The 57,281-nt window shown below is 66.0% G+C and carries 56 protein-coding genes and 3 pseudogenes (1 of these 59 running past the window's edge); 20 read left to right on the forward strand and 39 right to left on the reverse strand.

Going from position 1 to position 57,281, the window contains the following annotated elements:
* Positions 1–1,101: PGRS repeat-containing protein (locus BN4346_RS48040; protein WP_407695053.1), on the reverse strand; the 1,101-nt coding region annotated here is incomplete at its 3' end.
* A 73-nt stretch (positions 1,102–1,174) separates the two neighbouring features.
* Positions 1,175–2,506 carry an outer membrane porin GjpA gene (gene gjpA, locus BN4346_RS27975; protein WP_154677549.1) on the reverse strand — a complete coding sequence of 444 codons (1,332 nt, stop codon included), beginning with the start codon at positions 2,504–2,506 and terminating at the stop codon, positions 1,175–1,177.
* Positions 2,507–3,095: 589 nt separating this feature from the next.
* On the opposite strand from gjpA, the gene mymT reads away from it, so the two are divergent.
* Positions 3,096–3,245 (forward strand): copper-binding metallothionein MymT, encoded by a 150-nt coding sequence (mymT, locus tag BN4346_RS48805; RefSeq protein ID WP_078058470.1) that lies wholly within the window; start codon positions 3,096–3,098, stop codon positions 3,243–3,245.
* Between the two features lie 199 nt (positions 3,246–3,444).
* Here the strand turns inward: mymT and BN4346_RS27985 are convergent, their stop codons facing one another.
* The 5 genes from BN4346_RS27985 to BN4346_RS28005 are packed head-to-tail and all read right to left on the reverse strand — an operon-like array spanning position 3,445 to position 7,722.
* Positions 3,445–3,831, reverse strand: coding sequence for a hypothetical protein (locus BN4346_RS27985; protein ID WP_235653543.1), 387 nt, complete (start codon positions 3,829–3,831; stop codon positions 3,445–3,447).
* An 11-nt stretch (positions 3,832–3,842) separates the two neighbouring features.
* Complete coding sequence (locus BN4346_RS27990; RefSeq protein ID WP_067968912.1) at positions 3,843–5,519, reverse strand: putative alpha/beta hydrolase; 1,677 nt, start codon at positions 5,517–5,519, stop codon at positions 3,843–3,845.
* 59 nt (positions 5,520–5,578) lie between these two features.
* Positions 5,579–6,088, reverse strand: coding sequence for a TIGR04338 family metallohydrolase (locus tag BN4346_RS27995; protein ID WP_067968915.1), 510 nt, complete (start codon positions 6,086–6,088; stop codon positions 5,579–5,581).
* On the reverse strand, positions 6,085–6,837 hold the full coding sequence (locus tag BN4346_RS28000) for a DUF2786 domain-containing protein (protein WP_067968919.1): 753 nt from the start codon (positions 6,835–6,837) through the stop codon (positions 6,085–6,087). Before BN4346_RS28000 ends, BN4346_RS27995 begins: the two co-directional genes overlap by 4 nt.
* 45 nt (positions 6,838–6,882) lie before the next feature.
* Positions 6,883–7,722: an alpha/beta hydrolase gene (locus BN4346_RS28005; RefSeq protein ID WP_096867465.1), complete on the reverse strand. Its 840-nt coding sequence runs from the start codon at positions 7,720–7,722 to the stop codon at positions 6,883–6,885.
* A gap of 48 nt (positions 7,723–7,770) precedes the next feature.
* On the opposite strand from BN4346_RS28005, the gene BN4346_RS28010 reads away from it, so the two are divergent.
* From BN4346_RS28010 to BN4346_RS28025, 4 genes are all read left to right on the forward strand, one after another.
* A complete protein-coding gene (locus tag BN4346_RS28010; protein WP_067968922.1) occupies positions 7,771–8,514 on the forward strand; it encodes a glucose 1-dehydrogenase in 744 nt (247 codons plus the stop codon).
* A 68-nt stretch (positions 8,515–8,582) separates the two neighbouring features.
* Positions 8,583–9,707, forward strand: a complete 1,125-nt coding sequence (locus tag BN4346_RS28015) for an NDMA-dependent alcohol dehydrogenase (protein ID WP_067968924.1) — start codon at positions 8,583–8,585, stop codon at positions 9,705–9,707.
* Between the two features lie 51 nt (positions 9,708–9,758).
* Positions 9,759–10,481: a pirin family protein gene (locus BN4346_RS28020; RefSeq protein ID WP_067968927.1), complete on the forward strand. Its 723-nt coding sequence runs from the start codon at positions 9,759–9,761 to the stop codon at positions 10,479–10,481.
* A 124-nt stretch (positions 10,482–10,605) separates the two neighbouring features.
* Positions 10,606–11,694 carry a phosphodiester glycosidase family protein gene (locus BN4346_RS28025; protein WP_067968930.1) on the forward strand — a complete coding sequence of 363 codons (1,089 nt, stop codon included), beginning with the start codon at positions 10,606–10,608 and terminating at the stop codon, positions 11,692–11,694.
* A 30-nt stretch (positions 11,695–11,724) separates the two neighbouring features.
* Here the strand turns inward: BN4346_RS28025 and BN4346_RS28030 are convergent, their stop codons facing one another.
* Together BN4346_RS28030 and BN4346_RS28035 are read right to left on the reverse strand one after the other, a co-directional pair.
* Entirely contained in the window at positions 11,725–12,348 is a 624-nt protein-coding gene (locus BN4346_RS28030; protein ID WP_067968932.1) for an Mce protein, read from the reverse strand.
* 83 nt (positions 12,349–12,431) lie between these two features.
* Positions 12,432–13,079, reverse strand: a complete 648-nt coding sequence (locus BN4346_RS28035) for a hypothetical protein (RefSeq protein ID WP_067968935.1) — start codon at positions 13,077–13,079, stop codon at positions 12,432–12,434.
* A gap of 324 nt (positions 13,080–13,403) precedes the next feature.
* Between BN4346_RS28035 and BN4346_RS28040 the strand changes: the two genes are divergently transcribed.
* The 10 genes and pseudogenes from BN4346_RS28040 (at position 13,404) to BN4346_RS28085 (ending at position 23,721) form a co-directional block, all read left to right on the forward strand.
* Positions 13,404–14,258 (forward strand): MlaE family ABC transporter permease, encoded by an 855-nt coding sequence (locus BN4346_RS28040; RefSeq protein ID WP_067968938.1) that lies wholly within the window; start codon positions 13,404–13,406, stop codon positions 14,256–14,258.
* 1 nt (position 14,259) lies between these two features.
* Entirely contained in the window at positions 14,260–15,117 is an 858-nt protein-coding gene (locus BN4346_RS28045) for an ABC transporter permease (protein ID WP_067968941.1), read from the forward strand.
* Between the two features lies 1 nt (position 15,118).
* On the forward strand, positions 15,119–16,474 hold the full coding sequence (locus BN4346_RS28050) for an MlaD family protein (RefSeq protein WP_067969910.1): 1,356 nt from the start codon (positions 15,119–15,121) through the stop codon (positions 16,472–16,474).
* The gene (locus tag BN4346_RS28055; protein WP_067968944.1) at positions 16,471–17,550 is read left to right on the forward strand and encodes an MCE family protein; all 1,080 of its coding nucleotides are present in this window, start codon (positions 16,471–16,473) and stop codon (positions 17,548–17,550) included. The genes BN4346_RS28050 and BN4346_RS28055 overlap by 4 nt, the downstream gene beginning before the upstream one ends.
* Entirely contained in the window at positions 17,543–18,592 is a 1,050-nt protein-coding gene (locus BN4346_RS28060) for an MCE family protein (RefSeq protein WP_067968947.1), read from the forward strand. Before BN4346_RS28055 ends, BN4346_RS28060 begins: the two co-directional genes overlap by 8 nt.
* The gene (locus tag BN4346_RS28065) at positions 18,589–19,785 is read left to right on the forward strand and encodes an MCE family protein (RefSeq protein ID WP_096867466.1); all 1,197 of its coding nucleotides are present in this window, start codon (positions 18,589–18,591) and stop codon (positions 19,783–19,785) included. The genes BN4346_RS28060 and BN4346_RS28065 overlap by 4 nt, the downstream gene beginning before the upstream one ends.
* A 38-nt stretch (positions 19,786–19,823) precedes the next feature.
* Positions 19,824–21,035, forward strand: a pseudogene (locus BN4346_RS28070) (MCE family protein).
* On the forward strand, positions 21,032–22,282 hold the full coding sequence (locus BN4346_RS28075; protein ID WP_067968950.1) for an MlaD family protein: 1,251 nt from the start codon (positions 21,032–21,034) through the stop codon (positions 22,280–22,282). The pseudogene BN4346_RS28070 and the gene BN4346_RS28075 overlap by 4 nt, the downstream one beginning before the upstream one ends.
* A gap of 19 nt (positions 22,283–22,301) precedes the next feature.
* The gene (locus BN4346_RS28080; protein ID WP_067968953.1) at positions 22,302–22,916 is read left to right on the forward strand and encodes a YfgM family protein; all 615 of its coding nucleotides are present in this window, start codon (positions 22,302–22,304) and stop codon (positions 22,914–22,916) included.
* Between the two features lie 10 nt (positions 22,917–22,926).
* Positions 22,927–23,721 carry a mannan-binding family protein gene (locus BN4346_RS28085; protein WP_067968958.1) on the forward strand — a complete coding sequence of 265 codons (795 nt, stop codon included), beginning with the start codon at positions 22,927–22,929 and terminating at the stop codon, positions 23,719–23,721.
* A gap of 24 nt (positions 23,722–23,745) precedes the next feature.
* Here the strand turns inward: BN4346_RS28085 and BN4346_RS28090 are convergent, their stop codons facing one another.
* From BN4346_RS28090 to BN4346_RS28165, 16 genes are all read right to left on the reverse strand, one after another.
* Positions 23,746–24,414, reverse strand: coding sequence for a YoaK family protein (locus BN4346_RS28090; protein WP_067968961.1), 669 nt, complete (start codon positions 24,412–24,414; stop codon positions 23,746–23,748).
* Positions 24,415–24,442: 28 nt separating this feature from the next.
* Positions 24,443–25,159, reverse strand: a complete 717-nt coding sequence (locus tag BN4346_RS28095) for a mammalian cell entry protein (protein WP_407695054.1) — start codon at positions 25,157–25,159, stop codon at positions 24,443–24,445.
* Positions 25,126–25,674, reverse strand: coding sequence for a mammalian cell entry protein (locus BN4346_RS28100; protein ID WP_067968967.1), 549 nt, complete (start codon positions 25,672–25,674; stop codon positions 25,126–25,128). The genes BN4346_RS28095 and BN4346_RS28100 overlap by 34 nt, the downstream gene beginning before the upstream one ends.
* Positions 25,671–26,471 (reverse strand): hypothetical protein, encoded by an 801-nt coding sequence (locus BN4346_RS28105; RefSeq protein WP_067968970.1) that lies wholly within the window; start codon positions 26,469–26,471, stop codon positions 25,671–25,673. Before BN4346_RS28105 ends, BN4346_RS28100 begins: the two co-directional genes overlap by 4 nt.
* A complete protein-coding gene (locus BN4346_RS28110; RefSeq protein WP_067968972.1) occupies positions 26,468–27,124 on the reverse strand; it encodes a hypothetical protein in 657 nt (218 codons plus the stop codon). The genes BN4346_RS28105 and BN4346_RS28110 overlap by 4 nt, the downstream gene beginning before the upstream one ends.
* Positions 27,094–28,686 (reverse strand): MCE family protein, encoded by a 1,593-nt coding sequence (locus BN4346_RS28115; RefSeq protein WP_067968975.1) that lies wholly within the window; start codon positions 28,684–28,686, stop codon positions 27,094–27,096. The genes BN4346_RS28110 and BN4346_RS28115 overlap by 31 nt, the downstream gene beginning before the upstream one ends.
* Positions 28,680–29,831 (reverse strand): MCE family protein, encoded by a 1,152-nt coding sequence (locus BN4346_RS28120; protein WP_067968978.1) that lies wholly within the window; start codon positions 29,829–29,831, stop codon positions 28,680–28,682. The genes BN4346_RS28115 and BN4346_RS28120 overlap by 7 nt, the downstream gene beginning before the upstream one ends.
* 17 nt (positions 29,832–29,848) lie before the next feature.
* Complete coding sequence (locus tag BN4346_RS28125) at positions 29,849–31,414, reverse strand: MCE family protein (RefSeq protein WP_067968982.1); 1,566 nt, start codon at positions 31,412–31,414, stop codon at positions 29,849–29,851.
* Between the two features lie 6 nt (positions 31,415–31,420).
* Complete coding sequence (locus tag BN4346_RS28130) at positions 31,421–33,019, reverse strand: MCE family protein (protein ID WP_067968985.1); 1,599 nt, start codon at positions 33,017–33,019, stop codon at positions 31,421–31,423.
* A complete protein-coding gene (locus tag BN4346_RS28135; RefSeq protein ID WP_067968988.1) occupies positions 33,016–34,044 on the reverse strand; it encodes an MCE family protein in 1,029 nt (342 codons plus the stop codon). Before BN4346_RS28135 ends, BN4346_RS28130 begins: the two co-directional genes overlap by 4 nt.
* Entirely contained in the window at positions 34,041–35,252 is a 1,212-nt protein-coding gene (locus BN4346_RS28140; RefSeq protein ID WP_067968991.1) for an MCE family protein, read from the reverse strand. Before BN4346_RS28140 ends, BN4346_RS28135 begins: the two co-directional genes overlap by 4 nt.
* A 5-nt stretch (positions 35,253–35,257) precedes the next feature.
* A complete protein-coding gene (locus BN4346_RS28145; RefSeq protein ID WP_067968993.1) occupies positions 35,258–36,127 on the reverse strand; it encodes an ABC transporter permease in 870 nt (289 codons plus the stop codon).
* Between the two features lies 1 nt (position 36,128).
* Positions 36,129–36,932: an MlaE family ABC transporter permease gene (locus BN4346_RS28150; RefSeq protein WP_067968996.1), complete on the reverse strand. Its 804-nt coding sequence runs from the start codon at positions 36,930–36,932 to the stop codon at positions 36,129–36,131.
* A gap of 266 nt (positions 36,933–37,198) precedes the next feature.
* On the reverse strand, positions 37,199–38,773 hold the full coding sequence (fadD5, locus tag BN4346_RS28155) for a fatty-acid--CoA ligase FadD5 (RefSeq protein WP_067968998.1): 1,575 nt from the start codon (positions 38,771–38,773) through the stop codon (positions 37,199–37,201).
* Positions 38,774–38,793: 20 nt separating this feature from the next.
* The gene (locus tag BN4346_RS28160) at positions 38,794–39,234 is read right to left on the reverse strand and encodes an SRPBCC family protein (protein WP_067969001.1); all 441 of its coding nucleotides are present in this window, start codon (positions 39,232–39,234) and stop codon (positions 38,794–38,796) included.
* Positions 39,235–39,270: 36 nt separating this feature from the next.
* A complete protein-coding gene (locus BN4346_RS28165) occupies positions 39,271–39,741 on the reverse strand; it encodes an acyl-CoA thioesterase (protein WP_067969005.1) in 471 nt (156 codons plus the stop codon).
* Positions 39,742–39,755: 14 nt separating this feature from the next.
* On the opposite strand from BN4346_RS28165, the gene BN4346_RS28170 reads away from it, so the two are divergent.
* Together BN4346_RS28170 and BN4346_RS28175 are read left to right on the forward strand one after the other, a co-directional pair.
* Complete coding sequence (locus BN4346_RS28170) at positions 39,756–40,871, forward strand: alcohol dehydrogenase catalytic domain-containing protein (protein WP_067969007.1); 1,116 nt, start codon at positions 39,756–39,758, stop codon at positions 40,869–40,871.
* A gap of 70 nt (positions 40,872–40,941) precedes the next feature.
* Positions 40,942–41,478: a TetR/AcrR family transcriptional regulator gene (locus BN4346_RS28175; protein ID WP_067969010.1), complete on the forward strand. Its 537-nt coding sequence runs from the start codon at positions 40,942–40,944 to the stop codon at positions 41,476–41,478.
* Between the two features lie 44 nt (positions 41,479–41,522).
* On the opposite strand, the gene BN4346_RS28180 is transcribed toward BN4346_RS28175, so the two are convergent.
* The 3 genes and pseudogenes from BN4346_RS28180 to BN4346_RS28190 form a co-directional block, all read right to left on the reverse strand.
* Positions 41,523–43,118, reverse strand: a complete 1,596-nt coding sequence (locus BN4346_RS28180; protein ID WP_067969012.1) for an HNH endonuclease signature motif containing protein — start codon at positions 43,116–43,118, stop codon at positions 41,523–41,525.
* A gap of 60 nt (positions 43,119–43,178) precedes the next feature.
* Positions 43,179–43,493, reverse strand: coding sequence for a meromycolate extension acyl carrier protein AcpM (acpM, locus tag BN4346_RS28185; protein WP_067969015.1), 315 nt, complete (start codon positions 43,491–43,493; stop codon positions 43,179–43,181).
* Between the two features lie 107 nt (positions 43,494–43,600).
* A pseudogene (locus BN4346_RS28190) lies at positions 43,601–44,557 on the reverse strand (FAD-binding oxidoreductase); the annotation flags it as partial.
* Between the two features lie 55 nt (positions 44,558–44,612).
* Here BN4346_RS28190 and BN4346_RS28195 point away from each other — a divergent pair.
* Positions 44,613–45,515: an alpha/beta hydrolase gene (locus tag BN4346_RS28195; protein WP_067969018.1), complete on the forward strand. Its 903-nt coding sequence runs from the start codon at positions 44,613–44,615 to the stop codon at positions 45,513–45,515.
* 151 nt (positions 45,516–45,666) lie between these two features.
* On the opposite strand, the gene BN4346_RS49835 is transcribed toward BN4346_RS28195, so the two are convergent.
* From BN4346_RS49835 to BN4346_RS28225, 6 genes and pseudogenes are all read right to left on the reverse strand, one after another.
* A complete protein-coding gene (locus BN4346_RS49835) occupies positions 45,667–46,095 on the reverse strand; it encodes a PIN-like domain-containing protein (RefSeq protein WP_167666201.1) in 429 nt (142 codons plus the stop codon).
* Positions 46,095–46,775 (reverse strand): DUF433 domain-containing protein, encoded by a 681-nt coding sequence (locus BN4346_RS28205; RefSeq protein ID WP_067969024.1) that lies wholly within the window; start codon positions 46,773–46,775, stop codon positions 46,095–46,097. The genes BN4346_RS49835 and BN4346_RS28205 overlap by 1 nt, the downstream gene beginning before the upstream one ends.
* 156 nt (positions 46,776–46,931) lie before the next feature.
* Positions 46,932–47,033, reverse strand: a pseudogene (locus tag BN4346_RS28210) (antitoxin); the annotation flags it as partial.
* A gap of 76 nt (positions 47,034–47,109) precedes the next feature.
* Entirely contained in the window at positions 47,110–47,337 is a 228-nt protein-coding gene (locus BN4346_RS28215; RefSeq protein ID WP_067969028.1) for a ribbon-helix-helix domain-containing protein, read from the reverse strand.
* Positions 47,334–47,642: a hypothetical protein gene (locus tag BN4346_RS28220; protein WP_067969032.1), complete on the reverse strand. Its 309-nt coding sequence runs from the start codon at positions 47,640–47,642 to the stop codon at positions 47,334–47,336. The genes BN4346_RS28215 and BN4346_RS28220 overlap by 4 nt, the downstream gene beginning before the upstream one ends.
* Positions 47,643–47,660: 18 nt before the next feature.
* Positions 47,661–48,956 carry an NAD(P)/FAD-dependent oxidoreductase gene (locus tag BN4346_RS28225; RefSeq protein ID WP_167666202.1) on the reverse strand — a complete coding sequence of 432 codons (1,296 nt, stop codon included), beginning with the start codon at positions 48,954–48,956 and terminating at the stop codon, positions 47,661–47,663.
* Positions 48,957–49,047: 91 nt separating this feature from the next.
* Between BN4346_RS28225 and BN4346_RS28230 the strand changes: the two genes are divergently transcribed.
* A complete protein-coding gene (locus BN4346_RS28230; protein ID WP_167666203.1) occupies positions 49,048–49,656 on the forward strand; it encodes a TetR/AcrR family transcriptional regulator in 609 nt (202 codons plus the stop codon).
* Between the two features lie 34 nt (positions 49,657–49,690).
* Here the strand turns inward: BN4346_RS28230 and BN4346_RS28235 are convergent, their stop codons facing one another.
* The 5 genes from BN4346_RS28235 to BN4346_RS28255 all read right to left on the reverse strand — a co-directional run bounded on the left by BN4346_RS28235 (position 49,691) and on the right by BN4346_RS28255 (position 56,449).
* Positions 49,691–50,554, reverse strand: coding sequence for an amidase family protein (locus BN4346_RS28235; protein WP_078058494.1), 864 nt, complete (start codon positions 50,552–50,554; stop codon positions 49,691–49,693).
* 92 nt (positions 50,555–50,646) lie between these two features.
* Positions 50,647–52,014, reverse strand: coding sequence for an FAD-binding oxidoreductase (locus tag BN4346_RS28240; protein ID WP_067969043.1), 1,368 nt, complete (start codon positions 52,012–52,014; stop codon positions 50,647–50,649).
* Positions 52,015–52,043: 29 nt separating this feature from the next.
* Positions 52,044–54,575, reverse strand: a complete 2,532-nt coding sequence (locus tag BN4346_RS28245; RefSeq protein WP_067969046.1) for an FtsX-like permease family protein — start codon at positions 54,573–54,575, stop codon at positions 52,044–52,046.
* The gene (locus tag BN4346_RS28250; protein WP_235653544.1) at positions 54,557–55,354 is read right to left on the reverse strand and encodes an ABC transporter ATP-binding protein; all 798 of its coding nucleotides are present in this window, start codon (positions 55,352–55,354) and stop codon (positions 54,557–54,559) included. Before BN4346_RS28250 ends, BN4346_RS28245 begins: the two co-directional genes overlap by 19 nt.
* A 300-nt stretch (positions 55,355–55,654) precedes the next feature.
* Positions 55,655–56,449, reverse strand: a complete 795-nt coding sequence (locus tag BN4346_RS28255; protein WP_067969051.1) for a hypothetical protein — start codon at positions 56,447–56,449, stop codon at positions 55,655–55,657.
* A gap of 71 nt (positions 56,450–56,520) precedes the next feature.
* On the opposite strand from BN4346_RS28255, the gene BN4346_RS28260 reads away from it, so the two are divergent.
* Positions 56,521–57,281, forward strand: partial view of a Ppx/GppA phosphatase family protein gene (locus tag BN4346_RS28260; RefSeq protein WP_067969054.1) — the 5' portion only. It continues 235 nt past the right edge of the window; the window shows 761 of its 996 coding nt (coding positions 1–761); the start codon lies at positions 56,521–56,523; the stop codon falls past the right edge of the window.

Below are 57,281 nucleotides of genomic sequence, written 5' to 3' on the forward strand. Positions count from 1 at the left end.
GGCGTGGTTGAAGGTGTTGAAGAAGTTGGAGCCCGCAGCGCCGCCGGCACCGCCATTGCCGGCGTTGCCGGCCAGCGCCCCGGTGCCGCCATTGAGGTGGGCCGCGATACCATCACTGACACCCGTCGCACCGTTGCCCCCGTTACCGCCGTCACCGCCATTACCGCCGGTGCCGCCGTCGCCGATGAAGAATCCACTGCGGCCCCCCGCCCCACCGACACCGGCCGCACTGCCAAACACACCCGCGCCGTTGCCGCCATTGGCGAAGGTGCCATCGGCACCGGCGACGCCGTTGCCCCCGGCCCCGCCAGCGCCGCCGTTGCCGAACAGCCAGCCCGCCGCATCACCACCGGCACCGCCCGCGCCGGCCCTCGCCGCCCCGGCGTGGGCAGCTTCGCCACCGGCGCCGCCGTCACCACCATTGCCCATAATGGTGCCGCCGGTTCCACCGTGGCCTGCTGCCGGACCAATCGTGGTCACACTGACGCCAGCGTCACCGCCGGCACCACCGTTACCGAACAAGCCGGCCGCTCCACCGTCACCGCCGGCCACACCGGGATCGGCGCTGGCGTCGTAGCCCGCCCCGCCGTCACCGAACCACAAGCCGCCATCGCCACCGTTGGGATCCGTGGCGGTACCGGCGGTTCCATTACCGATCAGATAGACACCGGCGAACTGGTTGATGGCGTTGTCGACGGATTCACCGAATGAGGAGTTGATCCACGCCTCCATACCGGTGTGCATCGGGGTGTAGATCCACTGATCGACGAACTGCGCCATGTTGAACGTGGAGGCCGCGGCGAGAGGATCCAGCACCGAGGACACCGAGGCCGCACTATCACCGGTGAACGAGGCGTCCAACGTCTGCACCCAGCTGCTCACCTCGGCCCCCAGACTGGGATCAATGTTGGACAGTGAGTCGATGATCGGATCCAACATCACATCGAGCTCATCGGCGTTAGCTCCTGGGGCGCCGGTCAACGGGGCTACGCCAAAGGCGAGGAACGCGCCCACCGCGCTGGTGGCACCCATTACCGGCGTAGCGCGCAGTGGGTTTGTCTTGCTGGGGCGGCCCTGTCGGCCGCTGCTGGAATGACTCATCGGGGAAAACCTTCCTAAAAGAACCGGGCTGAAAGAGCTGGGGAAACGTGCCAGTGGACGCGAGTGGGGCGGATCAGAACCAGGACGCAACGTCTGGGAATAGGGCAGACAACCCCGTGGCCGTAGCATCCGCGGTGGCCGCCGCACTGGAACTGTCGCCGAACAAATCATCGAGAATTGTCGGGATAGTGAAGCCCGCCAACGGCACCCCTACATCCAGAGTTACGGGGGGGCTTGCATTCCCGCCAGCACTAAGAGCTAAGCCCGAGCCGACGGTCGCGGTCGGGTCGGACCATCCCGAACCCAGCAGCCCGCTAAGGGTCTGAGACAGCGCCTCCCACGCCCCAATGGGCCCGATCGGTTGACTGTTGAGGGTCAGGGTGCCGACGGAGGGAACACCGGTGAACTGCAGGCCGACGCTGTTGAACAGCGAACCGCCCACCGCGGGAACGTCATTGCTACCCGACACGTAATTGGCTACCTGCACACTGCCGGTGCTCAGCAACCCACCAAAGGAAATATCGAGCTCCGTCATGGTCATCCCCGGCGGGAACTCCGAGCCGATCAGACTGTTGATCGTCGGCAACAACGAATCGAGGTTCAGGTCGGCGCCGTTGAAGAAGGCGCCGGTCATATTGGCCAGGGTGGTGTTGAAGCCATCGCCGTCGGTGATGCTGTTCGACAACGCCACCCACGGGGCGATCATCGGACCCAACGCCCCCATCACGATGGCGCTCTCCGGGGAACCCAGCCAGTTGATGATCGGCTCAATCAGCCCGGCCTCACTGGCCGGCAGGTAGCCCGGAATCTCCCCGAACATCAGGGCGTGATTCCCGATCATGGTGTGCTGCAGCACCATCGACCCGATGCTGCCCGGAGTCCATCCACTGCCCTCGGTGAAACCCCCGAGGCTCGTACCCTGCAGGCCGATGCCGGTCAATACGTTGTCCAGGTTCGTCTGGATCTGCTGCATCACGCTGGCCAGGGTGCTGCTGGTGGGGTCGTTGGTGAATTCGTTCCACAGGTTGGACTGGTTGGCCAGCGCCTGCTGCCACCCCACCCCGGGAGCCAAATAGAAATTCTGAATCAGCGTCGAGGCGTTCTGCGCCGCGGTGTTGTACTGATCGAGCCACGGGGCCGCCAGACCTGACTCGCCGGAGGCCAGGGCTACCTCACGAAGAGTGGCCGACCCAGGCACCTGCCCCACACTCGGAGGCGCAAACACGACAAAGCCGGCGCCCACAAGGACGGCACCGGCGGTCGCGAAGGAGCGAAGGCTAGTTAAGCCTAGAGACGCCCCCCCCCCCCGCTGGATCGCGACAGCGCGCGAGTGCGCGTCGGTGGTGTGCTGAGAAGCCATGGAAGAGGTCCCTTCGCTGTGGTGAGTGGATACGTCAAATGTCATGGAGGCCGGCTGCACAATGCCTCCTTGGATGGGTTTCGGCTCAGGCAAATTCAAGGTGTAGGCAAGTAAACGTGAGGACTCCCAGTTTTTCGATCACCTCGGCTGAATTCGCGTCATTTCTGGGCAGTACCGGCAACCCTCAGCAGAAAGCGATACCGCTGTTCAATGTGGTTTTTATGCCTGTCTGGCGAACAGTTCTGGACACCCTTGGTCGTTCATTGAGAAAAGATTTAGAGGGCCCGCCCAAGATTCCCGGGTGATGATGGATTTAGTTCGCCGAAATGCTGCTATTCTGTCTTGAACAGCGTTTTTATCAAATTTCACGTTTGCTATCACCGCGTCGCGGCCCCGCCCGATGAGGCCACGCTCGCCGCACCCGACGCGAGCAAAATACCGACTGATTGAAACAAATACGTCGGTTGATTCCTAAGCGATACACACCGTCTTCACCGGTGAACGCTGGCGGGGGATCTTCAGCCATCCGGCCCCCTGCCCACGCCGAACCGACCCTTTACCCCATACCCCTATGGGGTATATAGTCAAGAAACACCGCGGCGTCTGCCGCGGATGACAGAGGAAGGTGCGACACATGGCTAACGACGAGGATGGGACCCTACTGACGTGCGGCCACGACGGCTGTGGATGCCGCGTCCGTATCGAGACTGCGTGCCACTGCCCCGGTGCAGACGTGAGCTACCGCTGCACCTGCGGCGACGAACTGGTAGCCGTCAACAGCTGACAACAGACGGCGCCGGTGACGCACAACCTCGACCGTTGTGCGTCACCGGCGCCTGCTCTTGGTCTACACCACCGAGGACTGTCTAGCCGGCTCGGCACCAAGCGCACTAGGTAGGCCAGCGTCGCAGTCGATCTCACCTCATCAACAGCACGTTGGCCGGCACGCCTGCAGTCACATCGCCTGCCGAGACCACTTAAGGCTAATGGGGACGACGCCCAGACAATAGTGCAGTATGTGCCGGCCTGAAATGGATCTCGAAAAGATCCTTCAACCAGGCCATGATCTCGTTATCGTCGGCATCCATTCCCGGGGTCGTCAACTGGTCGTCCGTATCACTGAGCCACAGCATAAATTGCCAAGCCTTCGATTGGTTGACTAAGCCGAACTCATTCGGCGCATCGAGCGGCGCCAGCATGAAGTTGAAACCACCGTTCCGCGCCGACCAGTAGACCTGCAACTTGCAGTCGGAACCACGGTAGAACGTCGCCCACGCTCGACGATCTCCATATGTCAGGTCATCTTGTACTTCATCGATCTCCAAACCCGCGCAGGACAACGCGGGGCCCAGGAACTGGTCCAGCTCCATTGGCTTCATGGTCAGTTATCTCCTTCGTACAACCACGCATTACCGTATTGTTGATAGCCATACCGAGAAGCGTTTTCCTTCATGAAATTTATCTCAGCAGCGGAGAACGACAACCTGTCTACCCTCGCCAGTTTCTCAACGCTTTCGAAGCCCTCAGGCATTAAATATTCAATCCGCGGCACGCCTTCTTCCATCTGAGCGCGGAGAAACTGTTCGTTTACCTGCCAAGCCAAGTCTCGCTGCTGTGTTTCACTAAATCCATTGGTCAGCGCGTTCCAGGTTCGGTCGCCCGTATCGAAGTAGATGCCACCCTGGCCTCTGGCCTCGCCGATGTAGCCACTGTCCTGGCCGTCGAACCTGCCCAGCACAACGCGGCCCGGGTTGTCGCCCACGTAGTGGGTAGACATATCAGCGACTTCCTCGCTCAAGCCTGCCGTCGGGCCTCCGTGCCTGCTCGCATAGTTGAGGTCCATGGCCGAGTATTCCGCCCACGGATGGTAGGTAGCCGGCACGTCGAATCCGACCTCTGCATAGGACGAAACCACCGGGCCGGTGTCGAGTACACCGCGGCCGATCTCACCCATCCCCGCCCGAATTTCCGCCCCCTCCGCACCGAACGGCACGGTGACGGCGGCGGCACTGACATCGAAAGCCTTCTCGCCCAGAAAATAGGCGGGGCTCGGCGCGTTCAGGGCGTCCTTGACTTGGCCGACACCCGCACCGACCGGGTCGATGACGGTGTCGCCAAGCCCCTTGGCCAGGCCACCCCACGATTCCAGGACACCAGGGGCGCCCGGTCCGCCCTGTCCGAGCAGGTTCTTGACGGCCGCTTCGGTGGATCGCCAACGGTCCCCGAACGCATCACCAAACCCCAGCGGCGCCCGCCGCTGCGACTCGGGGGTAACGTAACGCGGCAACGGCTGCTGCGCCTGCACCACCGCCGCGTTGATCCGCGCTTCAATCTGATCCGGCGGGACGCCGTCGTTGGCCATGACCTGCCGAGCCAAGACCTTGAAGCTCTCCACGTCCGCGGGGTTCAACGGCGATGGCGCGGCGCCGGCATCGAAGCTGCGCGCCACGACATCGGGCTCATAGCCGTCCTGGACCCGCAGGTTGGTCAACGCCGCCTGCAGAGACTTGCTATAGGCGCTGCGGATCTGAACAACGTTGGAAAGCACCGTCCGCGTATCGGCTGTCGCGCCGGCCCAACACTTTTCGATCAGGGCGTCGACATCGTCGCCGTGCAGCTGGTACCCCAAATAGTGGGTGTTGTAGTCGGCCAGATACTCGTCGTAGCCCCGCAGATTGGCGTTGAGCGCCTCGATCTGCTTTCCGCAGCTCTGCCGGGCCTGGGCTAGGGCGGCGGCGATGCTCTCCAAGTCGGCCGCGATCTGGCCGAGTTGGGCGTTGGTGGCGTGCAGGCTCTCTTTGACCCGTTGCACTTCGGCGCCGTTGTTGATCGGCTGCGCACCGTTCTCCCGGTTGTACTGCTCGAAGTGCTGTTGGGCGGTGCGGAAGGTCGCCTCGGCCGCGGTGGACGAGCCGGCCGCCGAATGAAACGCCTGCGCCAGGAAGTTGATCTGGGTGGGGCTGCCGGCCTGCACGCTGTCATCAATAGCCCACGGGTCACCGCCCGCGGCGGCAACAAGCTCACCGAACCCCAGATACTGCAGGCTCGGACGACTCACGGCGCACCCGCGCTACTCGCCATCGTCAGATCATGACCGACACCGCACCGCAGCGCACGTCACCGCACACCCTCCTTGGCGAACACCACCCGCAGCACATATCCCAACTCCGGGCCCATCACCATTTCGGCCAGTTCGCAGAACGTCGCGACGAATTCCGGCCCGTGCGGCGGCCGCGTGTCACACAGGTGGTGTGCAATCTCATGCAGCACCACCAGTTCTCGCAGCGCCCAGTCCACGCCGCGCTGATCTGGTACGGCGATAACGCCCGCCGCACCGAGCTTTTCGTAGTGTGCCGCGGTGGTGCCGCGACGTGCGCGCACGGTCAGCTCGGCAGAATCCGGCCACCGAGCCTGCACCGTCGACAGCGCCAGGACGTCCTCGACATAGCGTCGGACGGCGGCTACCGAACCGAAGCGGGCCTCGGGCGGCAACGTCAGCGCGGTGCCGAAGAACTCCACACTGCGCCTGCCGGTCTCGCCGGCGCGGTCGAACAAGGTGCGGACGAAGACCTCCGCGGCGTAGACCTTGGCGCGCTGACCGTCGCGCTCTGAGGCGCCTTCACTCAATGTTCCAGCGCGGACCGCGCCACCGACAGCTCCGCATTGTCGCCCAGCCGGGCTTTGCGCCCGGCGCGATCCCCGGCTCGTCGTGCCGCCGACGAATACCCCGCCGACGCACTGGTGGCCCGCCAGGTACCCCGCGCCTTGGAGGTACCACGGTAGAAGTCGCGTAGTTCGAGTTCCTTGTTGCGCAACGCAATCGCGGTTCCGGGCGGCCTGCTCCGATCCTGCTCGGCATCCCGTCGGGTCTCGTCGCGGGCTTCGGACAGCCGCTGGCCGACGCGCGCGCCGAAGGCCAGATGGAAGTTCAGCCGGGCGGTGATGGTGGGGGTGGGGCGGTGCTCGCCGGTGGCGATATAGGCGTCCGAGGCCCGGACCATCTGCACGACCAGGCTGGCGTAGAGGGCGTGGGTGGCGTCGATGTCCTCGGCGAACCCGTAGGCGTAGACGTAGGTCGAATTGGTCGCCACGTCGCAGCGCACGTCGTTGGCCGCGGCGATCCCCACAAACAGCTGCACATAGGTGCGCAGTCCCCGGGCGCCGGGCTCGCCGATGGTGATGGTCCGCTGCACCGGCGCGGTGGCCGCGGTCCGGGTGGCGGAGTGTGCCCGGGCCACCGCCAGGTCGATGGAGGTCGCGGTGGCCAGCCGTTGCGCCGCCGCCATGAACGCGTCGGCTTCGTGGGCGTTGTCGGTGCCCTCGGCCTGGCGCAACAGGGCGGCGATCCGCGCCAACATCTTGTCGTCGGTGCTCATGGCCGCCACGCTAACCGACGTCGGCGACACCGCGCCGACCGCGACTCACAGGTGCGCGTCGATCCAGCCCACCACGTCGTCGAGCACCTGCGCACGCTCAGGCTCGTTGAATACCTCGTGATAGAGCCCCGGATACACGGTCAGCTGCACGTCGTTCGAACCGACGCACTCCACCAGCCGCGCGCTGCCTTCGGGGGGCACCAGACCGTCGTCGCCGCCGTGCACCACCAGCAACGGCACCGTGAGGGCCTGCGCCCGCGTCGGCATGGTCTCGCCGACCTTGATCAGCGCCCGCGCCACCCCGGCCGGCACCCGGCCGTGGTGCACCAGTGGATCCTCGTTGTAGGCGGCCACCACCGCCGGGTCGCGCGAGACCAGGGCACTGTCGAGTTTCTCCACCGGCAGGCTCGGCGCGATGGCCCCGACCGCTTTGGCGACGAACGCCAACCCCGGCGACACCGTGTCGGTCATGGCCACCGCGGGCCCGGACAGCACCATCAGCTGGTAGTCGTCGGGGCGGTCGACGCCGTAGCTGAACACGATCGCCCCGCCCATGCTGTGCCCCAGCACTATGCGCGGCAGCCCGGGGTGCTCGCGGGCAGCGATACCGGCCAGCGTGTGGAAGTCCCCGGTGTACTCCGACATATCCCGGCACAGCACGCGCTTGCCGCCCGAGCGCCCGTGTCCGCGGTGGTCCAGCGCGTAGGTCACCAACCCGGCCGTACCGAACCGCTGCGCGACGTGGTCGTAGCGACGGGCGTGCTCACCGAAGCCGTGCGAGAGCACCACCACGGCGCGCGGCGGTACGTCCGGCGTCCAGGTGTCGTAGACGATCGAAACCCCTCGCACGCCTTCAAAGGTTCGCTCGGTGCGGGTCACAGCCATCAGGGCAGCGTAACGGGCAAAGCGCCCGCCCAGGTAACCTCGCCAGCCATGGGACGAGTCGAAGGCAAAACTGCGCTGATCAGCGGCGGGGCGCGGGGCATGGGCGCGGCACACACCCGGGCGCTGGCCGCCGAGGGCGCCAAGATCGTGATCGCTGACGTCTTGGAGGACGAGGGCAGCAAACTCGCCGACGAGCTGGGGGCCGACACCGCCCGGTTCGTCCGCCTCGACGTCACCCAAGCCGACCAATGGCAAGCGGCCGTGGCGACCGCGGTCGAGGCGTTCGGCAGCCTCAATGTCTTGGTGAACAACGCCGGGATCGCCAAGTACAACACCATCGAGAACTTCGACGCGGCCGCCTGGCAGCAGGTTCTCGACGTCAACCTGACCGGAACCATGCTGGGCATGCACGCCGCCGTCGCCCCGATGAAGGCCGCCGGCGGCGGCTCCATCATCAACATCTCCTCGGTCGAAGGGATGCGTGGCACCGCCGGCCTGTACGGCTACGTCGCGTCGAAGTGGGGGGTGCGCGGGCTGGCCAAGGCCGCCGCCGTGGAGCTGGCACCGCACAACATCCGGATCAACAGCGTGCTGCCCGGGCTGATCCGCACCCGGATGACGATCGCGGTCCCCGACGACTCGCTGCAGATTCCGCTGGGCCGGGGCGCCAAGTCGGCGGAGGTGTCCACCGCAGTGGTTTTCCTGGCCTCCGACGAGTCCTCCTACATGACCGGGTCCGATCTGGTGATCGACGGAGGCTTGTCCGTGGGCATCCCGCACAAGACCAGCTAGGACAGCATTCTTCCAGCTAAGAGCACCCGTCGGGGCAGATTCTGAAACGTGTTCTATGATGGCCGGTCATGAAGACCAAGGGCGCATTGTTGTGGGAGCTGAACTCGCCGTGGCGGGTCGACGAGATCGAGCTGGGCGACCCGGTTGAAGGCGAAGTCCAGGTCCGGATGCACGCCGCGGGGATGTGCCACTCCGACTATCACCTGACCACCGGGGCCACTCCGATGGCCCTGCCGGCGCTGGGCGGCCACGAGGGCGCCGGCGTCATCACCAAGGTCGGCAAGGGCGTCACCGGCCTGGAAGAGGGCGACCACGTCGTGATGGCCTTCATCCCGGCCTGCGGCAACTGTCCGCCGTGTATGAAGGGCTTCCGCTCGCTGTGTGACCGCGGGGCCGTGCTGCTGGGCGGCAAGGCCATCGCCGACGGCACCAACCGGATCCACGCCGGTTCGCATGAGGTCTCGGCGATGAACCTGCTCGGCACGTTCTCGCCCTACATGACCGTGCACCAGGACTCGGTGGTGAAGATCGACAAGGACGTGCCGTTTGAGACTGCGGCCATCATGGGCTGCGCGGTGCCGACCGGGTTCGGTTCGGCCACCAACGTCGCCGAGGTCAAGCCCGGCGAGACCGTGATCATCATCGGTGTCGGCGGTATCGGCATGAGCGCCCTGCAGGGTGCGGTGCTCTCCGGTGCCCGCCGCGTCATCGCGATCGACCCGGTGCCCTTCAAGCGCGACCAGGCCGTCAAGTTCGGCGCAACCCACGTCTACCCGTCGATGGCCGAGGCGATCATGCCGGTCATGGAGGAGACCTGGGGCCTGATGGCCGACAAGGTGATCATCGCCGTGGGCGACATGAAGGGCGAATACATCGAAGAAGCGCTGATCCTGACCGCCAAGACCGGAACCTGCGTGGTCACCGGCATGGGCTCGATGGTCGACGCGGACGTCAAGTTGAACCTGTTCCTGTTCACCATGTTGCAGAAGACGTTGAAGGGCAACATCTTCGGCGGTGGCAGCTCGCACATCGAGACGCCCAAGCTGGTGGGCCTGTACAAGTCCGGGCTGCTCAAGATCGACGAGATGATCACCACGACGTACAAGCTCGAGGACATCAACACCGGCTACCAGGACATGGTCGACGGCAAGAACATCCGCGGCGTCATCACCTACGACGAGTCGGACTGGTAGGCGGTCGCGACCAGCGGAACCAGCCGCACCGGCGCGCTAACCTTGGACGTCATGACCGGCATGCTCGACGTGCGACGGGCTGATGACCGCGCGATCACCCGTGCGCCGTGGCTGAACTCGCGGCATTCGTTCTCGTTCAACGATTACTACGACCCGGACAACACCCATCACGGCTTGCTGCTGGTCAACAACGATGACGTCGTCGCGCCGGCCGCCGGCTTTGATACCCACCCCCACCGCGACGCCGAGATCGTCACCTGGGTGCTGTCCGGCGCGTTGCACCATCGCGATTCGATCGGCAACGCAGGGGTCATTCATCCCGGTCTGGCACAAAGGATGTCGGCGGGCACTGGGATTCTGCATTCGGAGAAGAACGAATCCGACAGTGAGCCAGTGCATTTCGTGCAGATGTGGATCATGCCAGATGCACCGGGTCGCACTCCCGGCTACCAGCAGCAGGACATCGGTGCCGCACTGGCGGGCGGCGGGCTCATCACCGTCGCCTCGGGCAGTGACCCCGACGCCGCGATCAGCATCGGCAATGCGGGTGCCACGCTGTACGCCGCGCGACTGCAGCCGGGAGACAACGTCGTACTGCCAGATGCGCCGTATGCCCACCTGTTCGTCGCGGTCGGCCATGTCGATCTGGAGGGTGCCGGCGAATTGGGAACCGGTGACGCGGTCCGCTTCACCGGCGGCGGCGGTCAACGCCTTACCTCGTCCGCCCAGTCGGAGATCCTGATCTGGGAGATGCACAGCCGACTCGGCGGCTGATCACTGACCATAACCAATCTGCCACCGACGCAGCACAATCCGGTCACGCAGGTTGTTCCTGTGATTTCTGTGGCTACTCTGGGAATTCGGTGTCTCCCCCAGTCCGGAGCCGAAGGGACAAACAGTGTTGACCCCAGTGGCTTTCGCGCGCCGCCTGGCGGCGGGCTGCGCCGCGGTGCTGCTCTGCGTAACCCTGGCGATCGGCCCGGGCCAGCCGACCGCACGTGCCGCCGCCCAAGACCAATTGGCCGCCGCGATCGCGCGGACCCCAGGCTCGTACCTGGTGTACAACTTCGGCGGCGGGCATCCCGCGCCGATGCTCAACGCCGCCGGCGACTGGTACGAGATGTCCGGCGGTGGGCATCTGGTGGTACTCAAGTCGGCGTCACAGCGCATCGAGCCGCACCTGCTGGTCGACAGCCATAGCGGCTCTCAGGGCCGCTGCGAACGCGATCCGCGAGCCCGCACCAGCGAAGGACTGATGCAGGCCTCCGAGCTCTATACCCCGCTGCAGGCCTGGCAGGCACTGGGTCGGCCGACGGTGGCGATCAACGCCAACTTCTTCGACATCCGCGGCCAGCGAGGCGGATCCTGGCGGACCACCAAGTGCAGTTCACCCCTGGGCGCCTACGTCGACAACACCCGGGGCAACGGCCGGGCCAACGTCGCGGTCACCGGCACCGTCCCCTACGCCGGCAAGCAAGGACTGTCCGGCGGCAACGAGCACTGGTCGACGCTGACCACGATGATCCTGCCGACTCGCGGCGCACCATATGTGTTGTGGCCGCGCGGCGGTCGCGACGGTGGCGACTACGACTCGGCCGGGCCGACGGTCACCGGCCTGGTGGAACGCGGGGACCGGTTCGTCGCGGTGAGCGGACTGGGATTGCTGGCCCCGGGCGTCACCGGGCAACTCAACGACGGCGGGCCGAGCGCGGCACGCACCGCCGTGGGCTATTCGCGAGCCAAAGACGAGCTGTACGTATTTCAGGGCGGCCACTACACACCCGACAACATGCAGGATCTGTTCCGCGGACTGGGCAGCGACCACGCCATACTCCTCGACGGCGGTTCGTCGTCGGCGGTCGTACTGCGCCGCGACGCCGGCGGCATGTGGACCGGTGCCGGAGTGCCACGCGGATCCTGTGACACCGCACAGGTGCTGTGCGACGCGCACGAACGCGGGCTGCCCAGCTGGCTCGGATTCAACTAGGCGCGCCAGCCGGGCACGGCGAGCCATCGCTTAGGGCATCTCAACCTTGGCGGCCAGCCACCGGCCCTTCACCTTCTCCATGGTGATCACGATGCGGCTGCGGTCGATCTGCGCCTGGGGGGCAGTCTTGTTGCTCACCGACTGATCGACGAACAGCAGCACCTCGACCTTGTTCTTGGTGGCGGACTTGACCGCCGAGTCGATGACGGTGCCGTGCGCGGATGCCTTGTTGTCGATCAGCAGTTGACGCAGCTGTTCACTGGACGCGCTGTAGACGTCCTTGAATTCGCCGGTGGCTCCGTCGAGGATTTCGGCGAAGTTCTTGTCGATCGCGGTGGGGTCCACACTGGTGAGCACCAGGGTGTACTTCTGGGCTGCCTCGAGTGCCTCCGCGGCGGCCACCGTGCGCTGGTGGTGGGCGTAGAGCAGCCAGCCCTCGTAAGTCGCCCCGATCAGGCCCAGCGCCAGGACCGCCGCGGCGATCCAGCGGCGGTTCGGTTTCAGACCGCGGATGCGTTCCGTGGGGCTGTCGGCCTCATCGGCGATCTCAACCGGATCCGCGGCGGACTCGGTGGACTCGGTGGCCTCGGTTTCGCCGGCTTCGTCCGCCGGCTCGACGTGGTCGGCCGCTTGCTCGTCCTCACGGTCCGACACCTGAACTACCTCTCGTGGTCCGCTGCTGGGGCCGTTCGGCCGCAACGCCCCCCGAACCTACCCCAACCCGCGCCGGCGGGTTTTTAGGTGCAGGCCCCGGAATCCCGTAAGGCGTTGGCCCATCCGGCCGCGGAGTCGATGTGGGGGCGCGTGAACCCTGCCGGCTGCTTTTTGCGCATGCTGTCGGCGACGCGGGACAGCTGGAACAGCACGCCGGTCAGCTGCTCCCCGCCGTAGATCGGCGAGTAGGGGCCGAAGTTGTCGGGGGTGTTGCGGATGGTCAGCGGCTGTAGCCGTGGCCCCAAGAAGCCGGTCGCTCGGTCGATGTTGGCCAGCACCGCATCAGCCTGCGGCTGCACGCTCGGGTAGACGTCGTGGTGGTCTGCAAGGTTGCGGTTGACGGCGTTGATCTGTCCCAGCAGTGGGTCGAACTGCGCATTGAACCACTGGCACGAATCGGACATGCCGCCGATCATCTCGGGCGTCACTTGATAGGTGAAGGTGCTGTACGGCCAGATGTCCATGCGCGGCGACCAGTCGCTGGGCGCGGGGGTGAACCCCGGAAGCGCCGGAGGTTGATCCGGGACGGCGAGGGCGGGACCTGGTGCCAGCACTCCGGCGACCGCCATCGCAGCCGCGACTGTGCCAGCGATCCGGGTCCACCCTGCCCGCTTCGGCACCTTCCCGATTTCCTTCCACGCGTCGCGCTTGTCCCGGTCGAGTATCGCCATCGAAGCCCGCTCGAGGACCCCAAAACCACGAAAATGCTTGCTACTGGCCGGTAACCCATCCATAACCGGAGTCATGTTGCCTGAAGCACCCTTGGCGGGGCATTGTGTCCGACATCATGTCCGGATGAAAGGTCGCGGCGAGACCCCATGAGCTCCTCCCCATCGGCAGCCATGCGTATCCTTTCCATCTACCCACCAGTTGGTCCGAGAAGTTCCGAACCCTACCGCGAAGTAAGAACTCCTGACTATGGTGACCGCCATGGATCATCGGCCGTACCCGCGATCGGCAACCTACGGTGATCTCACGACCACGATCGGCGACCGATGACCACCCAGGATGATCGCGCTCCGCTCGACGGCGTGGCCGCCATCCAGGACTGGACCGCCGGTTACGTCAACCGCCACCCGCTGGCCTCGCTGACCACAGTCGGCGAGCAGTGCGTACTGGCGGTGCGCACCGTGCAGTACTTCTTCTCCGACCTGCTCAGTGGCCGATTCCAATGGGGCGAGTTCGTCCGGCAGAGCGCCTTCATGGCCAACACCGCTGTGCTGCCGACGGTCCTGGTGGCATTGCCGATCGGAGTCACGCTCTCCATTCAGTTCGCACTGCTGGCCAACCAGGTCGGCGCCACCTCGCTGGCGGGCGCGGCGGCCGGGCTGGCCGTCATCCGACAGGCCGCCTCGTTGGTGGCAGCCATGCTGATGGCCGCCGCAGTCGGGTCGGCGATCACCGCGGACCTGGGCTCGCGAACCATGCGCGAGGAGACCGACGCCATGGAGGTGATGGGCGTCTCGGTGATCCGTCGGCTGGTGGTCCCCCGCTTCGCCGCGGCCATCATGATCGGCGTAGCGCTGACCGGAATCACCTGCTTCGTAGGCTTTTTGGCCAGCTACCTGTTCAACGTGTACTTCCAGAAGGGCGCGCCCGGCAGCTTCGTGGCCACCTTCTCCTCGTTCGCCACCACCGGCGACATGATCGTCGCGCTGATCAAGGCCGTGGTCTACGGCGCGATCGTCGCGGTGGTGTCCTGCCAGAAGGGTCTGTCCACCCGCGGTGGTCCGGCCGGCGTGGCGAACTCGGTGAACGCTTCGGTGGTCGAGTCGATCCTTGTGCTGATGATCGTCAACGTCGGCATCAGCGAGCTTTACAACGTGCTCTACCCACGGACGGGGCTGTGAGATGACTGCCTCCACCTATGTCCCGGCGTTCGCGCGCCCGCTGCTACGCGCCTACCGGATGGTGTCGGCGCCGACCATCCGCTTGGGACACATGCTGGTGTTCTTCGGCCGCGCCGCGGCCGGCGTCCCCACCGTGTTTCGGCACTACCGCAAGGAGTTTCTGCGGCTACTCTCCGACATCGCCTGGGGCAACGGCTCCATCGTGGTGGGTGGCGGCACCGCCGGGGTGGCCATCGTCCTGGGCTTCACCGCCGGCGCGCTGGTGGCGATCGAGGGCTACAACTTTCTGAATCTGCTGGGACTGGGGCCGGCCACCGGCATCATCTCCTCACTGGTCAACACCCGTGAGCTTGCGCCGATCATGGCCTCAATGGCGTTTGCGATGCAGGCCGGTTGCCGCTTCACCGCGCAGCTCGGCGCCATGCGAATCGCCGAGGAGATCGACGCCCTCGATTCGATCGCGATCCGGCCCATTCCGTTCCTGGTGACCACGCGACTGCTGGCCGCGACCATCGCGGTAATCCCGTTGTACGTGGCGTGTCTGGCCATCACCTACCTGACCTGCCAGCTGGTCACCGGCATCATCGGCGGCGGCTCGATCGGCCCGTACATGCATTACTTCACGATGATGCTCAGCGGCAAAGACATCGTCTACTCCGTGCTCAAGTGCGTCGTGTTCGTGTGGTTGGCCTCCACCGTGCAGTGCTACTACGGCTTCTATGCCTCCGGCGGTCCCGAGGGGGTCGGCGTCGCCGCGGGCCGGGCCATGCGCGCCAGCATCACGATCGTGATCATGGTCAACATGCTGCTGACCATGGCGCTGTGGAGCATCGACGCCGGCGCAAGGTTCGGTGGCTGACGTGAGCAATTCGCTAGACACCGACGGCCGCGGACCGTCCGAACAACAGCTGCTGGGCGCGGGGATCGCGGTGTTGCTGGTGATCGCGCTGACCACCGCGGCCCTGCTGGCCAAGTCCACCGGCATGCTCAACTCCTACGTGCGGGTGGTCGCCGACCTGATCAACGTCGGCGACGGGCTGCCCGCCCAGTCCGACGTCAAGTACCACGGGCTGCTGGTCGGCAGCGTCACCGACGTGATCCCGGCCGCCTACGGCAAGCCCAACTACGTCCACATCAACCTCAAACCCGGCTACGCCAAGGACATCCCGAGCTCGGTGACGGCCCGCGTGGTGCCGTCCAACGTCTTCGCGGTCTCGTCGATTCAACTGGTCGACTCCGGTAACGGTGGCCCCACCATCCGCGACGGCAGTCACATCGCCGAGAACGGTGAGCTGTCCACGGTGATCTTCCAGACCACCGTGTCCAAACTGCGCGACATCCTGGCCGCCACCGGCCGCGGCCGCGAAGACCACAGCCTGGGCATCCTGGCCGCCGTCGGGGCAGCCACCGACAATCGGCGCGTGAAGTTGCTCAACACGGGTGCGCAGATGTCTCGCCTGCTCGATCAGCTCAACGGCATCGTCGCCACCGAGCCCGGGCCGTCGACGGTCTCGGCCCTGCTCGATGCCACCCACGGCCTGCAGTCCACCGCTCCCGAACTCGTCGACGCGCTGCACCAGGCCGTCGAACCGATGCGTGCGTTCGCCCAGAAGCGCGCCGAGCTGGCGTCGTTGGTCTCCGGTGGTCAGCACACCGTGGGGGTGGCCCGCGAAGCCCTTGACAACCACATCGATCAGCTGATCCAGATCACCCACGACCTCACACCCGTCATCGGGGTCCTGGCCAACAACGCCGACAAGTACGTCCCGATCTTCACCCGGGTCAATCGGCTCTCCGACAAGTTCTTCGACCAGCTCTACGATCCCAAGTTGATCACCAGGAACATGCGGGCCAACCTGTCCTTCACGCCGCTGCACACCTACACCCGGGCGGACTGCCCGCAGTACGGCGAGGTCAAGGGACCGAGCTGCTTCACCGCGCCGATGATCTCGGTACGCCCCGACCTGCCCGAAACACTGCTGCCGCAGAACTACCACTTCCCCGCCGGCCTCGAGCCGCCGGTCGGATCCGCCGCCTTCGGCGGCAACGTCGGACCGGTCGGCAGCCAGGCCGAGCGCAACCAGCTCGGCCTGATCATCGGGCAACGCGAACCGGCGTCGGTGGCGACACAGTTGCTGCTCGGCCCGGTCGCGCGGGGCAACTCCGTATCTTGGGCGGCCCCGGCCGCGCCCGCCAACACGGGAGGGCACAAGTGAGATTCCGCGGAACCCTGATCGGTCTCTGCCTCTTCATGGTCGTTTCGACGGTGCTGACCTGGCTGGTCTATGCCACGCTGCGCCGCGATGTGGCCGGCGCCACCACGCCGTACGCCGCCATCTTCACCGACGTGTACGGCTTGCGCGAGGGCGACGATGTCCGGATGGCCGGCGTTCGGGTGGGCCGGGTGGAGAAGGTCACCCTGGACGGGAAACTGGCGAAAGTCTCGTTCATCGTGCAAAGCGACCAGAAGCTGTACGGCAACACCGTCGCTTCGGTGACCTACCAGAACATCATCGGCCAGCGTTATCTCGGGCTGTCGCTGGGCACACTCGGGAGCACTGAACAGCTGCCCCGCGGCAGCGTGATCAGTGTGGAGCACACCGAACCGTCCTTCGACGTCGGTGCCCTGCTCAACGGCTTCAAACCCTTGATGTCGCTGCTGGACCCCAAGCAGGCCGACGATCTGACCAAGGGCGTGCTGGAGTCACTGTCGGGCGACCAGGCGTCCATCACGGCGCTGGTGGATCAGTCGTCCACCCTGACGGCGACGCTGGCCGGGCGCGACGAGGTGCTGGGGGACCTCATCACCAGCCTGAACAGGCTCACCGGCACCATAGCCGGACAGAACGATCAGCTGGATCACGCCCTGACCCAGGCCCGCCGAGCGGTTGCCGACCTGGACTCACGTCGCCCGGCGTTGCAGTCCTCGGTCGGTTCCCTGGCCCAGACGACGCGGCAGCTCGCCCGGATCGCCGATGAGGTCTTCCCATCCTTCGAAGAGATGATCAATCGGGAGCCTGGATTTACCAAGCACATGGCCGGTATCGAACCGCAGCTGGCCTTCACCGGTGCCAACCTGCCGTTGCTGCTCAAGGGTCTGGGCCGGGCATTCGGAGATGGGGCCTACGGCAACGCCTACCTCTGCGACCTCAACGCCACCGGATTCTTTCCCGGCCTCAACGACGTCACCACGATCATCGTCAACGCCGCGACCCCTGGCAATGCCCGCCCGATAACCCGGGAGAACCTGGCCTGGCACTCTCCCCGATGCAGGAACACCGTCGATGGATAGCGTCAAGAAGTTCTTCCGCGAGTGGCACACTCGGCCGCTGGAGTCCTATAACACCACTTGGATGGGGTTCGGGGCATTGGCCGTGGTAGCCGTCGTGGTGGCCGCGGCATTGTTCGTCAAGGTCATCGGTTTCGGCTACACCCGCTACACCGCGGAGTTCGCCCAGGCCGCTGCGCTGGCCCCCGGCAACCCGATCATGGTCGCCGGTATCGAGGTGGGCCGGGTGACGAGTATGCGACTCGCCGGGGACCACGTGGTGGCCGGCCTGACCGTGCGCAACGACGTCCCGATGGGCAAGGACACCCGGGCCAAGATTCAGGTGATGACGATCCTTGGGTCGCGGTATCTGAAACTGGAACCCGACGGCCCCGGCTCGCTGCCCGGCAAGCGGATCACCCTCGCCCACACCGAGGTGCCCTACTCCCTCGAGTCGCTGCTCGAGGACGCCACCACCACGTTCGACCAGGTTGACTCCGACCAGTTCGGGCAGTCCCTGGCCGTGCTCGGCCAGCAACTGAGCGGACTGCCGCCGGTAGTTCCGCAAGCCATGGCCAACCTGCACGCGCTGTCGAAGATCACCGCCGATCGACGCGATCAGCTGGGCACCCTGCTCGCCAGCACCCAGCGGGTGGCCAACACCCTGCGCAACCAGCAGACCAGCCTGGGAAACCTGGTCGATCAAGGCCAGGACTTCCTCGGGGAACTGGTAGCACGGCAGAACACCTTCCACGCGATGCTGGCCGCGTTGACCAGCCTGGTGGGCCAACTCAACAACGTCGTGGTCAACGACCGGTCGATGCTCGACGACATGTTGGTCAACCTGCGGGCGCTCTCGGACATGCTCGGCCAACACGACGATCTGCTGCGCAGCCTGATCCAGTCGTCGCCGCCGCCGTTGCGAGGGATCACCAACGCCACCGGTTACGGGCCGGGTATCGAGTTCTTCGCCGGCAACGGCATCGCGGTCGACTCCTGGATGTGCGCTATCAGCGGCCGCGCCAAGCAGTTCGGCATGATCGAGTACTTCAAGGACTGCAAATGAGCGCGCCACCGACCACGGCAGCAGACGACCCGATCGAAGAGTCGGCCGACACCGACACCACGACCCGGCAGGTAGCTACCCAAAAGAATCGTCGTGGCGTGAAGACGCTGGTGACAACGCTGGTCGCCGGTGCACTGATCGTCGCCGCGGTAGCCGCCTCGCAGTTCAACCTTTTCGGCGGGCACATCACCGTCACCGCCCAGTTCGACAGCGCCGCAGGCCTTTACGAAGGCAACGTGGTGGCGGTGCTCGGCATGCCGGTGGGCAAGGTCAAGAAGGTCACGCCCAAGGGCGAGTACGTCGAGGCTGAGTTCACCGTCGACCGCGGGGTGAAGATCCCGGCCGACGTCAATGCCGTGACCATCAACACCTCGATCCTCACCGCGCGCCAGATCGAGCTGACCCCGGCGTATTCGGGCGGCCCGGTGTTGGCCGACCGCACCACGATCGGGCTGAACCGCACCCGGACACCGGTGGCCTTCGATCGCGTGCTGGACATGCTCGACAAAGTCTCCAAGTCGCTGGGCGGCGACGGCAAGGGCAATGGGCCGGTGGCCGACGTGATCAACGCCGGAGCCGACATCGCCGACGGCAACGGCGAGAAGATCAAATCGGCGCTGAGCGAACTGTCCCGGGCGCTGCGACTCAGCGCCGATCGTGGCGAGGCAACCGGCGATCAGCTGACCTCGATCATCACCAACCTCAGTTCGCTGATGGACGCGGCGGCCCGCAATGACGCGAAGTTACGTCAATTCGGCTCCACCACACGCCAGTTGAGTCAGATGCTTGCCAACGAGGACTTCGGTACCGGGCGCACCGGCCGCAAGTTCAACGAGATCGTCACGCAGGCAACGTCGTTGCTGCAGGCCAATCGGGACAACCTCAAGGCGAGCATCCTCAACGGCGACACCGCCGTGACCACCCTGGTGGACAAGCAGCGCGACCTGGCCGAGCTCATCAACCTGCTGCCGCTGACCATGGAAAACCTCTACAACGCGGTCGACACCAACAACGGGGCGGTCCGCCTGCACGCCCTGGTCGACAAGATTCTGATCGACAGCCAAAGCACCAAGGAACTCTGCAACATGATGCACCTGCGGCAATTAGGCTGCGGCACTGGCACCTTGGCCGACTACGGTCCAGACTTCGGCCTCACCTATGTCCTGGACGGCCTTTCGATGATGGGACAGTAGACGTGACATCACCATCGCGACGGGCACCGCGGACAGCCATGTCGCTGCTGTGCAGTGCGGTCATCGCCTCGTCGGCAGCGGGCTGCGGCACCAGCGGCCTGGACAGCCTGCCGCTGCCGGCGCCCGGGATCGGCAGTGGGGGATATTTGATCACCGCGGTGTTCGCCAACGCACTCAACCTGCCCGGCCACGCCAAGGTGAAGCTCTCCGGTGCCGACGTCGGCCAGATGGAATCGATGGTCGCCCGCAACTACACCGCCGTCACCACGCTGCGCATCATGGACGGTGTCCGGATTCCGTTGGGCAGCACCGCTGAATTGCGGTCGGCCACGCCGCTCGGTGACGTATTCGTGGCGATCAAGCCGCCGGCCTCCGTCGACCCTTCGGCACCACTGCTCAAGGGCGGCGACTTCATCGGGCTGGAATCCACCACTTCGGCCGCCACCGTGGAGTCCGTGCTGAGTTCGGCGGCGCTGCTGGTGAACGGCGGTGCCGTGCAGAACTTCACCAACATCGTCAACGGCGCCGGGAAGGCGACCGGCGACCAGGGCAAAGCGTTCGGAAAGCTGATCAACCAGTCCAACGATCTGCTGGCCAAACTCAACGCCCGTTCCGGCCAGATCGAGACGGCCCTGCGCGAGACCAGCCGGCTCGCCGACCAACTCGATTCCCGCAGCGCCGCACTCACCGACGTGCTCAACGCAGCGGGGCCGGCAACCGACACCCTGGTGGACAACACCAGCCAGATCGCCGATCTGGTCGAGCAATTGGGTGCCACCAGCCGACAGCTGGCCCGGTTCCCGTCGATTGCCGGGACCGACGATTCCGGGCACAGCTTCATCAAGGACGCCAACGTACTGGCCGGTGCGTGGAATGACGTCGCCACCGACCCGAGCACCAGCCTGTTCGCCCTGAACCGGATGATGGCCCCATTCATCAAGATGATGCCCAACGGCGGCGCATCGGTGCACGCCAGCATCGACCGCCTGGTGTGGGGGTCGATGCCCGACGCCGGGTTCAAGGGCGACCCGGTGTTCCACGGCCCCAAGCGCTACGACTGGGCCAAGCTGGCGGGCTCGATCAAGTACACGCTGTAGCGGCTGCAGGAACGCGTGGTCGGTCGCGGCCCGGACTCCGACATGGGGCAGGCACCGTGGATGGTGGTCGGTCCGCCGATACCTCCGATGCCGTCTGAGGCCGACGCGGCAGCTGCCGAGCCCGGCCCGCCGAGTCCGGGGCCGACACCGTGATCGACGCACTGAGTCGCCACATCGTGGCCCTGGTCCGGGCCGGCTACCGGCGGAAGAACCTGCTGTCCAGCCTCGCGTTGGCGATGACCTTGGTGGTCGCGGTCGCCTATCTGCTGGTGGGCGCGCTGCGGGTCAACCCGACGCGATCGACCTACCAGATCACGATCGCGCTGCCCGACTCCGGTGGACTGCTTACCAATCAGGATGTGTCGGTACGCGGCGTGCCGGTGGGCCGGATCGAGTCACTGCGCATCACACCGGCGGGCGTCGACGCGGTCGTCAATATCGACTCGACGGTAAAGATTCCGGCCGCCAGCGCGGTACGGGTCTCCGGCCTGTCGGCCGCCGGCGAGCAGTACATCGACTTCGAGCCCCTGTCGGCCTCCGGACCGTTTCTGTCCGCCGGCAGTGTGGTCTCACGCGACCGCGCGACCACCCCGATTCCGATGGCACAGTTGCTCGCCGACGCGGACGGCATGCTGGCACAGACCGATACGCGCAAACTCGAACTGATCAAGAAGGAACTCAGCCTGTCCGACGAGGGCCCGCAGAAGCTCACCGATATCGTCGACGGCGGCTCCTTCCTGCTGGCCACCCTCGATTCGGTACTGCCGGAGACGGTGAGCCTGCTGAAATCCAGCCGAGTGGTCCTGACCATGCTCAGTGACGTCAACAACGGCTTGGCCGCGACGTCGGACAACCTCGACAAGGTGCTCAAAGGCGTGAACCCGATGATCGGCGGCTACCACCGGCTGGTCGACCAGGCGCCCGGAATGCTGTCATCGGTCGACGGGCTGTTCGACGACAACTCCGACACCATGGTCGGACTGCTCGGCAACCTCGTCACCGCGGCTCAGCTGCTCTACGTCCGGACCCCGGCCCTCAACGCGTTGTTCCCCAACTACCGAGGCTCGACGATGGAGGCCATCGGGACAGCCATCCGCGAGGACGGGCTCTGGGCAACCGTCGACATCTACCCGCGCTACACCTGCGACTACGGCACGCCACGTCGTCCCCCGTCGGCCGCGGACTACCCTGAACCCTTCCTGTACGGCTACTGCCGCGACACCGATCAGTCGGTGCTGGTCCGGGGCGCCGCAAATGCCCCACGGCCGCCGGGAGACGACACCGCGGGCCCGCCTCCCGGCGCCGACCTTTCGGCGACCACCGACCCGACGCCCAAGGGCCGCTACACCATTCCGACCCCGTACGGCGGCCCGCCGCTGTTGATCGAACCGCCTCGTTAATGCTCAAGGAGATGTTGCGGTGAGCACCGCCGATGAACCGACCACCGAGTCCGCCCCCGAGGACGTGGAATCCACTGCGGCTGAGCCGGAATCGAAGGCCGTCGAGGAGACAGACAACGCCACCCCGGCGGAGACGGCCGCAGCACCGCCGCCCAAGCGTCGGGTCCCCTGGCCGACCGTGGCAGTCGCGTCCACGTATCTCGCAGTGTTCGGGTTGGTCGTCGGCCTGGGATGGGTGCTGTGGCAACAACATCGGGTTGCCGCAGCGGAAACAGCAGGACGCCAAGCGGCGGTGGACTATGCCCAGGTGTTGACCAGTATCGACGCCAACAAGGTCGACGATGATTTCGCCACGGTGCTCAACGGTGCGACCGGAGAGTTCAAGGACACCTATACCAAGGCCAGCGTGCAACTGCGGCAGCTGCTGATCGACAACAAGGCGACTGCACACGGCACGGTGGTGGAGTCGGCCGTGCAGTCCGGCTCCAAGGACACCGTTGTGGTGCTGTTGATGGTCGACCAGACGATCACCAACACCACGCGTCCCGACCCGCGGGTAGACCGCACCCGGATGAAGATGACGATGCAGAATGTCGACGGCCGGTGGCTGGCGAGCAAAGTCGAATTGCCTTAGGAGGCTGGCTATGTGGGCGACCCGGCTATCGACGGGCATGCTCGCCGCGACACTTGCGGTGGCTACGGTGCCCGGGGCACCGGTCGCCGGCGCTTCAGCGCCGTCGTTCTGCAGCGGGCTGGGCGGCAGCTGGGACGGGCAGTACTGCACTACCGACGTGCATTCCGAGCGGCTGGCTACCCGCTATATCCGGATGGCGGTGCCCGGGGATCTGGTTGACCACCCGGTCGCCGGGCCCCCGATCCGCGACTACCTGTCGAAGCTGTTCACCAACTGGCGCAGTAAAGGCGCCTCCATGGTCGCCGACAGCTGGGGGAACGAGAACTACGAAACCTTCCAGCACGGCAACGCGTTGACCGCGGTCTTCCACGAGGATTACCACTCCGACGGCCCGTACATCAACAACGCCTACCGGACTTTCACGTTCGATATGGGCGCCGGCGGGCGGCAACTGCAATTGGCCGACATCACCAAGCCTGGGATCGACCCGCTGGCGATGATCCCGCAGCTGGGCGAGCCGTACATCGTGGAGGCGCTGGATCGGGCGTTCTGGGAACACCGACCCGGGGACTACCCCTTCGTCCCGGAGCGCTTCACACCCGACAAGGTCTTCTCCGGCGGCTACCGATCGTGGGCCCTCACCCCCGATGAGCTGATTCTGTACATGCCCGACTACCCGGTCAGCCACGACAGTCCGATCCAGTACAACCAGATGCAGTGGTACATGGATGGCGGCAACGTCCAGGCACACATCCCCCTATCGGCGCTGAGCTCGATCCTGCGCCCGGAGTACGGCGGGTCCTGAGCGGCGCCTCGACATTCAGCGCTGTTAGCCGTACCGGAATAGCGCCAGGCTCACCAGCACCACCACCCCTGCCATGGCGATGACCGGCGCCACCACAATGCGGGTCAGTGTAGCGCCGATGACAGCGCCGATGAGCATCACGAAAACGACGCCGTAACGCAGCTTTTCACGTTCACCAGTCCCACCGGCCAGCCGGCTGTCCACCCCGATACCGACGATCGTCGACGTGAGCACCGTGGTGTAGAGCTCCTGGATGCCGAACTGGCGGGCGGTCGAGTTCTGCACCCCGAACGCGACCGAGAGTCCGGGGATCAACAGCAGCTTGCTGCTGTCGTAATAGCTCAACACACCCAGTCCTGCCAGCGCGGCCAGCACCAGCAGCAGCATCGCCTCGATGCCCAGTGCGATCGTGAGCCAGTGCCGGGGCCGCTGCTCCCCGAAGATCCGAAACAGCCGCCCCCCGATGACCGCGCCGAGAAGGAATCCCCCTACCGCGACGATCGCGGCCGCCAGATCGAAACCGGTCCCCGGCACGAACAGAAATCCCAGAAAGATCGCATTGCCGGTCATATTCGCCACGAACACGCGACCCAACACCAAGACGCTGATGGCGTCGACCAGGCCGGTGGCGAAGGTCAGCAGCAGCAAGGCGACCACGGTGCGCCGCTGCGACAACGGCGACGCGATCGGCATGCTTCCCGCTACCTCCGCCCGGCCTGCGCTAGCCCTGCAGACGCGGGGTGAGGTCCAGCGAGGTGATCGTGGGCATCCTGGTAACCACCCACCGGTTCTGGTCACGCTTCATGAACAGCCGGTAGGTCAAGTACTTAATCTGCGGAATCGACTTGCTCAATTCCGTAGTTGCCGTGGTGTTGGTGTACACGATCACGGTGGCCTCGGGGCCGTCGAGGGTCTCGACGGCCGCCCCGACAATCTCGGTGGTGTCGGAGACCTTCGCCTGCTTGTTGCTGTCCGCGATGGCGTCGATGAACTTGCGGTACTGGGCTTCCAGGTCGCCGCTGAGATAGACCGCGGCCCGATCCGGAAGGGAGTCCATGTTTTCCGGGGTGTAGTTCCACAGCGTGTGGATCGCCCTGGCCGCTGTCCTGGCGATGTCGATCTTGGTCGCCACCTCTGCCCGGTCGATCAGATACGGATAAGCTGCGGCACCGGCGAACGCGGCAGCACCCACGAATGCCGCAGCCGAGACCGCAACCGCAAGCCGCACAACGAACTTGGGCCGACCCGGACGCTTCTTCGCCGCCTGAGCGGCCTCAACCGTTTCGTTCTCGGCTTCGGTCTCGGATTCCACCTCGGTGGCATCGGCGGCCGGTTCGAGGTCGTCCGTAGGTTCAGCTTTGGGATCGATCTCCGGATCGACCTGCGCCCCGGCGGACACGTCGGTCACAGCACCTGGTTCAGATTGCTGATCTTCCACTGGTCCCCTTCCTTCTGCGCTGTCGCGAGCCAGCGGGTTGCCACCTTGACATCACGCTTCCCGTCCGGTGACTTACCGCTGTTCTCGACGGCCACCAGCATGCTCACACTGCCGTCGTCGTTCCACCGCTCGACACCAGCGGCCCTGACCATCCCGGTGGTCGGCTCACTACGCGCCACCGCGACCAGAATCTGATTGGCCTTTTCCTGGTATTGCTTCGCGAAATCACCGGTCGCGTGGTCCATGACAGTGGCGAGGTAATCGTTGGCGTGGAACGGATCCGGCGAGGTGAACATCGTCATGAACGATCTGACCGCGACCAGCGCCTCGTTGTCCTTGCGCTCGGCACGCAGGTGCTGTTCATGGGTGAACAAGGTCCACGAACAGGCCGCGATGGCGGCAGCGGTGACCACCAGCGCACTCGCGATCACCCGCGGCAGCCGTCGGAGCCGCGGGACCGCCTGATCGACGAAGAGCGGCGGCGCTTCGCTGGAGACACGGCGGCGCGGACTCATCGGTCCCCCTCGGCGGGCAGCGGCTTACTGACGACATCAAGATTGTCGACGCGCCAGGTTCCCGAGGTCTGCACGAACGCCACCTCGACAGTTGCGCTGATCAGCCGCTCCTTGCCGGGCGTGCCGCGTTGGCCTTGTAAGAACAGCAGCATGGTGGCGCGATCCGGGGCGGCGTTGACCACCGCGCCATCGGTCACCCGATAGAAGTTCGGCACCGGCTTGGCGTCACGGATCGCGTCCTGCTGGGGAACCAGCTGTTGGCGATACTTCTCGGTGGCCAACGACTGGGCCCGATCAAAGTCGGCCTGCAATGTTTCCGGGTCGTAGGACAACATGTCCGCCACGATCTTTGGACCCTGTCTGGCGATCTCGGCCTTGGCCCGGTCCGATCTGTGGTCGTTTTGGTAGACCGCGAAGTACGCCGTGGCAGCAGCGACGAGGCTCACGGCGGCGGCCGTCACGAACACCGCGGCCGCGGCACCTCGCACGTTTGCCGGCGGCGGTGGCTTACCCGCCGAATCACCACGCACCCCGTCGATTCCGGCGACCGCGCGTCCCAGGCTCCAACCGGTAACCGTAGGCAGCAGGAATCGGCCGGCCGCGGTCGCCAGAAACGCCAACCCGGCGATCCCCGTTGCGGTCCACCGCCCGACACTGCCGGACGGGAAACACAGGGCGAGCACGCCGACGCTCGCCATGACAGCCAATCCCGGCAGCAGGTCGATCGCGAGCGCCGTAACGCGGGCCCGCCACCTCGTCGGCTCCGGACGCGGCGCGACGGTCACGGTGTCGGTCACCTGGCCACCTGGTCGAGCTTTGCGATTCGGTACTGCCCTTCGTCCCGAACCATCTGGGCCCGCAGTCGGTAACCGATCTCTTTGCCCTTTGCCTCGATATTGTCGGCCTTGACGCGGAACGCCACCAAGATGTCGATCGAGCCGTCCGGGTTGTTGCGCTCTACCGCGGCACCCATCTCGGTGAGCTCAACGTGGACCTTCGCCGCCTGATAGGCAGGCGGCAGGATCTGGGCGTACAGCGTTGCCTGAGTACGGAACTCCCCGGCAGCGCAGTTGAGCATCTTCTGCTGGGACAGTGACACATCGCCCGGGTCCGGGACCTGGGTCGCCAGTACGCAGGACTTGGCCGCCTCCAGGGCTTCGGCGTTGTCCCGGGCCATCGCCTGGCTCGCGGCGTGGTCGCGAAGGCCGACCAGTCCGGCGGCCACCAAGCCCGCAGCTAGCAGCAATAACAGCACACAGATACCCGCCTGCTGGCGACGGCCTAGACGCGACGGCGCCGGTTCGGCGGCTACCGCCTCCGAGTCGGTCGACTCCTGCGGAACCTCCGGCTCGGTCTCCGCCACCGCGTCTTCAGCGTCCAGGGCCTCGGTATCTGCGGTCTGCTGGTCCTCGTCCGTGCTCAGCGGAACGGCGCCAGCATCCCCTTCCATGCGTCGTCTCCTAAGTTCATCGAGTTCTCGACGGAGTATTCGACGCCGTCTGGCCCCACCGCCTGGCCACTCTGCGGATTGTAGATCCCGGCTGGTCCCCCACCGGGGGTGTAGATGCAGGGGTTCGGTTGTTGCCCGTTGCACTGCACGCTACCCGTCCCCGGCCGGGACAGCGGGTCACTGGTGGGCGGGGGAGTCCCCGGCACCATATCCGCCGGCAGCGGGTTGAGGCCGGTGTTGACCGACGGCGCCGGAATCACGTGACCCGGCTCGACCGGCTGGTCACAGCGCGCGCCCAGCGCCGGGCAGGTCCGGATCTGGTTCGGGTCGCCGTACCACGGGTTGGTGCCCAGCGGGACGTACGGCTTGTCGCTGCGGCATTCCTTCGGGGTGGGGGCCCGCTTACCGGGCACGTCCACACACGGAATGTTGCGCACGCCGCGAACGTTGTTTGCCGGGGTGTCCTGGGGAATCCGGCAGGAGACATCCGGCAGCTCTGCGGGGCTGGTGTCGGCGAACGCCCGCCACTCCGATGCCGGCAGATAGCCGGTCAGACACGGCGGTGGTGAGTTCAGGCTCAGGCCCGGAACCGGCACCGGGAAGATCGGTCCCGGGAATGCGCCCAGCGCAACGCCAATTGACGCCCGGCCCTGGTAAGTGGAGCTCACGGTCTGGATGATCGAGCCGGCCTGGGGCAGGAAGACCAGCACCTGCTCGGTGTTCCGGTTGTAGCGCTTGGCCATCTCGGTCAGGATCGCCATGTTGGCCATCACCTGCGGCAGCGAGTCCTTCGTCTCGCTGAACACCGTGTGCACCTGGTCGATCAGCGGCGGCAGCTCCGAGACGATGTGTTTGACCGTGTCATCTCGGCTGGCCGCCTGACTGGCCAGCACGTTCAGGTTGCGCGCCCATTGGTGAATGGAGTCGCTGGACCCAGTCTGGCTCTCGATGATCGGCGCCGACTTCTCCACAATGTCGTCGACATCGGCGAGGTTGGTCTTGAAGTCGCCCACGATGGCCTGCGTCGCATCGACGAGACGTTGCAGCGACGGGCCCAAACCGCCGACCGCCGTCGCGGTCTCGTCGAGCAGAGCCGAGATTTTGCCGGTCGGCAACGCCGCCAATCCACGATTGGCGGTGTCCAGCGCCGGCCCGATCGCTGCCGGGACCGTGCCTGTGGTGATCGTCTGTCCCTGCTTCAGGTACTGACCCGGGTTACCAGTCGATACCAGATCCAGGTACTGCTCACCGATCGCCGACACGGAGTGCACGTTGGCGCTGGCATCGACAGGGATCTTGTACTTGCTAGAGATCTGCATCGTCGCCTGCGCACCGGTCTCGGTCGGTTCGACGCCGGTGACGCGACCGATGATGGTGCCGCGGTAAGTGACGTTTGCGGTCTTGTACAGACCACCCGCCTCAGGCAGATCGGCCTTGAGCGAATACTGGCCCAGGCCCGCCAAGGTGGGCAACCGCAGGTAGTAGACGCCCAACACCAACAGAGCTACAGCGGTCAGGACGCTGAAGATGACCAGTTGACGCTTGATCTGAGGTTTCAGCAATTCCGGTCAGCCCTTTCCACATATGGACCGCCGGGTGCGGTAGCCGGGTTCGGCGTGTACCGAACGTCCGGGATCATCTTTTCGGGGTCGTGGCCGAAGGACTGCTCCAACGCCCGCAGCATCCCGGAGAAACCGGTGCCGGTCAGGATCGCGTTGTCGATGGACGCGTAGGTGAGGTCGACCACCAGCGAGGTGTTGATGAAGTCACCGCGGACGGCCTTGAAGGCACCGTCGACGTGATACGGCGCGGTGATCATCACCTGCATGAGGTCGGGCAGGTACGGCGACGCCTTGCGCAGTTCCCGTGCCGGGCATTGCATCGAGGTCAGCACCTGGTGCAGGTCGGACCGCGCGGGTGCAATCTGCTGATTGACCTGTGTGCCCATCGCGCCCAGTGCGTCGACAGCGTTGATGAAGACCGCCTGCTGCGCGTTGAAGTACTTGAACAACGGCGGGAAGTCGGTCAGGGCCTTCTCGATGCTGTCGTTGTGCGCACCGAAGTAGCTCAGCAACCGGTTGCCGGAGTCGATCGCCCGAGTGATGTCCTCACGCTGGTCGTTCAGGCTGCCGATGAACGTGTCCAACTTGGTCAGGAACGCGCGGATCTGGTCGGCCCGTCCGTTGGACAGAGCGGCGAATTCCGTCGTGATGGTGTCCAGGTCCGACAACCCACCGCGCTGCAGCAGCAGCGCCAGCCCCGCGAGGGTCCGCTCGATCGTCGGGTACGACGACGAATTGCTCAGCCCGATGGTGTCGCCGTTGCGGAGTTCACCCTCCGGGTGCTCCGGGGCCCTCAACTCGATGTGCTGCGAACCCAGCAAGCTGGTTTGGCCGATCTTCGCCGTGGCGTTGCGCGGCAGGTGAACGTCCTTGTTCAGCCTCAGCTTGAGGGTGGCGACCCAGTTCTTGAGCTCGATCCGCTCGACCGCGCCGACGAACACGTCGGCGACCAGGACCCGGCTGTTGCCGTTGAGCGCCAAGGTGTCCGGCACCTGGACGTACACCGTGTAGGCACCCGGGCCGCTACCCGGACCACCCGGCAACGACACGTTGGCGATACCGCGCCAGCTGCTGCAAGAACTCAGCGTCAGTGCGGCCATCAGCAGCACCAGCGCCTGCCAGCCGCGGCGGCTGACCGTGTTCATCGCTGTCCTCCGTCTCATCAGCCGTTACCTCGCGGCGGCAGCGGTGCCACCGGCCCCGGAATCACGTTCGGTCCCGGCGGCGGCGGCGCTATCGGCGCCACCCCAGGCGGCTGGCCGATGAACGGCAGCGGGCCGGCGGACTCGTCATACGAGTTAGGCGGACCGGGCGGTGTCTGGTACTGCGAGTTGACCGGAGCGGGGTCGGGTCCACCCATCAACTGCGCCAACGATTCCGGGGTCAGCAGTCGCGCGGTGTCATGACCGGGCTCCACACCCTGCATTCCAGGCGCGGTGATCCAGCCCGGCTGGGTGTTGCGGTGCGACGTCGGGGTGTCAGGCACCCAGATTCCCGGGACGGTGGTGTCCTTGTAGCCCGGTGGCGGCTGCAGCCGCGGCTCGGAGTACGCGATCTCCTTGGGCGTGGTGTAGGCACTCGTCCAGATGTTGATACCGAACGGCAGGTAGTTGAACTTGATCGCGTCGGCAACCGGTGCCAGGTATTCCGCGCACAGCTCCGCAGAGTCCTGGTAGCCCAGGCGGCTGCCGGCCTGAATCGCACTGCAGATGAACTCCATCGGGTTGGCGAAGTTCACGATGACCGGGGAGCCCAGGACCATGCCCTGCGCCGGGTGGTAGATCTCGTCCACACCGGCCAGCACGTTGGGCAGGATGTGTAGGGAGGTCTCGAAGCCGTCCAGTGCATCCGGTTGGGTGATGGCCGTCGTCACCTCGGCAACGTTGTTGATGCTTTTCACCAGCGGCTTGGCGTTCTGGTTCAAGAACGCCTTGACGATCGTCATGGTGGCGTAGAACTGGTCGGTAGCCGTTGCCAGGGCCTGGTCGGTGCTGTTCAGGTTGCTGGTGAACTTGGCCAGGTCATGGTTGAGCGCGACGAACTGCTGGTCGTTGTGGTCAAGCGCCTTGACGAACAACGACAGGCTGCGAACCACCGCGAAGAAGTCACCGCGGCCCTTGTTCAGGGCGGTCAGGGCGTCCGACAGGCTGTCGAACGCGGTGTTGATCTCCTGGCCCTTGCCGGACAGTCCATCGGCGAACGATTCAATGGCGTCGCCGATCGGTCCCTTGGGCTGCTCGGGCGTCGGACCCAACTTGTTGATGATGTTGGTGACATCGTTGCGCAGCGTGTCCCATTCGACCGGGACCTCGGTGCGGTCCTCCGGGATCACCGCCTTGTTGGCCAGCACGGCCCCACCGCGGTACGGCGGCTCCAGCTGAATGGTCCGTGACGCGACCAGAGTCGGGTTCAAGATGATCGCCTTGGCGTCGGCGGGCACCTTGTACTTGCTGTTGTAGTGCAGCGTCACCTTCATCTTGTCGCCGGCCGGCTCGATCTTGTCGATCGCTCCGACCCGGACACCCATGATCTGCACCGCGTCACCGGGGTACAACGCGTCAGTCTGCGGGAAGTACGCGACGACCGAGGTGCTGTTGAGCTTGCGGAAGAGCTGCACTCCCCCGAAGCCGGCCACCAGCGCCAGTGCCAGCAGCAGTGACCCGACGATCACCGTTGTCCGCGACCGCTCCGGCAGTCGCATATTGCGAATATCAAAGACCGTGCTCATGGCTGGCTACCTTCCCTCCAGCGAGCCGCCGCCGCCACCGGGCTGGCTGTTGCCGCCTTCACCGGGAGCGATGAACGGCGCCGGCAATTGGTTGCCCGGTCCGGGCGGTGCCGGCGGACCGGGTGCCCTGGGTCCGGGTGGCGGTGCCGCGCCCGGGTTGGCAGGAGCCGGGCCGGCGACCGGGCCCATGGGCTCGGAACGCCCGCCGGGATTGGCGTCGGGCATCGGAACCGGGGTGCCCGGCACCAACGGCGGTGTCTCGCCCGGACGACCGGCGATCGAGATTCCCGGCGACGACCCGATGCCGTCCGGGTTTGCCGGCGAGACCAACACATCGGTCGGGCCCGGGTACGGTCCGCTGTGTCCGAACGGGCCGTCATTCGGGTCCAGGTTGGCGCACGGCAGTGGGTTGCCCGGGGTCGGGAACATGCCCGCGGCAGGTGCGTAGGAGCACGGCGATCCGGGCGCTACGGCCGGGCCCGGGTGCTCGGGGGTGCCTTCGATCACCTGCGGCGCGGGTGGCGGCGCACCGTTGGCGAACCTGGTCCCGTTGGGGTCGGGGTAGCGGAACTCCGGCAGGCCGGCGTTGCGCCAGAATTCCTCCGGCGAGATGCCACGCTTCTTGAACGCTGCGTCGACCCATGGCTGCAGGATCCAGTACGGGATCAGGTTCAGCGTCGAGACCTTGAAGTAGGGGCCCGAGGCGATCGCGTCATTGACGATCGTCAGGTACCTACCCAGGATGGTGAACATTTCCCTGAGGTCATCTTGGCGCCGCACCAACATGTCGGTGATGTTGGAGGCCTCGGTGAACACGTGGTTCAGATCCAGGCCCGGATTGTCACGGACCAAGCCCTGGACCTGCTCGCCGAAGTAGGCGATGTTGCCCAGCAACGCTGAGATCGCCTGGCTGCGCTGGTTGACCGCGGCCGACAGGGTCTGGGTGTTGCGCAGCAGGGCATCGATCTGGCCGCTGCGGTCGCCGATCACACTTGCGACCTGGTTGGTCTGTGCCAGCAGGTGGGTGATCTCCTCGTCCCGCTTGCCGATGGTGTCGGAGAACTTCGCGACGCCGTCGAGCGCGGCGCTCAAGTCGGGGTAGGTCTGATCGACCGTCTCGGACAGCACCTTCAGCGACTTCTTGACCGTGTCGATGTCCCAGCCGGACGCGGCTTTGGTGGCGTCGAAGACCGCATCGTAGAGCTGGTAGGGCGTGGTGCTCTGTCCCAGCGGCAGGACTGCCTGCGGCGCGATGCGGCGCTCGCCCTTGGGCTCGATGGACAGCACCTTCTTACCCAGGATGGTGTCGGTCTTGACACCGATTCGGCTGTCGCTGCCGATCGGGTTGGCCCCGACCGAGAACTTCACCAGGACATGGTCGCCAGCGATCGACAGGTCCTGGACCTTGCCGACGTCCACACCCGAGATACGCACCTTGTCGCCGGCGGTCAGGCCGCCGGTGTCGGAGAGCTCTCCGAAGTAACTCGGCTCGGCGAAGAGCATCGGCACCGAGGTGAAGGTCTGACCCACCAGGGTTACCAACGCCAGTGTGGTGACGCCGATGATGCCGATCCGTGCCCGGTTGGGCGGTTCCAGAGTTCTCACTGGGGCGTGCACCTCCCCGTCGGTTGCTGCCACAACCGGACGTTTCGAACCGGTCCGCCTGGCTGCAATCCGGGAAGCTTGATGGTCGCGTCGCAGATGTAGAAGTTGAAGAAGTCACCGTAAACACCGGTGCGCCCGATCAGCTTCAACGCCTTGGGAATCTTCTGCAGCAGCTGGTCGACATCGTCGAGCCGGTCCGCCGGCTCCGGTCCCGCCACCGGGAAGATGCTGTGCAGCTGCTTCCGGTTGTCGGCCAGCAGATCCGCGAGATTGCCGGCGGCGTTACCGAATTCCGCGGTGCCGTTCGCCAAGCCGGTGGCGTTGTTGTTCAACCCCTTGACCAGTTTGTCGAAGTTGTCGACCGTCTCGTCGAAGGTCTGGCGATGCCGAACCGCGGTGTCCAGGACCACGTTCAAGTTCTTGATGACTTCGCCGATGGCCGCATCCCGGTCGGCGATGTGGGCGGTCAGCGAAGCGGTCTGTTCCAGGATGTCGTTGATGGTGCCGCCCTGGCCCTGGAAGACCGTCACGATGGTCGACGCGATGGTGTTGATCTTTTCCGGGTCCAGCGCCCGGAACACCGGCTTGAAACCGCCGATCAGCGCGTCCAGGTCCAGCGCCGGCTCGGTGCGGGAGGCAGGGATGAAACCGCCCATGGGCAACCGCTGGTCGGCACCTTCGCCGTCGCCCCGCTTGAGCTCCAGGTAACGATTGCCGATGAGGTCGGAGTAGCGAATCTGTGCGGTGGTCGACTGGAACAGCGGCAGCGACCGGTCGACGTCGAAGTCCACCACTGCCCGACGACCGCCGTCGACCAGCCGGACCCTCTTGACCTTGCCGATCTCCACGCCGGAGGCGCGGACGAACTGACCCTGGCGCAGGCCACTGGCGTTGCTGAATTCGGCGGAGTAGCGGGCCGTCCGGTCGAACCGGATCTGCCCGAAGACCACGACGAGTCCGACCGTGAAGAGCAGCAGCACCGAGCCGACGGCGCCGAGTTTGAGGGCGGTTCTGGTGATGTTCATGGGTTAATCGTGTAATCCCCGACTTGGCGACCCCAGACGTAATCAATAGCCAGGGGCGATCCGGTATCAAAGTGGTTGTACGGCGCTTGGCTGACTCCCGTGTCGGCCACCAGGTAAGGCGCCGGCCAGAAGTCGTGGGTGATTTCCTGCCAGCAGCCCGGCGCACCGCCGGGGCCGCCGCGGGCGTTGTAACGCGGCAGGTTATCGGGATAGATGTACGGGTTGGCCGGTCCGACCAGTTCACTGACGGTGTCGAGCGCGTAGCCGTCGCCGCCCAGGAATTCGTAGACCTTGGGTGCGCCCTCGGCGAGGTTGCGGATGGCGCAGAACAACTCCGGGCTGTACTCATCCAGCAGTGCCGACACCGGTACCAGGTCGGAGAACTGCGCACGGAAGTACGGACCGAACCGCTGGGTGACGTCCGCCCCGAGGTTGCCCACCCCGGCTGCGCCCAGCAATGCGGCGTCCAGTTCCTTCTGCTGGTTGGTGATCGTCTTGACGGTGACGCTCGAGCTGTCCAAGAAGCCGATCAGATCCGGTGCTCCGTCGGCGTAGACCTCGCCCAGGTTCGCGAAGCCCTTGAGGTCGCGGCGGAACGAGGGCATCCGCGCGTTGACGTCGTCGAGGATCGCGTTGCCGTTGACCAGTGATTCGCCGAGCTTGTCACCCAACCCGGTCAACGCCTCCGCCGCGGCGTGCAGCGTCAGGTTCAGTTTGATCGGGTCGATGTGTTCCGACAGGTTGTTGACGGTCTCGAACAGCGTGTTGAGCTCCGTCGTCACCGAGGTCGCGATGATGCTCTTGGTGGTGATGCGTTCCCGGGCGGGGTGCTCCGGTGCGGTCAGCGACACGTACTTGTTGCCGAACAGCGTGGTCGCCAGAATGTCGGCTTTGACGTTGGACGGAATCAGCTTGATGTACTTGGGGTTCACGTCGAGGGTGAACTTGGCGGCCGGCTTGTTCTCGTACTCCGTCGGCGCAATCGCCGCGACGCGCCCGATCTGAACGCCGTTGTAGGTCACCGGACCACCCGGATCCATCACCAGGCCGGCGCGCGGGGCCACCATCGTCAGCGACGTCGTCTTGGTGAAGGCACCGCGGAACTGGCCATAGACCAGCCCCCCGATCAGCGCGAGGATCGCGAAGGTCACTATGCCCGCGAGCCGGAACGGCGGGTTATGTACGTTGCTCTGCTTCCCGGTTGCCATGCGCGTCACATCGTTAGGTTGAAGTTGGGGTCGACGCCGTAGAGCGCCAACGCTGCGAGCAGCACCACTGTGGGCACCGTGATCAGGGACAGGCGCATCGACTGGCCCACGGCGGCGCCGACGCCGACCGGACCGCCACTGGCGTTGAACCCGTAATAACAGTGCGTGACCATGACCACCACCGCGATCAAGATGGTTTCAACGAACGACCAGAACACGTCGTCTGGCCGCAAGAACGTTCGGAAGTAGTGGTCGTAGGTACCCGACGACTGCCCGAAGAACAACGTGGTGACAATCTGCGGTGCGGCGAACGCCATGATCAGCGCGAGGGCGTACAGCGGGATGATCACCGTGAAACCGGCCACCACGCGGGTCGACACCAGGTAGGCGATCGAGTTGATGCCCATCACTTCGAGGGCGTCGATCTCCTCGCTGATGCGCATCGCGCCCAGTTCGGCAGTGGCGCCCGCCCCGACCGTCGCAGCCAACGCGATACCGGCGTTGACCGGGCCGACCACGCGGACGTTGACCAGGGCCGCGGCGAAACCGGTGTAGGTCTCCACACCGATGTTGCCCAGCGAGGTGAAGCCCTGGATCGCGATGAGCGAGCCGCCGGCCAGCATCACGAAGCCCATGATGGCGACGGTGCCGCCGATCACGGCCATGGCGCCGGTGCCCATGCCCAATTCGGCGACCAAACGCAGCGTCTCGGTGCGGTACCGCCGCAGCGCCCACGGGATCTGCCGGAGGGCGGTCTGCGAGAACCAGCCGAGCCGACCGCTCCTTTCCAGCCCGCGGCCGGCCATCCCGACGTAACGCTGGTAGTTCGCAACCAGCCCGGGAAAGCGGCCCCGGACTACTGTCGATGTCGACATGTCAGGTCCCCGTTCCGAACTTCACGCCGATGGTGGTCAGCACCACGTTCACGGCGAACAACGCAAGCACGCACAGCACGACTGTTTCGTTGACGGCCGTGCCCAGGCCCTTCGACCCGCCGCGGACGGTAAGTCCTCGGTAGCAACCGACTAAGCCGGCGATAAGTCCGAACACGCTGGCTTTCACCGTTGAGATGATCACCTCGGGCAGCCCGGTTAGCAGAGTCAGCGTGGACAGGTAGGCGCCGCCGGACACGTTCTGCAGGTAAACGCCGAACAGGAAGCCGCCGGTCAAGCCGATCACAATCACCAACGCGTTGAGGAGCAGCGCCACCACGGTCGCGGCGATCACCCGGGGCACCACCAGTCGATGGACCGGGTCGATGCCGAGCACCTCCATCGCGTCGATCTCTTCGCGGATGGTGCGGGCACCCAGGTCGGCACAGATCGCGGTGGACCCGGCGCCGGCGACCACCAGCACGGTGACCAGCGGACCCAGCTGGGTGACCGCTGCGATGCCCGCTCCAGCGCCGGAAACGTCGGCAGCACCGAACTGCGCCAACAGGATATTCAGCGTGAAGACCAGCAGCACGGTGAGCGGAATGGCGACCGCGATGGTCGGAATGATGGCGACACTGGTGATGAACCAGCCCTGCTGCAGCGTCTCACGCCATTGGAACGGGCGTACGAAAAGCGCACGGGCGGTCAGGGCACACATTCTGAAGAATCCGCCGACCATGATCAGCGGCGGCAGTATCCGATCCCGGAGGAAGTCGGTCACCCGGGGACGCGCTGGAGCCGTCATGTCACCCCCCTCACCAGAAATCCCGCCGCACGACCCAGCAAGGAACCGCGTCGCACAGTGTCTTCTCCCGTCTGTCGTTCAGCGAGACCTGCGTCACCTTATCGGCCCGAAGTGCCCTTGGCGACCATCGGACAATACCTGATGGCTCGGTGAGAGCGTCATCGAATGAGTGGAACCTACGCTAGTTTCCTACCGGAGAGTAACCTGCCCCGACCTCCCACATCGCCGTTTCCGCCGGCATCGCTTGGCGCGCTGCCCTACTCGGATCACTGAGGCTTCCCGTAGTTAATGCGCAGTTCGGTTTTGAGCACTTTCCCGGCCGGGTTGCGCGGCAGGGCGTCGACGATCTCGAGCGCCTTGGGGTGCTTGTAGCGCGCCAGCCGCTGGGTCAAGAAATCGTCGAGGTCGGCCAGGGTAAGACCTTCCCGCGAGAGCGCGGCGACCGCCACCGGTACCTCGCCCCATCGCTCGTGCGGGCGGCCGATAACGGCGACCTCGGCGATGTCGGGGTGATCGGCCAACACGTTCTCCACTTCGGCGCAGTACACGTTCTCGCCGCCGGAGATGATCATGTCCTTCTTGCGGTCGACCACCCAGACGTAGCCCTCTTCGTCCATCCGAACCAGATCGCCGGAGTGAAACCAGCCGCCGGCAAAGGCCTCAGCGGTGGCCGCCGGGTTGTTCCAGTAGCCACTCATCAAGGTGGGCGCCCGGTAGACGATCTCGCCCACCTCGCCCACGGCGACGTCGTTCATCTGCTCGTCGACGACCCGGGCGCAGACGGTCGGGATGACCGTGCCGACCGAACCGAGCTTTCTGGTGGCGTCCTCGCCGAGCAGGATGCAGGTCACCGGCGACATCTCGGTCTGCCCGAAGGCCGCCAGGATCTTGGTGCCGGGGAAGGTTTCCGCCATCTGCCGAAGCAACGCGTCGGAGGCCGGCGCTGCGCCCCACGACATGGTCCGCAGCCGGATGTCGCGCGGGTTGGCCTGCTGCTGGGCGCAGACCGCCTGCCATTGGGCGGGCACCAGGAAGATGCCGGTGACCCGCTCGGCGGCCAGCACGTCGAGCAGTTGGCCGGCGTCGAACGCACCCAGGGGGTTGATGACGGTCGGGATGCCCAGCCACATGCCGGGCAGCAGGTTGCCCACGCCGGCGATATGGAAGAACGGCACCCCGATGAAGGCCACGTCGGAGGTGCCGGTGCCGGCGGTGTGCAGCGCGGTCATCGTCTGGCCGACCAGGTTGGTGTGGGTGAGCACCGCTCCCTTGGGCAGCCCGGTGGTCCCCGAGGTGTACATGATCAGGGCCGGTGAATCGTTGGGAATGTCGACCGGCGCGTGCGGCTCGCCGCTCTCGCCGATCAGGTCTTCATAGCCAATTAGTCCCTCACCGACCGAACCGCCGGCTACCACCACGTGGTCCAGCAGTCCGGTCAGCTCGCGCACACCGGTGGCGACCGGCACCAGCGCCGGTTCGGTGATCAGCACCCTGGCCTCACAATCGGTGACCAGGTAGGCGATCTCCGGCGGGGTGAGCCGGAAGTTGACCGGGACGGCGATCGCGCCCAGCATGTTCGCGGCCAGCACCGACTCGACGAACTCGGTGCGGTTGAGCATCAGGATCATCACCCGGTCACCGGCGCGGACCCCGCGGCGGCTCAGGGCGTCGGCCAGCGCGCCAACCCGATCACGCAACTGCGACCAGGTGGTGGTCTGGCCCTGGAACCGCAGCGCCGGAGCATCCGGTTTCATCAGCGCGTGCCGATCCAGCTGGTTGACCCAGTTCTGTCTGCGGGCCCGGTAGGGCTGCTCGGCGGGATCGACGGTTGCGTGACTCAATTCGGGTCTCCCGCTTCGTGCTAGCCCGAAGTCAGTTCTTCGGCGCGCCGTTTGAGATTGTCAGCCAGATAGTCCAGGGCGTTGCTGAAGGCCTTCTTGAGCATCGGCTTGGGCACCGGCATCTGGGTCTCGACGTTCATGTCGACAGTGAGCAGCGTGGTCGGGCCGATCTCGACCACCGAGAACAACTGCTCCTGCTTGCTGAACAGATCGCCCTGCTGCAGCACGGTCTGGATCTGAGTGTCACTGGGGTAGTAGACGGCCTGGATGAAGGTGCCGTCGAAACCGGAGTAGGACGCATCCAGCCGCAGCTGGCTGGGCCGGCCGTCGTCGTAGCGGGCCAGCACCCAGATCCCTTTGATCTCTTCGTTCCACTGCGGGTACGCCTCGAAGTCGGCGACGATCCCCATGATCGTGGCGGCATTGGCGGCGACTTCGACGGTCTTGCTCACGAGCGGCACCCGCCGAGCATAGCCACCGGCGATATGGCCGCCGAGTTAAACCTGGGCGGTGGCCAGCAGCGCGCGAATCCCGTCGGGGATCGGCACTGGCCGCCGGGTGGTGCGGTCGACGTAAACGTGCACCCAGTGCCCGAGCGCGGCCAGTGGGGCGGCGTCGTCGCCGTCCGGGGCCCGGAACACCGCAAGCCGATAGGTGACGCTGCTGCGCCCCAACCGGGTGACGGCCAGCCCCACCGCGAGCCGGTCCGGGAAGGCGAGTTCGCCCAGGAACCGGCAACCCGATTCGGCGACCACCCCCAGCTCCGGCGTCGCGACCGGGTCGATAGCCGGGACATGTGCGGCGATCCAGCCGTTGATCGCGGTGTCGAACAGCTGGTAGTACACCGCGTTGTTGAGGTGGCCAAACATGTCGTTGTCGGCCCAGCGGGTCAACACCGGCCAGTGCACCGGAAAGTCGTGGCTGGTCAAGCCTTCCGGGGCGGGCGGGACCGCTGCGTCCGAACTCATGGTTGTATTCCAGCATGACCACGATCCGCGGGGCGGTGCTGGAGCGGATCGGGGCGCCGCGGCCCTATGCCACCTCACGCCCGCTGACGGTGGCCGAGGTGGAGCTGGCCCCGCCCGGCGAGGGCGAGCTGCTGGTACGGGTTGAGGCCGCCGGGGTCTGTCACTCCGATCTGTCGGTGGTCGACGGCAACCGGGTGCGACCGGTACCGATGCTGCTCGGCCACGAGGCCGCCGGCATCGTCGAAGCGGTCGGCGCCGGGGTCACCAGCGTGCGGCCGGGCCAGCGGGTGGTGCTGACCTTCCTGCCCCGCTGCGGCCATTGCGCGGCGTGCGCCACCGACGGCCGAGCGCCGTGTGAGCCCGGCAGCGCCGCCAACGGCGCGGGCACACTGCTCGGCGGCGGGCAGCGGCTGCATCGCGCCGACCAGACCGTCTACCACCACCTCGGGGTGTCTGGGTTCGCCACGCACGCCGTGGTCAGCCAGACCAGCGCGGTACCGGTACCCGATGACGTGCCGCCGACGGTGGCCGCCCTGCTGGGCTGCGCGGTGCTGACCGGCGGCGGCGCCGTGCTCAACGTCGGCCGTCCGGCGCCGGGTGACACCGTGGCGGTGGTCGGGCTCGGCGGGGTTGGGATGGCCGCGGTGCTGACCGCGCTGGCCCACGACGGCGTGCAGGTCATCGCGATCGACCGGCTGCCGGACAAGCTGGCCACCGCAACCGCGCTGGGCGCTCACCTCACCTATACCCCGCAGCAGGCCCTTGACGCCGGCGTGCGCGCCCCGGTGGTGATCGAAGCGGCGGGTCATCCCGCTGCGCTGGAGGCCGCGATCGGTTTGACCGCACCGGGCGGTCGCACCATCACCGTCGGGCTGCCGCCACCGGATGCCCGGATTAGCGTGTCCCCGCTGGGTCTGGTTGCCGAGGGGCGCTCGCTGATCGGCAGCTATCTGGGTTCGGCGGTCCCCGCGCGCGACATCCCGCGCTTTGTGGAGTTGTGGCGGGCCGGCCGTCTTCCCGTCGAGCAGCTGGTGTCGGCGACCGTGCCGCTGGAGCAGATCAACGAGGCCATGGACCAGCTCGCCGACGGCGCCGCGGTGCGCCAGATCATCACGTTCGATTCGCACTGAACCCGCGGTGCCGTCCGCCCTGGCACCCACCCGGCGTGACACTTTCGCTATTTTTTGTAAAGTTTCCGCTATGGCCCGCAGCACGGTGGACGCCCCCGACGGCTCGACCCGGCAGCGGATCCTCGCGGCCACTGCGGAGGTGCTCGGGCGCAATGGGATGACCAAGCTCAGCATGTCCGAGGTGGCCGCCCAGGCCGGGGTCTCGCGCCCCACCCTGTATCGATGGTTCCCGTCGAAGGACGAGCTGGTCTCGGCGTTCTCCCGCTACGAGCGGCACATTTTCGACAGCGGGATCGCCCGCGCCACCGAAGGACTGAAGGGCGCCGAAAAGCTCGACGCCGCACTGTGTTTCATCGTCGACTATCAGCACTCGCACACCGGCGTGCGAATGATCGACATCGAACCCAAGCACGTGCTCGCCGATTTCTCCCGCATCATGGTGCCGATGCGCGAGGGCCTGCAACGGATGCTGACCGGGCCCGATGCCCCGGTGAAGGCGGCCGCTGCGATCCGGATTGCCATCTCGCACTACATCATTCGCAGCGATGACTCCGAGCAGTTCCTCGCCCAGCTGCGTCAGGCGGTGGGGATCAAGCACCGCGACTGACGGGCGCGGGCTGGGCGGATCGCATGACGGTTCCAGTTGGGAGATCAGACTCGTGGCTCGTTGAAGTCCATTTCTTCGTAGCTGCGTTGGAGGTCCTCGAGGGCGGCGTCGTAGTCGAAGTCACCGGGGACGGGGTCCTCGAGCCACGACCAATCCTCGTCGGGGTCGATCGGTGGTGGCTGTTCGTCGCGGAAACCGGCGGCGTCGTCGGCGTCGGGCGGGTTACCCGGCTCGGGACGCCGGCGGTGGTAGTCGATGACGGCTTCGATGAAGTGGAAGGGGTTGGTGCGGGGTTGGCCGCGATCGAGTCGGGGCGGCGGGATCCATTCGACGCGGCCGGTGGGCCCGAGTCGGGTGATCCAGTTTTGTTTGGTGGCCATCCGGTTGTCGGGTGCACACGCTAGGGCGAGGGCGTCGATGTCGGTTCGGCCGTTGTCGGCCCAGTCGTGTTCGGCGTGATGGGCTTGGGAGAGGTAGCCCGAGACGGTGCAGCCGGGTCGGGTGCACCCGCGGTCGCGGGCGTGCAGCACGATGCGCTGATCGCCGGTCGCCAGGCGCTTGCTGCGCCCCAGCCATAAGGCGCGGCCTTTGCCGTCGAACACGCTCAGGTAGTGGTAGGCGTGTTCGGCCATGCGCAGCAGGTCGGTCATCGGCAGCAGTGATCCGCCGGCGGTGTGGGCTTTGCCGGTCACCTTGGTGTCGGTCAGTGGTGGGTGTCCGGTTGCGGCGTGCAGTTCGGCCAGGGTGGTGGTGACGATGACGGTGACCGGCAGCCCGTTGAGTTGCCCGAGGTCCCCGCAGGCGAGGACGGCGCGGAATGCGGCCAGCAGGGCGTCGTGGGTGCGTTGATCGGGGCGGCGATCATCGGCGCTGATCTGTTCCTGGCTCGGCGTCCCGCTGACACAGGGGTGCTCATCAGCGGCGTTGCACATCCCGGGCGCGGCGAGTTTGGCCAGGATCGGCTCCAGGGTGGCGCGTAGTTCCGGGGTGATCGTGCCCGACAGTGAACTCATCCCATCGACACCTTGGCGGCCCAGACGCAGCCCCCGCTTGGCCAGGCGTTCTCGATCCGTGAAGTCCCCGTCAGGGTTCAGTACGGCGACCAGGTGATCGGCGAGGCGGGCGAAGGTTTCGGGTCCGAATTCCTGCGCCAATATCGCCAGGTCCGCTTCGGCGCGTTCACGATCGGCGGCGGCCACGGCGGTGGGGATTTTGGCCAAGGCTTTGCGGGCGATCACCACGTGTTCGGGACCGACCCGTCCGGCGGCTTGGGCAGCCGCCAGTGTCGGCAGCACCGGTTCCAACGGTTCCCCGGTCACGGCGGTGCGTGGACCCAAGTCGGCGGCTTCCCCCAATCGGCGCCGCGCCACCGCAGAGCTGATCCGCAACCGCTCCTCTAACACTTTGACCAGTGAACAGGCCCCCAACGCCCCAGGATCCTCGGTGACCAGCCGGGCCAGGATCAGATGATCGACCACCGGGGCCCGCCACGCCAAGGCCTCCCGGCGGGACAGCACCGCCACCAATTCTTCGGCACTCAAGCCGTCGAACGAACACGCCTCCAGCCGGTCATAGGCTGCCTCAATCGCATCAAGAGAAGCCATGATGGTCTCCCGATCCGCGAACGCGTCCCTACCCATGCCTCGAACACTAGTTCGACCCACCGACAGAAACCCGGGGCAGACCGCAAATTAAGAAATTTATGAGGATTTTGGGCTGTCCGGCCCGCGTCGCTGGGCGCGGATCGCTTCAACAGCCTCAGGATTGTCTGCCGCGAGTTGCTGTAGGTAGGCGACGACGTCACCGACGGTCCGGAGACCGGCGAGATCCTCGTCAGGGATCTTGACGCCGTATTTGTCCTCAGTCTGGACCGCTATCTCCACCATCGACAATGAGTCGATATCCAGATCGTCTATGAACGATTTCTCGATCGTGACCTCAGACGGTTCGATACCGGTGACTTCCTCGATGATTTCGGCGATGCCGGCAATGAGTTCTTCTTGGGTGATGGTCATGTCGATCCCTCCTTTTCGGCACTGTCAGTGTTGGGTGGCGCGGTCGGCCGACGGCGGGCCAGGCCTTGGCGGGTGTGGTGGACCGCGACGCGAGCAAGGAAGGCTGGTTCGAGTAGGCGTCGTGGCGGGCGCCAGAGCCGTTGCCGGGTGGCGGGGTCCACGCCCACCGCCGGCTCGTCGCAGGAACGCGCCTGCGCCAGCAGTTCGGCGAGGCGATCGGTCTGATCGGTGTCTCCGGTCAGCTCCACCAGCAGCAGCCAGTCACCGCGCACCGGGGCGGCCACCCCGAGCCGCTCGCCGGTCAACGCGGCGACGCGGGCATCGATCAACTCCAACGTCGCGATGCCGGCGACGTCGCGAAAAACCCGGGCGGCGCCGACCAAGGCCTGCAGATCCGCGAAGCCGCAGACCGCTGTAACCCGTTGCGCAGGAACGGGATACAACCGCAGATCCAGCCCGGTGATGACGCCCAGGGTGCCTTCGGCGCCGACGAACAGGGCGGGCAGGTTGTAGCCGGTGTTGTCCGAGCGCACCGCGCTGTGCCGGTGCAGCAGTGAGCCATCCGGCAGCGCCACCTGCAGGCCGAGTACCTGCTCGGCCATGTTGCCGTGGGCAACGGTGCACAGCCCGCCGGCGTTGGTCGAGGCCATCCCGCCGACGGTCGCGGTGTCCCGGGCAGTCAGGTCGACACCGAACTCCAGCCCGGCCCCAGCCGCCGCGCGCTGCACCGCCGCCAGCGTCGCGCCCGCCCCCACCGACACCCGGCGCTCGACGACGTCGACCTCTCCGAGAGTGTTCAACCGCTCGGTGGACAGCAGTACGTCGTCGTGTTCGGGGACGGTGCCGGCCACCAGAGAGGTGCGGCCACCCTGGACGGTGACGTGCGCGCCGCCGTCGCGGCAGAGCCGCAGCACCGCGGCGACGTCCTCGGGCGATCCGGGCCGCACCAGCGCGCGGGCCCGGCCCTGGTAGCGGCCGGTGTAGTCGACGCTGCGTCCGTCCAGAACGTCGGGATCGTCGGTGACATAGGCGGGACCCACCACGTCCGCCAGTCGCTGGAGCAGATTCTCCGGCCCGGTCACGGATGCCGGTCTACCACACGGCGCGCTACCTTTAGCCATGGCTACCCGCGAAGACGTCTCGTTTCGATCCGGCGCGGACCGCATCAGCGCCTGGCTGTACCGCCCCGACAACGCCGGTCCCAGCCGCGCCCCGCTGCTGGTGATGGCGCATGGCCTGGGCGCGGTGCGGACCATGCGCCTGGATGCCTACGCCGAGCGGTTCGCCGCCGCCGGCTACGCCTGCCTGGTGTTCGACTACCGCAACTTCGGCGACAGCGACGGCGCTCCCCGCCAGCTGCTCGATGTGGGCATGCAGCTGGCGGACTGGGCCGCCGCCGTCGACTACGCGCACACCCTGGCCGGTATCGACCCGGCCCGAATCGGGTTGTGGGGCACCTCGTTTGCCGGTGGTCACGTGATCGCCACCGCGGCACGGCTGCCGGTGGCGGCAGTCGTGTCGCAGTGCCCGTTCACCGACGGCATCGCCTCGGCGCGCACCATCCCGCCGCTGACCACCGCGCGGGTCAGCCTGCTGGGCCTACGGGATCTGGCCGCGGCGGCGCTCGGCAACCCGCCGGTGCTGGTGGCCACCGCCGGCCGCCCGGGGGAGGTCGCGCTGATGACCACGCCCGACGCCTACCCCGGCTACCTGAAGCTGGTTCCGGAGGGAAAGACCATCCGCAACGAAGTGGCCGCACGGATCGCGACGAAGATCCTCACCTACCGTCCGGGCCGGCTGGCGGCCAAGGTGAGCTGCCCGATCCTGTTCTGCGTCTGCGACACCGACTCGGTCGCCCCGGCCGGCCCGACCCTGCGCTATGCCGCCAAGGCGCCCCGCGGCACCGTCAAGAGGTACCCCGAGGGCCACTTCGACATCTATGTCGGCGACGCCTTCGAGCGGGTGGTCGCCGACCAGCTGGAGTTCTTAGACCGCAACCTCAAGACCGCGGGGGCTGCCTAACGCTCGTGACGCCCTGTCCCAGCGGGTGGACGAGTAGGCCTCCGCGCCAGCGGTGTTGGCGTAGGCCTTCTCCAACACCGGATGCGAGGGCACGTGCCGGCCGCGACTGGGTGGCGTCACGCCCCGGGCCCGGCTCTGTCTGGCCAGTGCTTCAAACCCCGGGGTTGGGTCGCAGCTGCAACGGTCTTACGCCTGACGGGCTCATCGCCACGGCCCATGGACCAGGGCCACGCTTGACGATCTCCCGCCTCAAGCGCTCCTCGTGTTGGAGGAAAATCTCCACCTGCTGCTCTGGACCGAGGTCCTGTTTGGCTCCAATCCATACGGAGCGGACACCGTGTTCGTGATAGGCGCGCAGTTCAGCAGGACGCGACCTGATGCGCCGGTCTCGGCTGAGCACGATGAACCCGAGGGCACCGACTACCGGGAGCCAATCCTGATCGTCGGTGCCGCGTGGGACCTCCGGCAGTTCCTCGTGTCCGGGGTACCGGATATCTTCGCGTCCGCGGCGTTGCAAGAGTTTGCCTAGTCCGAGGGTGTTCTCGTCGGTGAAGTACACCGGCGCAAACCCCTGGGCCATCAGGCAGTGCGCTCGCTACCTGCGATCAATTCGAAGCGGATGGCTTCATCGACCTGCTCGAGCGCAAGGTCGTAGAGGTCCGCGAGTGCGTCGCGACTGGTGCCAGCCCGGTAGTCCTCAGCAAGCGATTCAGTCTTCACACCATGGATCGCGGGTTGACCGAATGCCCTACGCGGGTCCATCACGACCTCCGGGGTGCGGACATCAGGCTTCATGTGGGCCACCACGTCGTCGGTGTATCCGACTGCCGATTGGAATTGCTCAGCCGGGAGCGCCAACACCAGTTGCCCATTGCGAACCACCACGAGCTGAAGCGGGCGCTCAAGGCCGACCCGGTCCTGCACCATCCGGACAAGTTCGCGTCCTTCAACATCGAGAAACGGGCGGGCATGAGCCAGCGGGTAGCGCCCGAACTCGCTGCGGAGCGCGACGATAGCCGGACGGAGTCGCTGGACAGGGACATCCCGACTGCGGTACTCGGCCAGTAGCCGAGACTCAACCATCTCGCCCCAGGTCACCGAGTCCGAGCCCGTCGGTTCCTCTCGGAGCACCGGGTCGTAGAACTTGCCGCCGCGGGTGTAACCCTCCAGCCAGCGCCTCGCAGTGCCGGCATGCAAGCCGACAAGGCGATCCACGTCCGGATATGAGTAGATCGCCCGATCAAGCAGCGAGTGGGTCATGCGGTCAATGTTGGCACGGGCCAGGTTCTCGAGCTAGTCAGTTTGCGCTCATCGACGCACGCGGGACCACGGAGTGGTCGGAACGTGCTGCCGGTACAGCGGCGCCAAACAGTCGGGGCCAGAGCGGGACGCCGTTATGGACGCGCAGCCTGCGCGTCACGCGAACCGGCTGCGGATCCGCTTGTCGAAGTCGTCAACCGTCGACCAATGTGTTTCGTCCGTGTCATCGGCCCGCGCTTCGACGAGCGCTTGGTTATCTAAGACAGCCGACATCGGCATCGCAGCATTCGGAGAAGCAGGACTGGTCACAAGCCGGAAATTCGTCGGGCTGAACTCAGTTCGCCAGTTCGTGCTCCACTGCCCGGCGAATCCACGCCGATATCGAGCGGTCATCGTCCTCGGCGGCTTTGCGGACACGCTCCAGCAACTCGGGCGGAAGGCGGACCGGGATAGGAACGGACATGCGTCCGCGCCGACGGATCGGCGGCCCCTGCGGTTCCTGGTTTTCCGGCCGTGCGTAGAACTCGTATTCCTGATCGGGGGTCATGTCAGCGTTGGTCATCGGTCTTTCCTGTATTGGTCGGCAAGATGTTGGGAGGCGACGTAGCACCCAATCGGGCGGCACTTGCGGATGTCCCCGGTTCGGGACGGCGCAACGGGCACGACGAGAACCTTGCCTGCGACTTCGGCACACATCAGCCAATGCGCGGGTGGATTGGCCGGATAAAACAGCGGATCGGATACCCACACGTCGAATACGTCGTCGATACCGAGGTGAGGGTGCTTGAACAAGTATGCGGCCTGGGTGTCTATCTCGAACGGGTCGTGGTCATCGAGTTGTTCTGGGTCCAGTAGGCGGTCACCCACGGTGTGAGTGTAGTCGCTTCAACTACAACCGTCTACCGTGCGAATTCGTGTCCTATCCCAGCTGGTGGACGAGCTGTTTGCCGACGTTCCTAGGCGCCGACGCAGCCGGCGGCGGGAGCGGCGGGTCCATCGAACCGCGCGTTGCGACACAGAAGCCCGGAGGCTGTCGCCACTGGCGGGGAGCGGATGTGCGTTGGCGGTCCAGACGGGTTTGACGATCGCCGCAACAGCGGCGTAGAAGGACTGCGGGTCAACGGTTTTCGTATCACGGAGTTGGGCGCGCAGCAACGTGCCGTGCCGGGCGGCCATCGTCATGCCTTGGCCGTTAATGGGGTCCAGGCTGCACAGCGCGTCCCCGAGGGCCAGGAGGCCTTTCGGGTGGCGGGTCAGGCGGTCGTAGCGTCGCCACACGCCTCCGGGATACCGGTACGTCGACACCGCAGTCAGGGGCTGCCCGCGGTGCAGAGCCGGCAGGATATGTGGCGGTATGAAGTCCTGCGCCAAGGCGAACATATCAGCGAAATCGGTTGGCGCATAAGCCAGATCGTTGACTCGGCTGGAAATCGTCAATGTCCAGGTATCGTTCTCACAAGCCACCAGGCCGCCGCGTTGTGACCTCCCTTCGGGTAGGACCAGAATCATGCGTTCCAGAAAGTCGTCCTGCTCGGGGATGGTGATCTGTTGGCTGTGGTAGATGCCGTCAGCAGCGAACGTCTGCTCCGGGGGCTGGGGGTAGCCGAGCCGCTCCAGCAGCATGGGTGTGCGGGTGGCGCGGCCGGTGGCGTCGACGATCAGTTCGGCATGCAGAGTCTCGGTGCGTCCCGAGGCGCGGACGCTGACCGTCACGCCGGTGACGTGATTGGGCTGCGTGGCGATGAGTTCGTCGACGTCACGACCATCGAAGAACGTCACATTTGGCAGGGCTGAGACCCGTTGGCGCAGGTGAAACTCCAGAAACGGCCGGCTGGCCTGGTAGGTGACCAGGGCTGCCGGGTCCGCGGCCGGGTCGGTGCGGTTAAAGGCGTAGGGGCCTATTCGGCTGTAGATACGGCGCATGTCGGCGTCGTCGAGGATCAGAGCTCCAGCCTCGGTGAGGTCGGCGAGAAACCCGGGGAGTAACTCCTCCATGATCTGCGAGCCGCGACTGAGCAGACTGTGCAGATGACGCCCCTGTGGTATTCCGCGTCGATGAACGGGATTGTCGGGCAACCGGTCTCGCTCCAATACCGTCACTGACGTGAACTGCTCGGCGAGCACTGCTGCGGCAACGAGGCCGGCGATACCCGCGCCGAGAACAACAGCGTGATCGTTCACTTCAGAGCTCCTGAATCGCATATTTGACTCTTGGTCGTTCATTGACTGTCAGTCGGTAGATAGTCATTGGTTGATGAGTATCATCGGGATGGTGAGCGACGTCAAGGTCAACCGGCGCGAGAGATACGCCGCGCTGACGTGTGAAGCTGTGCTCGCCGCAGCCAAGACGCTGTTCGTCTCAAAGGGGTTCGACGCAACCTCTGTCGACGAGATCGCCGAACTGGCGCAGGCCAGCAAAGGGACGGTCTATCACCATTTCCAGGACAAACAAGCGATCTTCGCCGAGCTTTTCCGCGCCAGCCAGGAAGCGGTTACGGCCAAGGTCATCGAGGCGATGCCGGCAGAGTCGGAAGAGCCCTGGGAAAAAGTGCAGACCGCGATCCGCTTGTTTCTCCACGGCTACATCGCCGACGGCGATGCCAGTGCACTTCTTCGGCAGGTGGTCAGCGTCTTAGGCTGGGACCGCGTACGGGAACTCAACGAGCAGCAGACCCTACCGTTATTACGTGCAACCCTAGAGAGCCTCGTAGCCAACGGATACGCCCGCCCGGTTCCGGTTGAGGCCACCGTCGAAATCTTCTTCGGTATGTTCTACAACGCCGTGTTGTTCATCATCGACGCGGACGACCCCGACACCGCATCGAACGAGGTCGAGACGGTCATTCTGTGTGCGCTTGAGGGGCTCAAGCCCGCAAAGTAAGCGACGTCTTACCCGGCATGACCGGCAGCCGGTGTCAGCCCACCTGCGACAGCAGAGCTTCGGTCGGCGGCCGGAGCTGCGCCCAGGGCTGCACCGACTCGATCTGCGCCGCCAGCGAAATCAGGGTGGCTTCGTCGTTGGCCCGCGCCACCAGGTGCACCGCCTCGGGTATGCCGTCGGCACTGAGTCCGACCGGGACCGAGACGGCCGGCTGACCGCTGTAGCACTGGGGGAAGGTGAACGGGATGAACTTGAGCATCCGCAGCATGGCCCGGGTCGGTCCGAGGCCCTCGAAGTAGCCCACCCGAACCGGCGGGATCGCCAGCCCCGGGGTCATCAGGATGTCGAGGCCCGGCCCGCCGCTGCCACTGCCGGTGGCGCCGGGCACCATGCCGGCGGCGACCGCCGCGGCCGAGCCGCCGCTGGAGCCGCCCGGGGTCCGGTACAGATCCCATGGGTTGCGGGTCACTCCCCAGGTCGCCGATTCGCTCACGGGATAGGCGCCAAATTCCGAGAGATGCGTCTTGCCGATGATCACCGCGCCCGCAGCCCGGAGCCGCCGTACGGCGGCGCTGTCGGCGCTTGCGGGGCCGGCGTCAATTCCGGTGCCACACATAGAGGAAACGCCTGCCACGTCGGTATCGTCCTTGACCGCGATCGGCACACCGGCCAGCGGCAGTGTTTCTCCGGCAGCCAGCCGCTGCTCGACGTGTGCTGCCTCAGCCATCGCCTGGTCGCCCATCACGGTGCGGAAGACGTTCAAAACCGGGTCAAGCCGGGCGATTCGATCCAGATATAGGGTCGCCAGCTCGCGCGGCGATACCTCACGCGCGTGCACCAACTGCGCCAAGCGCGCGACTCCGGCGAAGGCCAAGTCATCATCGTGCGCGCCTGACATCATTGCGTCCTTTCCTCGCGGACAACAATACCTACGGTGCGCTGGCGTAAAAGTGTGTCCGCGTTGGCGACACACTGAGAACTACGGGGCGCTTAGCTCCCCGTTGCGGGCTCGATGTTGTGGTTCAGGGTGAACCGGTTGGCCGGATCGAGGCGTGCCTTGAGTTCGGCAAGACGTTGGTAGCCGGCGTCACCGAATGTCGCGCGAATGCGGTCTTGCCCTTCGTCGCCGACGAAGTTCAGATAGGCACTTGCCGGTCCCAGCGGCCGCAGAATCTCGAAGGCCTGCCCGGCCCACGCCGTGCAGCGCGCGCTGTCGGCGGGGTCGGTCCACGTCGCCATCAGATGAATGATGTAGGGGTGCTGGCGGGCGACGACAGCCGTCGACTCTTCCGGAACCCGGCTGGCATACCCGCCGAGCCGGATCAGGTGCAGCCGGGTCTGTGCCGAGGGACGCGACCGCCCCAGCAGGGCGATGCGCCGGATCGCCTCGTCGGTGAGTTCGGTGACGAACAGCGACTTCCAGTAGTTCAGCCAGCCGTAGGGCGCCGTGTAGTCCAGGGCCTGCTGCCAGGTCGAGTAGTCCAGCTTGTGCTGCACGGCCACCACCGGCTTGGCCGCCACGCCTCGAACGTTGAGCAGCGCGCTGACGTCTTCGCTGCCGGTCTGATCGGTCCGCGTCGAGCAGGCCAGCACATTGACCAGCGACTGGCCCGTGGTGAGGTCGGTGGAGAAGTCCAGGATGGACGCCAGGGTGTCGGGTGCGTTGTCCATCTGGGCGCGGAAGTGCCGCAGGGCTGCCTCGGCGTCGGTGTCCGGGTAGGACTGCACGCCGGCCACCACACCGTCGATCGGGTGCAGGCGCAGCACGAACTGCGCCACGACGCCGAAGTTGCCGCCCCCGCCGCGCAGGCCCCACAGCACGTCGGCGTTCTCGGTCTCGCTGACCGTCATCACCTCGCCGGATGCGGTCACCAGTGTGGCGCCGATCAGGTTGTCGCAGGTCATGCCGTGGGCGCGGGAGAGCCACCCAATTCCGCCGCCGAGTGAAAAGCCCCCGACGCCCGTCGTCGAGACCACCCCGCCGGGGCAGGCCAGGCCGTGGCGGCTGGTGACCGGGTCCACGTCGCCCCAGGTGGCGCCGGCGTCCACGTAGGCGATCCGCGCCTGCGCGTCGACTCGCACTCCGCGCATCTGCGTCAGGTCGATGACGATGCCGCCATCGGTGGCGGAGTGGCCGGCGACGCTGTGACCGCCGCTGCGTACCGCAATCTGGGCACCGGAGTCCACGGCATAGCGCACAGCGGCGACGATGTCGTCCTGCGAGCGGCACTGCAGGACCACCCGCGGCCGCTTGTCGATCAAACCGTTGAAGACCTGGCGCACCTCGTCGTAGCGGGCATCGCCGGGGTAGACGGCTTCGCCGGTGAAGCCCGGCACGGTGGGGGTGGTGGCTGTCATCGGATCCTTAACGGGTCAGCGCGGCGAGCTCACTCGTCGCGGAGTTCGGTCGCCGGAGTGGACCGAGTGCTCTTCCAGGCGGGAATGATGGCCGCAAAGACTGCGGCGACGGTGGCCAGCACGGCATAGACCACCGCGTCGGTCCAGGGGAACACCAGCGGGGTGACCAGGCCGACGTTGACGACGGCTGCCCGTCGCACGGCCTCGGAGATAGCGATCGCGAGCACCGCGCCGAACAGTCCGCCGGCCGCGCCGGCGACGACGGCCTCAATGGTGGTGATGCTGAATACGCGCAGGCGGGTGGCGCCCAGCGCCTGGATCAGCGCGACCTCGCGCCTGCGGCGGATACCGACCAGCAGCAGCGTCGACAGCACCGAGATGAAGGCGATCGCGAGCAGGCCGTACTTCAGGGTGTTCAGCGGCGTGAGATAACGGCCGATGGAGGCCGCGATGTCGGAGGCGTAGCCGTCGGTGTCCACCGCGGTCAGCGGCTGGTCGAACTGCGCGGCCTTGATGTTCTCGATGACCTGACCGGCGGTGAATCCGGACGCGGGGGTGGCGAAGATCAGGCCGGCGGGCTGGGGGCCGTAGATCTGCTCGGCGATCGCATAGGGCATGTAGATCCGACGTCCACCGTATTCGGGCGTGGCCACGATGGTGCCGATGCCCATCGCTTGCGCATCGAGTCCACTTCCAAATACAAGAGTGTCACCGATGTGGAGATTTTTCTCGCGGGCCAGGACGCTACCGATCACGACCTGATTGGCTTTCTGGCTGGCCTCCGGGGATTGCCCCGCGAGTAATCCGAACGGAAATGTCGGCCGATCTTGCGCCTGAATATGCGCTAACGACCCGTCTTTGAGGCTGATCTCGATTTCAGCCATCCGCTCGGTCTTTTCCACCCCGGCCACCGAGTTCAGTTTGTTGACCGTCTGCGGAGCGAATCGGGCATCAATGGGCCCGTAATCGGCGAACTGCGTCGTGGTGATGGCAATGCGGCCGTCCGCTTGCGATTCGGCGACCTTGGTGGCGCCGATGTGGATCGCCACCAGGAATCCGGACAGCAGGATCGCGACCACGACGGGCACCGCGATGGCTCCCGAGATGGCCGCGGTACGTGACCGGTCCGAGCGCAGCGCGTTGAGCGCGATGGTCAGCGTCGCTCCGCTCGACTTTTCCGGCCGCGGGCGCAGGCTGGTGATCGCCTGGGCGCTCAAGTACGCCGTAGCCAGCAGGAGACCGATGAGGGCGACGACCGCGCCGACGTCGGCGATGATGGCCTGCCAGGCGACCAGCGCACCGGACAGTGTCGCCAGGCGCGCCGCGATCACGCCGCTCAGTCCGATCCCCAGCAGCAGCAGCGCCTTGAACCAGATCTTGCGCTGCGTGGTCTGTTCCTGCGCTGCCCGCCCCGACAGCTCGGCTGCGATGGGAGTGTTGGACGCCGACAGGGCGGGGCCGATCGCGGCCCCCACCGCCAGCAGGATGCCGGCCAGGACGCCGACGACCAGGATCGCCGGCTTGAGGATCACCGGAACGGTGACGCCGACGAAGCGTTCGGTCAGTTCGCTGGCGCTGGCCACGATGGGTTCGGAGATCACGATGCCGGTCAGCACGCCCATCGCCGAGCCCACCGCACCCAGCAGCCCGGCCTCGCTGAGGAATCCGGTCATGATCGACGCGGGCGAGGCCCCCAGTGCGGACGCGATCGCGATCTCGCGTCGACGCTCCTCCACCGAGAGCCGGGTGATCTGGGTGATCAGGATGACCCCGACGCCGATCGAGATCAGGGCGAAGATCCCCAGCAGGGGCAGCAGCACGTCGTTGACGTTGTAGCCCTTGGCCGGCTCGCTGCGGGGCTGCACGCTGTAGGTGGGGCCCAGGGTGGTCTTCAGTCGCTGCTGGACCTGGTTCGCGTCAGCGTCCTTGGCCAGGGTCACATACAGCATGTCCACCCGGTCGCCGCGAGCGAACTGCACTTTCGCCATGCTCAGCGGCAGCACCGCGACCAGGCCGTTGTTGACGTCGTCGAGGTCGGACACGCGCTGGAACTTCTCTAACGACAGCTGCCCGACATCGGTGACCAGGGTCGCCGAGGCGTCCAGGGAGTCGCCCAGTGTCTTCGAGATCGCCGGTGGGGGTTCGGCCTGCCCGGTCTGGCAGACCTTCGGGTCGACGATCCACTGTGCGGAGCAGTCCACGCCCAGACCCAGGCCGAAGCTCTCTTTGCCGTCGTTGCGGATCATGGTCACTCCGCGGATGACCGGCACCACGGCTGCCACCCCGGGCACCGCCCGGGAGTCTTCGACGACGGCGGGACTGATGCCGCCGCGGGTAGCCGCCCCGACCACCCGCAGAGGTGCCGGCCCGGCGATCTGGTAGCCGACGTCTTCGACGGCCTTGGAGACGCTGGTGACCTCGATCATGACGGCCACGACGACTGCGACACCGCCGCCGAGCGAGAAAGCGGCCAGTGCGGCCCTAAATGCGTGTTTACGGACGGCGCGGAAGTTGATTATCCGCAGCAGGCCGAATGTCGCGGCTAATGTTCCGCGAGCCATGTCACATTATTTGCCGCGTGAGCCATTCCGCTGTCGGTCTCAACTTCACCGTCGAGCAATGAAATCAGACGAGGAGCGTCGTCAGCGATTTTCCGGTCGTGGGTCACCAGAACAATTGTCTGGCCGGCTGCATTCAAGTTATACAACGCGTCGATAACCCGCTGACCATTTACGGTGTCGAGGTTGCCGGTCGGCTCGTCGGCCAGAATCACGTCGGGCCTCATGAAAAGCGCTCGCGCAACGGCCACGCGCTGTTGTTCGCCGCCGGACAATTCCGACGGAACGCGCTTGGACTTGGCGGCCAGGCCGACCTGGTCGAGCAGGCTCATCGCATGGGCGTGCTGGGCGCGGCCGGATTTGCCGGCCAGCAGGCCGGGGAGCATCACGTTCTCGACTACTGAGAGGCCCGCCAGAAGGTTGAAGGCTTGGAAGACGTAGCCGAGCGTCTGACATCGCACCGCAGCCAGCTGCTTGCGCGAGAGCTGGGAGACGCTCTGGCCGTTGATGAGGACATCGCCACTGGTCGGCAGGTCCAACAGGCCGAGGATGCTCAACAGGGTGGACTTGCCCGAACCGGAGGGGCCGACCATGGCAACGAATTCGCCGCGCGTTATCTGGATATCGATGTTACGCAAAATCGGGGTGGCAGTATCGCCCTCACCGAACTGTTTGTTGAGTTTACGCGCTTCCAGGACCACGGGAGGCCTAAGAACGACCGACGGCGTGTGTCCGTTCCGGTCGAGCTCCATATCCACGGTATGCATCTCGGTCCTGATCATGATTCTCCGGCGGGCGTCGTAATATAGGCGATCATGCCCGCGTTGGGCGCGTTTCTCAATTCAGTACGCACTCCGCGAAGTTGCTGCGCTACGCGGCGCTATGGGCCGATCATACCGGCGCCGGTCGCCTGCCGAAAATCGTTCGGTCGTGAACCCGACCACGCGCGGTCGTCGCGATACCTGGCCGATCCCGCCGTCAGCCGGCCTTACCGGCAGCCCGGCGCTGGCGAGAAAACGCGGTCTGGCCTGCGGCGATCAGATTGGTGAATTTTGCGGCCATCCAAGTGCACGACGATCCGGTTAGGTGGGCCGCGCGGCCCGGGTGGCGGGGTGAATGGCCACTAGGCCGAGTTCGTTACGCCGCTCGCAGATGGCCGCCAGTTCGGCATAGGCCTTTGCGCCCAGCAACTCGGTCAGTTCGGGCGCCAGACTCTGCCAGACCTGTCGGGCGCCGACGTGGGCCGCCGGGTCGCCGGTGCAGTACCAATTCAGGTCTTCGCCGCCCGGGCCCCAGCCGCGCCGATCGAATTCGGTGATCGTGGTCTTGAGGATCTCGCTGTCGTCGGGTCGGGTGACCCAATCCTGGGTGCGCCGGATCGGTAGCTGCCAGCACACCTCGGGCTTCATCGTCAGGGGTTCCACGCCGAGGCGAACGGCCTTGATGTGCAGGGCGCAGCCCGCACCGCCGGCGAATCCCGGCCGGTTCAGGAAGATGCAGGCGCCCTTGACGGTGCGGGTGCGCAGTTGTTGCTCACCGTCGTTCTCGTCGTATTCCAGGTAACCCTTGCGGCCCAGACCCTTCTCGCGCAGCTGCCAGTCGGCGTCGGTGAGTTGGGCGACCGCGTCATCGAGGTTGGCCCGGTCGTCGTCGTCACACAGGAAGGCGCCGTGAGAACAGCACCCGTCGTCCGCGCGGCCGGCCACGATGCCCTGGCAGGCGGAAGTGCCGAAAACACAGGTCCAGCGGGACAGCAGCCACGTGAGGTCGGCGGCGATCAGGTGTTCGGGGTTGTCGGGGTCGTAGAACTCCACCCATTCGCGAGGGAAGTCCAGATCGACCTCGCCGGGATGGGAGCGGCGCTGCGCGGGGGTCACGAAACTCCACGCTAGACCAGAAATTCGCGTTGCCTCACCATGTCCGGGCCTGGCACCACTAAGTTGGGTGCGTGCGATTAGGGGTGCTCGACGTCGGCAGCAATACCGTCCACCTGTTGGTGGTCGATGCCCACCGGGGTGGTCACCCGACTCCGATGAGCTCGACCAAGGCCACGCTGCGCCTGGCCGAGGCGACTGACAGCTCCGGCAAGATCACCCGGCGCGGGGCCGACAAGTTGGTGTCCACGGTGGGCGAATTCGCCACGATCGCAGCGAGTTCGGGCTGTGCGGAGTTGGTGGCGTTCGCCACCTCGGCGGTGCGTGACGCGTCCAACTCCGAGGAAGTGCTGGCCCGGGTGCGTTCGGAGGCCGGTGTCGAGTTGCAGGTGCTCGCCGGCGAGGACGAATCCCGGCTGACGTTCCTGGCAGTGCGGCGCTGGTTCGGCTGGAGTGCCGGGCGGATCAACAATCTCGATATCGGTGGCGGCTCGCTGGAGATGTCCAGCGGTGTCGACGAGGAGCCGGACGTCGCGCTATCCCTGCCGTTGGGTGCCGGACGGCTCACTCGGGAGTGGCTGACCGAAGACCCGCCCGGCCGGCGCCGGGTGGCCATGCTGCGGGACTGGCTGGACACCGAGTTGGCCGGTGCCGCTGCGGCCGTTTTGGACGCCGGGCCGCCCGATCTGGCGGTCGCGAGCTCCAAAACGTTTCGTTCGCTGGCGCGGCTGACCGGAGCGGCCCCGTCGGCCGCCGGGCCGCGCGTCCGACGCACATTGACCGCCACTGGCCTTAGGCAGCTCATATCATTCATCTCTAGGATGACCACGGCTGA

This window comes from Mycolicibacter icosiumassiliensis, assembly GCF_900078685.2.
GTDB lineage: Bacteria > Actinomycetota > Actinomycetes > Mycobacteriales > Mycobacteriaceae > Mycobacterium > Mycobacterium icosiumassiliensis.

What these genes read in the sequence shown, in the direction of transcription:
- gjpA (WP_154677549.1), bottom strand. Translation starts at nt 2,506, where the DNA reads ATGACATTTGACGTATCCACTCACCACAGCGAAGGGACCTCTTCCATG.
- mymT (WP_078058470.1), top strand. Translation starts at nt 3,096, where the DNA reads ATGGCTAACGACGAGGATGGGACCCTACTGACGTGCGGCCACGACGGC.
- BN4346_RS27985 (WP_235653543.1), bottom strand. Translation starts at nt 3,831, where the DNA reads ATGGAGCTGGACCAGTTCCTGGGCCCCGCGTTGTCCTGCGCGGGTTTG.
- BN4346_RS28000 (WP_067968919.1), bottom strand. Translation starts at nt 6,837, where the DNA reads ATGAGCACCGACGACAAGATGTTGGCGCGGATCGCCGCCCTGTTGCGC.
- BN4346_RS28005 (WP_096867465.1), bottom strand. Translation starts at nt 7,722, where the DNA reads ATGGCTGTGACCCGCACCGAGCGAACCTTTGAAGGCGTGCGAGGGGTT.
- BN4346_RS28010 (WP_067968922.1), top strand. Translation starts at nt 7,771, where the DNA reads ATGGGACGAGTCGAAGGCAAAACTGCGCTGATCAGCGGCGGGGCGCGG.
- BN4346_RS28015 (WP_067968924.1), top strand. Translation starts at nt 8,583, where the DNA reads ATGAAGACCAAGGGCGCATTGTTGTGGGAGCTGAACTCGCCGTGGCGG.
- BN4346_RS28020 (WP_067968927.1), top strand. Translation starts at nt 9,759, where the DNA reads ATGACCGGCATGCTCGACGTGCGACGGGCTGATGACCGCGCGATCACC.
- BN4346_RS28035 (WP_067968935.1), bottom strand. Translation starts at nt 13,079, where the DNA reads ATGGCGATACTCGACCGGGACAAGCGCGACGCGTGGAAGGAAATCGGG.
- BN4346_RS28040 (WP_067968938.1), top strand. Translation starts at nt 13,404, where the DNA reads ATGACCACCCAGGATGATCGCGCTCCGCTCGACGGCGTGGCCGCCATC.
- BN4346_RS28045 (WP_067968941.1), top strand. Translation starts at nt 14,260, where the DNA reads ATGACTGCCTCCACCTATGTCCCGGCGTTCGCGCGCCCGCTGCTACGC.
- BN4346_RS28060 (WP_067968947.1), top strand. Translation starts at nt 17,543, where the DNA reads ATGGATAGCGTCAAGAAGTTCTTCCGCGAGTGGCACACTCGGCCGCTG.
- BN4346_RS28065 (WP_096867466.1), top strand. Translation starts at nt 18,589, where the DNA reads ATGAGCGCGCCACCGACCACGGCAGCAGACGACCCGATCGAAGAGTCG.
- BN4346_RS28085 (WP_067968958.1), top strand. Translation starts at nt 22,927, where the DNA reads ATGTGGGCGACCCGGCTATCGACGGGCATGCTCGCCGCGACACTTGCG.
- BN4346_RS28090 (WP_067968961.1), bottom strand. Translation starts at nt 24,414, where the DNA reads ATGCCGATCGCGTCGCCGTTGTCGCAGCGGCGCACCGTGGTCGCCTTG.
- BN4346_RS28100 (WP_067968967.1), bottom strand. Translation starts at nt 25,674, where the DNA reads ATGAGTCCGCGCCGCCGTGTCTCCAGCGAAGCGCCGCCGCTCTTCGTC.
- BN4346_RS28110 (WP_067968972.1), bottom strand. Translation starts at nt 27,124, where the DNA reads ATGGAAGGGGATGCTGGCGCCGTTCCGCTGAGCACGGACGAGGACCAG.
- BN4346_RS28120 (WP_067968978.1), bottom strand. Translation starts at nt 29,831, where the DNA reads ATGAACACGGTCAGCCGCCGCGGCTGGCAGGCGCTGGTGCTGCTGATG.
- BN4346_RS28125 (WP_067968982.1), bottom strand. Translation starts at nt 31,414, where the DNA reads ATGAGCACGGTCTTTGATATTCGCAATATGCGACTGCCGGAGCGGTCG.
- BN4346_RS28135 (WP_067968988.1), bottom strand. Translation starts at nt 34,044, where the DNA reads ATGAACATCACCAGAACCGCCCTCAAACTCGGCGCCGTCGGCTCGGTG.
- BN4346_RS28140 (WP_067968991.1), bottom strand. Translation starts at nt 35,252, where the DNA reads ATGGCAACCGGGAAGCAGAGCAACGTACATAACCCGCCGTTCCGGCTC.
- BN4346_RS28145 (WP_067968993.1), bottom strand. Translation starts at nt 36,127, where the DNA reads ATGTCGACATCGACAGTAGTCCGGGGCCGCTTTCCCGGGCTGGTTGCG.
- BN4346_RS28150 (WP_067968996.1), bottom strand. Translation starts at nt 36,932, where the DNA reads ATGACGGCTCCAGCGCGTCCCCGGGTGACCGACTTCCTCCGGGATCGG.
- BN4346_RS28165 (WP_067969005.1), bottom strand. Translation starts at nt 39,741, where the DNA reads ATGAGTTCGGACGCAGCGGTCCCGCCCGCCCCGGAAGGCTTGACCAGC.
- BN4346_RS28170 (WP_067969007.1), top strand. Translation starts at nt 39,756, where the DNA reads ATGACCACGATCCGCGGGGCGGTGCTGGAGCGGATCGGGGCGCCGCGG.
- BN4346_RS28175 (WP_067969010.1), top strand. Translation starts at nt 40,942, where the DNA reads ATGGCCCGCAGCACGGTGGACGCCCCCGACGGCTCGACCCGGCAGCGG.
- BN4346_RS28180 (WP_067969012.1), bottom strand. Translation starts at nt 43,118, where the DNA reads ATGGGTAGGGACGCGTTCGCGGATCGGGAGACCATCATGGCTTCTCTT.
- acpM (WP_067969015.1), bottom strand. Translation starts at nt 43,493, where the DNA reads ATGACCATCACCCAAGAAGAACTCATTGCCGGCATCGCCGAAATCATC.
- BN4346_RS28195 (WP_067969018.1), top strand. Translation starts at nt 44,613, where the DNA reads ATGGCTACCCGCGAAGACGTCTCGTTTCGATCCGGCGCGGACCGCATC.
- BN4346_RS49835 (WP_167666201.1), bottom strand. Translation starts at nt 46,095, where the DNA reads ATGGCCCAGGGGTTTGCGCCGGTGTACTTCACCGACGAGAACACCCTC.
- BN4346_RS28205 (WP_067969024.1), bottom strand. Translation starts at nt 46,775, where the DNA reads ATGACCCACTCGCTGCTTGATCGGGCGATCTACTCATATCCGGACGTG.
- BN4346_RS28215 (WP_067969028.1), bottom strand. Translation starts at nt 47,337, where the DNA reads ATGACCAACGCTGACATGACCCCCGATCAGGAATACGAGTTCTACGCA.
- BN4346_RS28235 (WP_078058494.1), bottom strand. Translation starts at nt 50,554, where the DNA reads ATGTCAGGCGCGCACGATGATGACTTGGCCTTCGCCGGAGTCGCGCGC.
- BN4346_RS28240 (WP_067969043.1), bottom strand. Translation starts at nt 52,014, where the DNA reads ATGACAGCCACCACCCCCACCGTGCCGGGCTTCACCGGCGAAGCCGTC.
- BN4346_RS28245 (WP_067969046.1), bottom strand. Translation starts at nt 54,575, where the DNA reads ATGGCTCGCGGAACATTAGCCGCGACATTCGGCCTGCTGCGGATAATC.
- BN4346_RS28250 (WP_235653544.1), bottom strand. Translation starts at nt 55,354, where the DNA reads ATGATCAGGACCGAGATGCATACCGTGGATATGGAGCTCGACCGGAAC.